Genomic DNA, 57671 nt, shown 5'->3' on the forward strand with positions numbered 1-57671 from the left:
GGTTCAACACTTTCTCCTTTAGCAGGCTTTGTTTTCTTTGGTTTTTTCTTCCCGCTTGACTCTTGATCTATTTTCACAACTATCTTCTCCGATACGACTTCAGAATTAACATCAGCAGCTTCTTTATTAGCTTCTGTTGTCACTTTATTTATACGTTTTCTTTTGGGTTTGTTTTCTTCCTCTAAATTTGGGTTTTCTATCATACGAAATTATGATTTACAAATAGGTTTAAATAAAAAATTGAATAAACTTCAAGGGTGGGTGAACAATAAGAATATTGGATTTTTTCTTAGAAAATTTGAACTTAGTATAAATACTCTATTCAAATCTAAAGCAAATTTATACTTTAATTTTTAATTACAATATTTTTTTATTGAGAATTACCAAAAAAAATCAAACTTTGTACCTTAAACGCAGCACTAAAAAGTTCAAACGAATTTAATTTGAAATAGATAAATCCATGGATTGGAGACAGAAAATTCAAGCACTTAGAGAAGAAGTATCTCAATATAAGATTGAGAAAAAGGAAGATGTAGAGAAGTTTAGGATTGCTTTTTTAGGTACAAAAGGCAAATTAAAAGATGCCATGTCTCTCATAGCAGAAGTCCCAGCAGAATTGAGAAAAGATTTCGGGCTTCTGGTCAATGAAGTTAAAAATCACGCTGATACCAAATGGAATGAATCAAAAGATGCATTCGAGAATAGTGATGAATCCAGTAAAGTAGATTTCGACTTAACCGCACCTGCTTTCCATGGTCAACTAGGTGGGCTGCACCCGATAACCAAAACCAAGCGTAAGATGATCAGCATATTTGAACGCATAGGTTTTACCATATTCGAAGGTCCCGAAATCGTCGATGACTGGCATAACTTTACAGCACTCAATATGCCTCAGGATCACCCTGCTAGAGATATGCAGGATACGTTTTTCTTGACTGAAAATTTAGAGTATCTCCTTCGTACCCATACATCGAGTTCTCAAATATTGGCGTTAGAGACCCAGAAATTACCATTACGAATCATCACCCCAGGGCGTGTATACAGAAATGAAACGATTTCTGCACGAGCTCATTGTACATTTCATCAAGTAGAAGGACTCTATATCGATGAAGGTGTTTCCTTTGCTGATCTGAAACAGTGTATTTATTATTTTGCTAAAGAGATGTTCGGTTCAGAGAATATCCGACTACGACCTTCCTATTTTCCTTTTACAGAACCTAGTGCAGAGGTGGATATCTCTTGCTTTATATGTGATCAGAAGGGATGCCCCGTATGCAAGAAGACCGGCTGGGTAGAAATTGGTGGCTGTGGCATGGTAGATCCTGCTGTACTTAAAAATTGCAATATTGATACCGAGAAATATAATGGCTTCGCCTTCGGTATGGGAATAGAGCGTATAGCTATGCTCTACTATCAAATCAATGATTTAAGACTTTTCTGGCAAAATGATATGCGGTTTTTGAGGCAGTTTTAATCAATTTAAAGATCACGTTTTTTCCACCATATCTCTATCTCTGCTAAAAATCAAAACAAGAACTCCAATAAAGAGATAGATATAGTAACTCATAAAACGCCATACAAAGGCAGCTGTGCCGCTGAGTCCGGGCAGTATACTATCACAATAAAATGCCATATACAGTGCTTCTGCTATGCCGCTACTGCCTGGTGTAGAAGGTAAATAAAACATCAACCATAATGCGTATTGCTTCACATAAACATAAAGCCAATCTATCTGACCACTACTAAATCCATAAACAATAGCGACGCCTACTAAATAACGACCTACCCATGACATGAGTGTATAGACACAAAGCTGTAACCAAAATCTGAATTTTTTACTACGTATATGGATACTGGTATGATGAATCTCATCTGCAAAATCATCCATCCTCGTCCGCCATTTTTTCAACAGTGGGAGTCGCGCTATGGTTTTGATGAATTGCCTGATCCAACTAGGGTAGATAAATATCCCTACAAAAACAATCCCTACAAAAACTAGAATAAATATTAACATCAATATGACTGTGTATTCGAGATACTTAATACTTTCTATCCAAGGAATTTTCGCTTTTAAAGCTAGCCAGTCAGGACATTGTGTCCCCAGATGAAACATCTGCTTGCCAAACAAAAAATAAAATACAGGGAATAGAAGAATGAAAATAAACTCGTCTAGCAGGATAGCAATAAGCACTATCGATGACGCCTTCGCCGCAGAGATTTTATTTTTAATGAGTAAATAGATAGCGACGGCTTTCCCTCCTATCATACCCGGAGTAATAGCAGAACCAAATTCCCAAAGTAAAATAATCTTGACACTTTTCCAGAAACCGATTTTATAATCGCAAAGCAGTCTTAGCCGCAAGACATAACCTAGATCCCTTAATATGAGCATAACTGCTGCTAGGGCTATTCCCTGTCCCATGAGACCGGTCCACTTCAAGGAAAGGAGTTGGCCAAAATCTAGGGTATTCTTGGTAAAAAAATAGCCTATAAAAAAGATGATCAGGAAATAGAATACAATTTTTTGCGCACTAAATGGCTTGCTCTGTTTCATCTGTATTTTTTAATGAAATCCAGAAATTATTGATTCTTTCACCGATGATAATCGCTATACGAGATTCTTGAACCAATTCTAAAATGGCTAGAAAGTGATAAATAGCATGTAGTCGAGTTTCGATATCAGAAAATAGTTCCTCAAATTCGATTTTCTCTTTTCGTTCCAACTTGGCAATAATCGTATCCTTTTCTTCTACTATGGAGTATTTAATGTAGGCTATTTCGTGCTTAGTATCATCTTCTCGCAATTGTTTTTGAATTAATAATTTTTCAAAAACTTTGAAAAGCTTAGAGACGTTGACACTCTCCATTTCAAGCTCCGTTCGATACAAATCCGCAATTTCCTTAATCTCCGTGATAGCTGCGGGGCGCTTGATTTTCTGATGTTGAGCCTCTTCTAGATTATGCAAATAGTCACTTATCTCTTTATACTGTTTATACTCTAGAATTTTTTGAATTAATTCTTTTCGGGGATCTATTTCATTTCCTTCTTCGTCGAGTTGTTTTCTGGGGAGAAGCATCTGTGCTTTGATCTTCATAAGCGTAGCTGCTACGAGAATAAATTCGCTCGCTACTTCGATATTGAACTCGCGCATCTTATGAATATAACCCAAAAAATCGGCAGTGATATTATGTATAGGAATATCATAAATATCTAATTCATCTCGTTCGATGAAAAATAGCAACAAATCAAAGGGTCCTTTGAACTGTGGGAGGGCTATTTCAAAAACTTCATTTTCTCCTGGCTGACTCATGCGCGCTTTTGATTAAATTTATTCATAGCTATAGGGAATCCTGCTAGAATAGATTCTTCGATAGCTAAGATAGCATTATCGAGATAATTTGGTAGATTTTTCACCTCTTCTTCTGTCCATTTACCTAAAACATAGTCTACTTGACCTCCTTTATGAAATTCATTTCCTATACCAAATCTCAATCTTGGGTATTGTCCTGTTTGCAACTCTAGTTCGATATTGCCTAGTCCATTATGCCCACCGCTGCTGCCACTTGTTTTGATTCGAATTTGTCCAAATGGTAAGGCGAGTTCATCTAGGATAGCCATGGATTGCTCCCTAGGAATTTCGAGTTTATCTAACCAATATTTATAAGCCTTCCCACTGAGATTCATATAGGTGGTAGGCTTGATGATAGTGACTATTTTATTTTTCAAACGAAATTCAGCCATATCTGCATAACGTTCAGCTTTGAAACTAAAATTATGCTTACTCGCCATTCTGTCTGCGACTAAGAAGCCAACATTATGACGGGTGTAGGTGTATTCCGCGCCAATATTACCAAGTGCTACGACTAAAAATTTCAAGGTTAAATAAAAATTTACAATACCGCCTTGGCGATATTGATGACACCATCCGATTTACTCATAGTATAGTAATGAAGCGAGGGTACACCAGCAGCTTTTAATTCTTTACTCTGCATGATACACCATTCTTCTCCTACTTTTTTGACATCTGCTTTGGTTTTACATTTTTCTACTTCTTTGGTCAATTCGTCGGGAATCTCCAAGAAAAATCTCGATGGAATAGACTTCAATTGATACTTAGCGTCAATTGGCTTCAATCCTGGTATGATAGGCACATGGATACCTTCTTTTCTGCATCGGGCTACAAAATCAAAATACTTTTTATTATCAAAAAACATCTGTGTGATAATATAGTCTGCACCGAGATCTACTTTATTTTTTAACCACTTGAGATCCGTGTTCATATTCGGAGCTTCGAAGTGTTTTTCAGGATAACCAGCTACTCCTATGCAAAAATCTGTTTCCATCTCATTGAGTGTTTCCTCGTGTAGAAATTTGCCTCTATTCATATTGGATACTTGTTCCACTAATTCACTGGCAAATTTATGCTGATTGGTTTTACCGATTTGCAGGCTATTCTTTTCATCGCCTTTCAAAACCATGACATTTTCTATACCTTGATAGCAAAGGGAGAAGAGCGCATCTTCTGTCTCTTCTTTACTGAACCCTACACAAACAAGATGTGGCACAGTCTCTACATTATACTTGTACGAAATCGCCGCACAAATTCCTACCGTACCTGGTCTCGGTCTAAGTGGCGCCTCTTCTATCAAGCCATCAGGTCTGCGCTTATAAATCATTTCTTCAGGGTGATAGGTAACGTCTACAAAGGCTGGATTAAACTCCATCAAAGGATTCAACACATCGAAAAGATCATTGATTTTTTTGCCTTTCTGAGGTGGTAAAATTTCGATTGAAAAAAGGGTTTTTCCCTTGGCTGCCGCTAATTTATCTGTAACTTTCATACTTATTGTCTGATAGACAAATGTACATGAAAATAATTAGTTTATCGGAACGAATACGTCAAAAAATCTCAAAATTAAGTAGCATTCAACTTATCAAGAACAAAATACATATCCAATTTTAGTCCGTTTTTCACCTCGATGACACCTCTTTTCTCGCATTTGAAATAAGGTTCAATATAGTTAAAGGTTGATTGGCTTATATTTATTTTACCAGGAGAACTGCTCGACTCCATTCTTGCGGCAACATTCACAGTATCACCCCATATATCATAAGCGTATTTATGAGTACCCACAACTCCTGAGACGATACTGCCTGAATGAATACCTATACGAAACTCAAATGCATACCCAAATTTTTGCTTGACTACTGCATGCGACTCCGTAACGAACTGAATGATATCATGAGCTGCCGAAACCAGAGACCATGCATGATTTGGAGAATTATTCAACCCGCTAACACATAGATAGGCATCGCCAATGGTTTTTATCTTTTCAATATCATTATAGTTTGAAACAATAGAATCAAATTTAGCAAAATAGAAGTCGAGAATATTGATAAGTATTTCAGGCTCTAGGCTAGTCGCCAAATTTGTAAATTCCTTGACATCGCAGAACATAACTGTCACAGCTTCGTGTCGCTGAGGAATAGCTTTGCCATACATTTTAAGTTGTTTTACAGTCTTAGCTGGTAGAATATTATGAATCAATGCTTCAGACTTTTGTCTTTCCCTTCTAATAAATATGGATAAAAATCCAATAACTAGAAACAAGCCACCAAGCACCCCAGCAGCTATTATGGCCTTCTTGTTGTTTTCTTTTTGACGAACAATTGTATCATTGAGTTGTTTCCGCTCTATTTCATTCCTATATTTAGAATAGGTCAAAGCTATCTGAGAAGTAATATCCAAGCCTGTAGCTGCATCTTTCAATTCTTGAACCTCCAGTAAGTACTGATGTGCTTCTTTGATCTTGCCCATTTTGTAATAGATGTCATGTAATAACTGAGCAATAGCTATCTTGTTTCCAGCAATATCATTTGATCCTTTTGAGTTAGAATATTGATAGGCCTTTAAACCGTAGTCAAGTGCCTGCGTCAATTTGTTCTCTAAATAGTTGATTTTTGAATACAACGTATAAGCAACGGCAATAGCTGCTGGTTCATTCCTTGTTTTGTAGTAATTCAAGGATTTAGCTAATAAATTCTCTGCTTTTTTATATTCTTGCTTATTCACAAGCACCTTAGCTATTCCCTGTTCTATTTCATGCTCTCTATCCGAGTTAGTATTTTTTTTAACTAAATCTAAAGCAAAGAGAAAATAACGCATTGCTGAATCATATTGTTTTAATTCATAATAACTCAAACCGCTTAAATATAATGGCACACTACGAAATGATTCCTCGCCTTTCCACCTATTTTTAATTGCTATCTGAAAATATTGAATGGCATCATCATACTTATGATTGGCGTAGAAAATAATTCCGAGATAGTTATAAGACTTGGAGATATATTCTTTATTCCCAATTATTTCTGCATATTTCAATGATTCAAAAAAGAATTTAACAGCCCGGACATCATCCTTTTTCCATACATGTTCTATCTTCCCCAGGCGATAATAAGACATTAATAAACCGTTATAGTCTTTTTTTGATTTAGAATATTCTATTAAGTCTAATAAAATTTTCTCTCCTAGGGCGATAGAATCAAATGATTCAGCATAATAAGTATCGTATAAGTCAAGACTATGAATGATAAAATTATCTTTTTCTTTTACCGCTGTCTTATTTCTATCTATTTCTATATTTCCATAGCTAGATTGAAATGACAATAATATAACTATTGGAAGATAAATCATAAGATTTCGATGCATGAATCTGAGTCTAAAGTATAGAGATAGGTAAATTTCCGTTACCAAATATAATAATTATAATTAATATTAATTTTTTTATATAATTTTGACATTCACCAAAAAATAATTATCGCATGAAATCTAGCCCAAAGTTATTTCTTTCCCTATTTCCAGGGTTTATTGCAGGAATGATGTTTCAGTATCAATTCAACCAAAATCCATCTGAAATCAAGACATCTGAAAAAATGCCTAGGATAGATAAAGATCTGGTAGATCAATCTTGTCAAAGATATATTGATGCTGGCAAAATTGAATCAAACCAAAAGGTATATGGTGCCACATTTAGTAGGGATGAGGTTATTCAGCTAATTAATGGGGCTACTAAAGATATATATGTTAGAATTGGATTTGACAATAAAAAGCAGACACTTTTTATTGGAAATGATGCTGATAGTTACATTACTCCATCTGAGGGTTATTGCCCCACTCACTGTCCGTTTAACAATTAAAAATACCTTGAGTAAATGGGCGGTGCATAATTAAATATAATAACCTCCCTTTTCAATTTCAGATCTTATAATTTCTGGAACTAGGTATCTTATGGATTGTTTCTGTTTCAATCTGTTTCGAATCAAAGTAGAGGAAACTTCCATTAATGGCACATCTAGAAAATGTATATTTTTATGACTAGGGATTTGACTAGTATCACTCTTAGGGCGCTTATAAATGTAGATACGATAGTTTTCTAGAATCATTTGATAGTTTTTCCACTTCTCTAAATGAATGAGATTATCGCCACCCATCACAAGGCAAAACTTTTTATCAGGATATTTTTCTTTCAAATATATCAAGGTGTCTATCGTATAGTTTGGTCTCGGTAGGTTAAATTCTATATTGGAAACAAAAAACTTAGGATTATCCTCTGTCGCTAATTGGGTGAGGTAATACCTAGCACTCTCAGTTAATAGACTTTCTTTGACCTTGAATGGATTTTGTGGACTGATGACAAACCATACTTTTTCTATCTCTTGTTCTAAAGCTATAGCATCGGCTATAACAAGGTGTCCAATATGAATAGGATTGAATGAACCGAAGAAAAGAGCTATCATAATGGCGAATACTGAATAAATAAATTCTTAAAGAATCAAACCTCTACTTTGCCATTTCATCTGTAAAAGTAAATAAGGCATTCATAGAATAATTGTAAAACATAACTATAAAAACTGCAACCAATTTACTCAAATAGAAATTAAGACGAATCTTGACATTTAACAAGTAAATAATAATACTATTTAAAATTAAGGCAAAACTAGCAATGGTAATAAATTTCATAAATTGAATTTCAACATCTAGCGCATGGGATTGAAACGTCCACATTCTATTTAATGTAAAATTGATAACAGCACTCATGAGAAAACCGATAGTGTTGGCAGAAAATTTATTCCACCTTAGTTTTTCCTTAAACAGGTAAGTAAGTCCAAAATCAATAAAAAAGCAAAAAAAGCCAACAAGGCCAAATTTTAATAAGCGATAAATAAATTCTAACTCGAAGCCGAACATCTAGTCTATTATGAATTTCCCGTTCTTGTAACACAACTCATCATCTGCATAGATTTCTCCCGATTTCATATCTGTAATCATATCCCAATGAACCGAACTTTCATTTATACCGTTGCACTGCTTATAGGCATCCCCTATCGCCAAATGAACCGTACCTCCAATTTTTTCGTCAAATAAAATATTTCGAGTTATCTGCTGTATCTTATAATTAGTACCTATAGCAGCTTCTCCAAATCTTCTGGCGCCTGGTATCTCAAAAATCTTGTTTAAAAACTCAGCATTATCCTTTGACTGCCATTTTTCTATATAGCCATCTTTAATGTTTAATTCTATTTCATTGACCGTTTCACCCATATAGAGTGACGGGAGTGTATACTTGACCCACCCATTCATGCTATTATCTACAGGAGCTGTGTAGACCTCACCAGATGGCATATTGGTTTTCCCATCAGAATTAATCCATATTCTGCCATTTGTAGTAAAAGTCAAATCACAGTTGGGACCAAGATATCTTATTTTAGATTTACTATTGAGATAGTCCACGACCCTCTGTTGATTTTTTCCGAAATTTCTCCAGGTTTCAATTGGATTTTCATCAAACAAATTGCAAGCATCAAACACGAATCGCTCATAGTCTTCTAGAGACATGCTAGCTTCAGCTGCTGAAAATGGAGTTGGAAATTGACACAGAGATCGACGCATACTGCGATCCCCCGTTCGATTCATATAAATTTGTCTAACTTCTTTATATGCCTCATTGTGTGCATTTCGCTTATCCATAGGCACTTCTATGCTATCTTTTTTATCATAGGGCGCTCTTATATATAAAAAACAATCGAAGTGTTCATTCCAATATTTACGCATAGGATTTACCCAGGTTAGCTGTTCTAAATTAGCTTCCTTTAACCAAGCATTGTCAAAATCCTGAATCTCGATATCTACAAAAGGGATACCGCCAGCTTTAGAAATTTCTTTTGATAACTCTACTAAAAGTTTTTCAGAAAGATAGGTCGATTTAATCATTACCTTATCCCCTGGTACTACTTCTAAACAATAATTGGTTAATAACTGAGCGTATTTCGTATACATGACCTAAAAAAACTCAAATGTAAGTAAAATGCTGAAAATTAGATTCATTTTAGCAATTTTAATTATCATTTAATCTATCAAAAAAACCTTGATTTACATTATCATTTAGGTATATTTTGCTATATTTGTCTGATAATTAAATGTTAAAAGAGATGTATATTCAAGGAAAGATTATTCAGGTCTTCGATATTCAATCAGGGGAAAGTCAAAGAGGAAGCTGGAAAAAAAGAGAATTTATTTTAGAGACCTACGCTAAAATTCCAAAAAAAGTTTGCCTAGTGCTGAAGGGGGAATCTGTAGATAATATTCAAATCAAAACTGGTGATAGCCTCCGGGTAAGCATAGATATAGAGAGTAGAGAATATAAAGAAAAGTGGTACACCGAAGTGAGAGCATGGAAGGTAGAACCCGCTGTATTCAATCAAGATGATGCTACAAGTGCTTCTGATGACCACCCGTTTTAGGCTGCTTTTCTAGCTTATAATATTTTTTCTACTTCTTCGTTTTTTATATTAGAATAAATTTTCAATACTTTACTATGTTTCGTTTCATTGTTACGCTCGGATTTCTTTATATTTCTATTTGTAGTTACGCTATAGATTTCAAAGTTGGTATTATGGGTGGTGCTAATAGCTCCTTCAATCAATTATATACTTTCGGAGATATAAAGAAAGCAGACCCTAAACTGGGGTATAACGCCAATATTTTCGCACGATTCAAGTTTAGCGGTTATATCATTCAACCAGAAGCAGGTTATCTCATGAATCGAGTTGGATTCAGTATTTCAGAAAATGGAAGCACACGTGAAGCGAATTTCGGACTTGGACAATTCTATGCTGCCGCCCTCATGGGGTACAAATTGAGTAAATTAAGATTCTCTGCTGGACCCATGATATCATTTACAGCTAGTCAGAGTTTCGATGCTTTGACCTCTCAAAGCACGCTTATTCAACAAATCAATGATGGCAGAGTAAATATAGGCGCTATGATCGATGTAGGTCTAGATGTATCGAAAAGATGGAGCATAGATTTAAGAGCATCCAGAACCTTCACACAATCCGAGTTTAACACGTTGACCCAAAACAATACATTTAATTTTTCGGGGAATACTGGAGTTATAAGCATAATGATAGGATACACCATATTCAAAACTCCCTGACTAGGTGGTTGCTTTCACTTCGTAATATTATGACTTATAAATTTTTTGCCTGCTTCCTGCTGTTGGCAGTTTTCTATACTCAGAATTTAGAAGGGCAAATCGATGATTTCAAAATGAGGTACGAGCAGGAGTATGCGCAACTAAAACCTCAAGAAATTGCCCTCATCCCACAAAAAATTTATCGCTTTTCCAGAGAGCATACCCAGCATTTACATACCAATCTTGCTGACCTTTTAAGCAATCAAACGAGTTTTTATTTAGCTAAACACAGTATTTATCAATCTGAGCTCTACTATCAAAATCGAAAGACCTCGCCTACAATAGCTATTCACAACGTTGATTTTAGCTCTTCTATATTAGAGAATAATTTTCAAATCATACAAACCTTACCTCCATTTTCATTTGAAAGTATTCAGGTCAATCAGGGCTATTCTGTTTCTCAGCTTCAATTGAATTCTAGCCAAATAGCATTATATTTTCCTTTACAGCTTGAGAAAAGAGATAGCTTTGGTTTACGATTAAAAGCTCTTGCTGGCGGAGGCAATTCGGATTACTCCGGATTCTTTCAGCTAGCTCTTCATCGCAAAAAGTTGAATTACGCTCTCAATGCATATGGTGGACAGAATTTTCGTTATGAACTTGGAGCTAATCCACAGCCTTCTTTATCATGGCGACGCATTGCCAACACTTTCAATGGAGCTGGTCTAGGTTCATGGACATTTCGCTCAGATAGCCTAGTGAATACCCAACCACAAGTTTTTCTAGGTATAGATAATTTGATTAATTTAATAACGAACAACCAGAATGAATGGAACTTTTATCTGCATCTGGAAGGTCGACAACAAACAAACTTAGGTAATACACTTCAAAAGAATTATCGCTATTTGTTAAGTGAATCCAATACTTCATTTAATCCCATGATTCTTGCCTTTATTCAAAAAGTAAATTATAGTGAGACTTCCCCATTCTTTACCCAAATGAATATGGCGCTTACCTATCAGCACCTCCATAATGAAACAAATAAACGCTACCTTATTCAAGATGATTTGTATCGTCAGCATTATGAAGAAAATAAAATTTCACTACAAGTTAGAGCACATAAAAATTTTAACGTAAAGCATATTTTATTCTATGGAAGTGAAATTTCCACGACATTTATCAAAAATGAGTTCCATAGAGACGATGCATTTACCAGTTTTTTCGACAAACCCATTACGAAATTTACTTCCTACCTAAAATTTGAAAAGCGACAAAGCGCTGATATCTCTTGGTTCATCGGAGCTAAAGGTGGATTTGAAAATACGAGCTATCAACATGCACCTTTTGTACCTATAACGCAAACCATGTTCAGACCGCAAGGAGAATTGAATCTATCATGGCAACGACATATCTGCGAAAGCTCGAACTATTTGATCAATCTATTCCTGCGCAGTAAAGTGCCAGTCTTAGCTGAATTCAATCCTATATACCAAGATATTTTTTTAGTACCCAATCCCAACCTAAAAAATGAAACGGAATTGTTATTCGAATCTCATTTGTATAGAAAATTTGAAGACAAATTTGAGGTGCACCTAAGTCCTTATTTTAGATACAGCTGGAATACGATTCTGCTTAAAGACAACTATGGCAATCCTAACGAAAAGCTCACCTATGGACTTAATGAATATTTTACTCAGCAATATATCAATCAATCTCATCTCAGTGAAGGCGGTGCGCATTTAGAATTGCGATATAATATTTCTAAAAAAATACTGGCTTATCATCAAATCAGTTTCCAACAGGTCTGGACTCGTTTAGATTCCAACTTATTTTACCCAAGTCTGCCACTATATGGAAATGTGGGAGTTAAATATAAATCAGCAAATCTCTTTCTGCATACTTGGTTGCATTTTAATGGAGGACGCTCTTTTTCAGATTCTGCGCGCTCTCAATATATTCAATTCTATGCTGATCAAACTAGAGCAAAAAAAGAATTCTCAACCTATTTTGACTTGAATTTAGCTATTCAATATTTATTTGCAAAAAACCTTTCCGCTCAATTGAATATTGAAAATATATTCGATCAAAATAGTCTTAATTTTCTATCCACTTTACCTCTCCAAGGTAGGAGGTTTAGATTACAGTTGATGTATAGACTTTAACCGCAAAGACCTCGAAGACTCAGCAAAGAAAATTAAATGACATATAGAAAACTTCGTGGAACTTTGTGCTCAAACTTTGAGAAACTTAGTGCTACAATCACCAGCAAAACTATCCCTTCACAGCCACCAATTCAAAACTCGTATCCGAAACCTTGCCATTCAATGGAGGTTCTAATTTTTGGATATAGACCCTTACTTTCGTCAACGGAAATTTTAATGAAAATATGCTCTCCATAATCTGCTGAGCTGCAGCTTCTATGAGATTTCCTCCTCGGTTTAACACCTCGTGTGCTATATCGAAAACCAGTTGATAATCCAGGGTATCTTGAAGTTCATCGGAGTTCATAGACTTTTGATAATCACCCCATAGGTCTACAGAAACTAAGAATTTATTCTGATTCTTTTTTTCAAAATCAAAGACCCCTATTGGAGCTTCTATTTCGATATTGTGAATAGAAAGACATTGCGAATTTAATTTCCACATAGACTAGGTAAAATGATGTCCTCAAAAATGAGTTTTTTTTGACAATTCACAAAAAAATATAGTTTATTCACAGGAATTCCCACTATCTTTATAGGTAAAATGAAAGGTATCCACATGGTGCTTGGATATCTATCCAAATTATATCAAAACGAGGCGATATATTTGCCGTCAAAAGAAAAAAAATCGTGATAGAAAGACCAGAAATAGCGAAAAAAACACCCCTCAATTTACTTACCAAACGCATAGATGAAGTAGATTTAGGGAGGAAAGCTCCACAAAGTATCGAAATGGAGAAGGCTATTTTGGCAGCTATTATGATAGACAAAGACGCTATAGATACCGTCAGAGAAATATTGACGGAGAGCTCGTTTTATCTGCCTTCGCATCAAAAAATTTACACCGCTGCGCTGAAAATTTCTTCGAGAAATGAGCCAGTAGATATTGCCCTCCTCGCAGAGCAGTTATCCAAAGATGGTGTGCTGGAAATGTGCGGAGGACCTGGCTACCTCATAGAATTATCCAATACCATAGCCAGTAGTGCCAATGTGGAGTTTCACTCCCGTATCGTAGCTCAAAAATTTATTCAACGTGAATTGATACGACTGGGAAACGAAGTCATCAAGGGTGCGTATGATAATACCAAAGATGTGTTTGAAACCTTAGATGAGACCGAGTCAAAAATTTACCAATTATCAGAAAACTATACCAGCGAAGATCCGGTCAATACTTCCGAAGTACTAGGCGATGCTTTATCTGACTTACAGTTGAGAATGGACAAAAGTCTCAACAATGAACTACAAGGTGTAGAGACAGGATTTAAGCAACTCAACGAACTCTCTGGTGGTTGGCAAAAAGGGGATTTGATTATCGTAGCAGGTCGTCCGGGTATGGGTAAGACCGCCTTTACTCTTTCTCTGGCTCGCAATGCCGCTGTGATGGCCAATCAGACTGCGGTATTCTTCTCGCTGGAAATGCCTACGAATCAGCTGATGATGCGTTTGATATCTTCAGAGGCGGAGATAGAACAAGAAAAAATTCGACGAGGAACTATCAATCAGGCGGAGTTGGCTCAGATCACTTCGAAAATGGATAAGCTGAATAAAGTGAATCTATTCTTTGATGACACACCGGGATTGAGTATCATGGATTTTAGAAAAAAGGTGAGAAAAATAAAACGAGACCACGGACTAGGCTTGATAGTCATTGACTACTTGCAGCTGATGACAGTCAACATGGTGGAAGGCAATGGAAAAATTATCTCCAATCGTGAACAGCAAATTGCTTTTATTTCTCGCTCCTTAAAATCTATCGCTAAAGAATTAGAAGTGCCGATCATAGCACTAGCTCAGCTCAGTCGTCAGGCAGAGAATAGAGGATCGAGCACCAAGCCCTCGAAGCCCATGCTCTCTGACCTGAGGGAATCCGGATCTATAGAGCAAGATGCCGATATGGTTATCTTCCTTTTCAGAGAGGCCTATTATGACAAAGAAGCCAAAGATGCTGATGGCAATAGCTTAGAAGATGTAGCCACCATAAGTGTAGCGAAAAATAGAAATGGACGAACGGATAGCTTCAATGCACGATTTATAGGAAAATACGTCAAGTATTGTGACTGGGATGAGAGTGGACTATCTAGCAATACGATGCGGTATGCCAATATCACGAACAAACAAGCAGACGACTTCGGCGATACGCCGAGTATGACCGTACCATCTAAGATGAATCAAATCGATAGAGAAGATTTCTTTAAAGATGATGAACCCAATCAAGGTATGGATGATTTTGATGATTTGGATTAAAATACTCAGCGGATGGATATAATTCGATCCTAGGTATTTATATTAACCTTATTGAAAGACATTACAAAATATAATGCCGATCTTGAATTTTCTTAGTGAGGAACGAACTTAGAAATATTCGGTTCGGTATAACATATTTATACGTATATAACGACATAAATAAAAATAATACTATTAAAAAATATAATGAATTCGCAAACTGGAATATATGCTAAAAGTGCAGCAATCTTAGATTTAAAAATTAATTTACTAAACCAAAATTAATTTTGTAAAGCTGCGAATATTTAAGAGTTATCAACAATGTTAAGCGAAAATAAAACTTACTTTTTGTTGTTAATAATTGCTTTCTTAAGTTGTGATCAAAATTGCATAAAAGATAGCAAAGTACTTAACGGAAAAGATCCAAAATCAGTGCAATACGAATGCGAAATAGATACTTCTGTTATAAAAGAAGATGACAATTTTTATCAAGTTATTAAATTATCTGACACAAGTAGCTATTTAAAATGGGGAAACAAAGAAACTACATTCTATAGTAAAACTGAAATTGACAATTTTTATTTAGAAAAAGAAAGACTTCATTTTCAATGGATAAACAAAAAATTTATTTGTTTAGGAAGAAGCAGTGGAAGTGATATATGGTTAAATATTATTCTCCCATTAAAAGAAGATGCAAAACCTAAAATTTATGAAAATGCCTTAGCATTTGACAAAGAAAATGGTCTTGTTATTTGTGAAGGATTTATTCACAAAGAAGCCCCATTAAAAGCAGAAAACATTTATACTGGAGAAACGGAAATTCTAGGCAAAAACTGGACAAAATGTGATGCATGTTCTTTTTATCATTATTGTATCGATAGTATTAGTATAAAAAATAGAGAACTCTATGTAAAATGGGCAACACCTCATAAACTCGTAGAAAAACCAAAGTTTGAAACTAAAAGAGTAAAGTTAAAAATTTAGACACAGCAGATAACTGCTGGTTCTCTAACAGCGAAGATGTATGAATCAGTCGCTCTAATAGAAGGACGACAAATTAGTTATTTACTATTCTTGAAATTATACGAAATAAAATCTGACCTTTTCATTCCTAATAAGTTTATATTTGGTGTAAAAGAGAGCGTTATATTCTAATTTAATCGAAGACAGAGTGAAAATAGAAAGACCATTATCTGACAAGGAAATCAAAATTTTAAAACAAGACTTAAAACGAATTGACAAGCGAAAGTCTTTTCAAATTAGGGTTCTCGTTGTTTGGATACTTCTTGCAGTTATTATAGGGACATTTGTTTACTATAGACTTGAAATAACTAATGAAATATACCTATTAATTGGAACAGTTGTAATTTACATATTGATAGGCATTTGGAGTTTTATGGAAAACTATTTGAAAGAAAAGAAAGCAAGTAAGAATATTGATTTCGTTTTTGAGACAAACAAAGTAAAGTCAATTAAGGTGATGTCAAATGATTATATTGAATTATCAGAAGTGGAAGACGAAGGGATAAATTACTTATTTCAAATTAATGACAATAAAATACTTTCTTTTGGTGGTCAGGACTTTTATACAACAACAAACTTTCCGTCTGACAATTTTGAAATAGCAGTTTGTAACGGTCAACAGGGCGAAGTAGTGCTATTAGAAATCTACAATTACGGAAAGAAGATAAAACCGAAGAGGAAAATAACTGGAAAACAGAAATGGGACTTGATAGGAAGTGCTAATTATCCTGACCCAGAAAAGTTTGCTATTATAGACGGACAACTTGACAATATTGAAGCAATTATACGTGGAAAATAGAATAACAGCACTTACCCAAAAATTGGAAATTCTTGCTTCTATAACAATGAAGTGCTTCGAAATCGGCACCTTCGGGTAACTTTAAACGGTTATTATAATATAATGAGCAGTAGTGCACTCAAAGAAACGGATCCTTTAGATATTGACGAAGCAATAGAATGTATTGAAAAATCCTTCGGCATTCAGTTTATTGAAAGTGATTTGAAAACTATTAAGACGTTTGGCGAATTCTGCGAGTTAGTCAATAAAAAAACTAATTCTCACGATATGCAAGATTGTACAACTCAACAAACTTTTTATAAACTAAGACATGCATGTGAACTACTTCCGCTTAATTTATCTGAAACTATAAGTCCTAAAACAGAGTTAAAAATAGTATTTCCTAAAAACCAGAGAAAAGACTTAATAAATAAATTTCAAGAAAAATTAGGACTGAATCTTGACATTTTACACCCTCCTGAGTATCTAGAAGTTGCTTTACTGATTTCAATTCTCGTTGGATTCGTTTTGTTATTTTTTACCTTTAAAATAGGTTTAGCCATATTTCTAAGTTCTTATATTGGCTTGTACATAGCGAAAAAACTAGGAAACAATTTTAGAATAGTGACCTTCGGTGATTTAGCGAACAAAGTAAAAAATGAAAATTACACCAGGTTTCGTAGCACTCCTCACACAACTAACAAACATGAAGTGCAGGACACAGTGAAACAAATATTTTGTACTAAATTAGGACTAAAAAGTGAGGATCTTAACGACGAAGCAAGTTTCGTTTAATAATACAGCTAATTTTTAAAATGAGTTACACCATTTTAAATCCGCTAGAGATATAAACATAATGCCTAGGAAATATTTGATAGTCTTCTGAATGAGAGAGTAACGGCGTTAAAATAAATTGCAGGATGGTAGAGAAAGATTTATCTTTGACAAAAAGTAGTCTAGCTAAGCCGCTCATTCCTTTGTTCAGAAGGCTACCGTGCGTTAGCATCAATTTTAAAGCGACACATCTCAAATGAAAAAAAGACTTTCACTATTGTTCCTATTTTTGGGACAAATCTCATTTGGACAGACAGAAAAGCATATAAAAGTTCAAGGGACGAAATGTAGTATAATTCCCCCTAGTGGTTTTGCGACAGCGACAACTTTTAGCGGTTTTCAAAATACAGAAACAGGAGCTTCAATAATGATTAATGAAATTCCAGGATCTTATCAATCTATAGTTGAAGGATTTACAGCGGAGGCCTTAAAATCAAAGGGTATGAAATTACTTACTAAACAAATAATTGATTTTAATGGTTCAAAGGCTAATCTCCTTAGCCTTATACAAACTGCGTATGGGACAACTTATTTGAAGCAAATGTTAGTTTTTGGAGACACAATAGTTACCGTTTTAGTAAATGGAATTTATCCTGAAGCATCGAAAGACCTAGAACAAAAAATTAAAGACGCTATACTATCGACAGTATATAATAACTTACAAGATGATAATCCAATTGAAGCTGCAACTTTTACAATAGACATCAAAGACACGGAATTCAAACTTATAAAGTACATGTCAGGTGGTTTGCTTTATTCGACAGATGGGAAAATCCCAACTGAAAAACCTACATTGATTGTTGGGAATTCAATTGCAAAAGTTTCATCACAAAATTACAAGAAATATTCAGAGGAAAGACTTAGAAAACTACCTAGAGGCGAATTCAATGTAATCAAAGAAATCAATGAAGTAACTATAGATAATTTAAATGGCTTTGAAATTGTTGCTAATGGAAAAACTAAAGACGAAAAAGTAGAATTGATTTATCAAGTAATGCTATTTAACGATAAAGGTGATTACTACATTATTGTTGGAAAGACTTCAGTTGACTTTGACAAATATTTGGAAAACTTCAAAAAGATAACAAAAACTTTCAAACGTAAGTAGACAAAACTGCTACCATTATCAGTTTTGTAAAAGTTGGACAAATCAAATTGTCTACTTTCTCGTTCTGAGTACTAAAGCTAAGATGGTATCTAAATTAAATCTTTTAATATCTCCTTTAGGGGTCGTATAGATTTTACATACTCGATAGAAGGGCCGGCGCACCAGACTGTTTCATAGGTGGATTTAAAGGTCGACTTTTCTATGGCTCGCATACCTTTCAAGGCAAGAATCATTTTAATGTATTTCTTTAACCACTTATTTTTATGAAGTAATCGTTCTAAAAAACTAGCTTTTGTTCCTAGTGACTGCACGTAAGGGGTATTGATTACAGTTAAATGTGAACCCGACATTTTTGTGGTCAAAACGATATCTTTGGCGTGATAATCAATCAGAGCTTGTTTATAGTCGGGAGATATTTTGGCTTCTTCACATGCTAGAAAAATAGTCCCTACAGATACACCAATAGCTCCATGTTTCATAACCTCTTCAATCTGCGCCTTAGTACCAATGCCTCCTGCCGAAATGATAGGAACTTTGCAAACAGCTTGAATATTTTCAATCAAGGTTTTCTCAGATAGATTCCCACAATGACCTCCCGCTTGGTTGTTAACCGCTATCACCGCATCGGCACCCATAGCTTCTACCTTCTTTGCATAATTAGCATCAATGACATCACAGAAAACTTTTATCCCCAGTGGTTTGCAGGCTTCGATAGTTTCCTTCGGATTTCCAAGTGATGTAATAATAAAGGCGACTTTCTCTTCTAAAATAACTTCGAGTTGACCTTTGAATTTCACATTGGATTTATTCACGATTAGATTAATTCCGAATGGTTTCTCAGTTCGGGATTTAATTCTTCGAATGACATTTCGCAGATCATCTAGACTCCGATAATTCAAAGCAGGAAAAGCAGCAGTGGCTCCACCTTCACAGGCAGCTACCACCATGTCTTCATTGGATACCAGGAACATGGGAGCTACTATAATGGGGTAGTCAATATTTAAAAGCTCGGCTAAGTTTTTCAATTTAAAATTTTTTGTGGGTATATGACAACGTAGGAAAGATTTCGAAAAGTATGCAAGTGTTATCATTTAAGAGCCAAGCTCTTTATCAGAAGAGACACAAATAGTATACTAAAATTGTATCAATTAATTAATCATCATAATCTTCCCAATCTCTATCTTGAATAACCTGAGATGAACCACTAGTCGTCTTACTAGCTGCAATTTCTTTTTTGCGCTTAATTTGTCTTTTGAGATCTTCTACAGCCTCATCGGTAGCCTCTTCAAAGGTCTTGGCCTTGGCCTCTACAAATAGATTGCTATTCGGTATATGGCAGAGAATATGTACGATTTTATCTTTAATTTTTTGATGACTATCTGTCTTGAGTTTGACATCAATATCAATAATTTTATCAAAAAAGGTAGTCAGTTTGTCCGTCTTGGCTTCAATAAAATCTACCAATTTCTGATCTACAACGAATCCGTCTGCTTGAATTTTTCTGTTCATACTTTTTTATGATTTAGGGTGAGATAATTTATGTATATGTTTTAATTTTTCAATGCTGTTATGAGTATACACTTGGGTAGAAGCCAAAGAGCTATGACCGAGCAATCCTTTGATAGCATTGAGTTCTGCTCCTTCATTAAGCAGGTGGGTAGCGAAGCTATGTCGCAGGCTATGTGGACCAATGCCTTTTTGAGCGGTTACTTCTCCCAAGTATTTTTTTATAGTTCTATATACAAAATTGGGGTATAATTTCTTGCCATTGTCTAGTACAAATACACTTCCATTTTCAGCTATGATGTCTCGACTACAAATGGCTGATTTGTATTCGTTCAACAGTTGTATCATCTGTTTACTTAATGGCACTAAGCGTTGCTTTTTGCCTTTGCCTAATACTGAAATCTCTTTTTTATGAAAATCAATATGGTCCCATTGCATTTCTATGAGTTCGCTTCGTCGGATACCACATTGATAAAAGGTCATGAACATGGCATAGTCTCTGTGAGATTCAAAACTTTCATCTGCTTTATTGATTTCTAATTTGTCTTTGACATCAACTAATTTATGTTCAGCGATATCCTTTGGCAATCGCTTAGGTGCTTTGGGTCTAATAATTTTAGAAGTAGGATTCAGCGCTACCGTCCCATTTTTCAATTGAAATTTATAAAATGATTTGAGGCAAGATATTTTGCGATTTACTGTGGTAGCTGCATCTTGCTTTTCTATAAGTGATATCGTCCATGAACGAATCATACTCGCATTGACAGTCAATAAATCCGTATGCTGAAAGTTTGCTTCTATAAAGGAATAAAACTGATTTAAGTCTTGTTCATAAGCAAGAAGTGTATTCGATGACAGTCTTTTTTCATACTGTATATAGTTCAAAAATCGCTTTCTCACATCATCCATCGGAGAACTATTTGTCTAAGGTCGGTAATTAATACAACAGATTTTCTAGAATAAAATTTCCATGTTTTTAGAATTTTTATTACCTACCTGATCCGTAACTTCAAGTAAAGCCTTGAATTTCTTTCCTTTATCAGCTGGAATTATGTTGTAAATTAATTGATTATTTTTTTCATCATAATAAAGTCTTCGCCACATACCTTCTACATACAGTTGATAGTCAGCGATTCCAGATTCAACGTCTTTTACCGTAAAAATCACTTTATTGGGTTTGCGTATCAGATCAGGACTAATCACAGGATTTTTTTTATCATATTTTATAGTCATGAGACCGTAATTTTTCAACTTTGGAAAGGTTAAGACATTCGACTCTACAATACCTTGATAGGTTTTTAATTTATTATCAACCCTAGACTCAAGATATAACTTGGTATAATCGGCCATATCTTTAGGTATAAAATAGGATAGCTGATATGGCTTAAGTGCTGCTACCGATGAGTCTAGTATATTTAGTTTAAACACTTCATTCGGATTCAATTTTTGTATAGTATAGTTCAAGTTATAATTTTCAGCCAATCCTTTTGCAGGTATTATCAACTGAAAGCTATTGCCATCTGTCAGTACTTGCTCTTGAAGGCAATTTATTTGTGAAGACTTATCTGTAACCAAATCCGCAGTGGTAGTAAGATTAAATTCTGTCGAATTTGAATTGCCTTTAAAATCATATACTTCAAGTCTTATCAGTTTGTTTTCACCCTTGTTTATAGAAATGATGCCATTCATGGAGCCACTATCCGAAAGGTTAAAGCTACAATTTTCGAAGAAACCTTTATATACATCATTCATCTCTAAGCCATAATCGCTGGCCGCCTTGATATGACTTTGCCACCTAAAATCAAGGCTATCTAACTTAAATTGATATTTTAGTATATTATCTTCAAAAACTCTCAATGCATAAAGACCAAATACATTAGGAGTGCTATTCATTTTATCTCGAGCAGATACAGCTATCCCAATGCTACCAGAATTAAATTCTAAGGTCTGCTTTTGTACCTCATCTTTAGAAAAACTTTGAATAAAAACAGATTCCCCTTCGCAATGATAGAACAAGACTTTATCTAAAATTGGTGCTATGGTATCTTCTATCTGAGGATAATACCTGAGAGGATTCAAGGTTTTTTCGGTCAGCAAATTTCTGATTTCAAAGTGCAAATGCGGAGCTTCAGAACTACCCGTGTTGCCTGAAAATGCTATATGTTCTCCTTTTTGTACATAGAATAGTGGTCGTGGAAAAATAGTATCTATCACATTCACTTTCTTTGAATTTTGGGTTTGACTCATCCACCATTCGAGGTCAGGTCTAAATGCATTGAGGTGAGCGTAGACTGTCGTGAGTCCAATTTGAGGGTGATGAATATATAGCGCCTTCCCATATCCATTGGGAGATATGACCATACGAGAAATATAGCCATCTTCAACGGCAAGTATGCGAATGTTTTCCAGATTGTCAGTACGAAAATCAAGTCCCATATGAAAATGATTCTTTCTTAACTCTGCATAGTTTCCAGACAGGGATATTTTAGGATAATCTATGGGAATAGCCAGAAATTGAGCATTGATAATGAATTGCAACTGACAAATGATAAAGACAAGAATGTATTTGTTCTTCATTCTGAATTCTGTTTCTACAAATTTAAACAAACTAGATTAAATTTGGACTTTGAATTACTTAGTATAAAGAATCTATCGTTTGAAGGAAATTAGCAGTACACAAAACCAATTGGTAAAGACAATAGTTGAATTAAAGTATAAAGCTGCTAAACGAAAGGAGCAAGGGTTGTGTGTTATTGAGGGACAAAAAGAGCTGGAGATAGCAGTAGCTTCTGGACTAGTGATTGAAAAATTGCTCTTAGAGAAAAATATTGAACTCAGGAACCCCGCCCTCAGAAATGCGGCTAAAGAGGTATTTGAATGTTCTACTGAGGTCATGGAAAAGATAGCCATTCGAGATACCAAGACCTCTATAATAGCTGTAGCCAAAACCAAATATCTAACACTAGCAGATGTAAAATTGAGCGCTATTCCTTTTGTGCTTATTCTAGAAAATATAGAAAAGCCAGGGAATCTGGGATCGCTCTTTCGGACTGCAGACGCTGCCAATGTAGATCTCATACTATGTACTGATATGCAAACGGATATATATAATCACAATGTGGTACGAAATAGTCTGGGATGCGTTTTTTCCAAACAAATTGTGAGCTGCACCAATCAAGAAGCCCTTGATTTCTGCAAACAACTTGCCATTCATATTTTCCCTACCTATTTACATACAGATGATTATTACTATCAATGTGATTTCACAACGCCTACTGCTATTGTATTTGGCACGGAGAGTACAGGCATTTCCGACTTTTGGCTCACAAACTCAGACCGACAAATAAAAATACCTATGCTAGGGAAAATTGATTCGATGAATGTATCGAACAGTGCCAGTATATTATTATATGAGGTGGTGAGGCAGCGATTATCAAATTTGTAAAAACGATGAATTCTCTCAAAAAAATCGGTACTATACTCAAAACAAAAGGCTTCGATGGCACAACTATCGTAGCATTTGACTTCCCGATAATCAATTCAGATTTGAAAGCCTTATTTATTTCCAAAGGCACTATGCATCAACCATTATTAATTGAAAAAGTAGAACAAACCAATGATTTTAGTTTATTGATAAAATGGAAAAATTACAACTCCAAAGAAGAGGCTCAGCTGCTTCACAATAAAGAATTATTTCTCGACGAGAAACTCATTCCAAATTATTTTGACGAAGAAGAACTTGATGATTTCATAGGATACGAAGTCTATAATGGGGAAGGAAAACTAGGGGAAGTCATCGATTTGTATCAAACGAATCAACAGGAAACTCTAGAGGTAAGATTAGCAAATGGGCAAAAGCTTTTAGTTCCGCTGATAGAGCTATATGTGATTACCATAGACGATGAAAAAGAAACCATTTATTGCAATTTGACCGAGGAATTTATAAAAATGTTTACTAGTAGGTGAGTAATAGGTGATAAATATTAGAAGTGAGAAGTTAGAAGTGTTATGTAGTGATTAAGGATTAGTTGATAAAAATTTTATATTGTTTAGAAGTAAAGTAGTAACTGACAACAAATTTCTATTTAGAATTTAGAATTAAGAATTTAAAATTAAAACAGTGCATATAGATATTATAAGCGTTTTACCAGAATTGATGGATAGTTTTCTATCGCACTCTATACTGAAGCGTGCGCAGGACAAAGGTTTATTGACGGTGCGTGGGGTATCTCTAAGACCTTATGGAATTGGAAAATACAAACAAATCGATGACTACCAATATGGAGGTGAAGCGGGCATGGTCATGATGTGCGAGCCATTAGCGGCTTGTATCGAAGAATTGAAAAAAGATAGAGATTATGATGAGATTATATATCTATGTCCCGATGGCAAAACTTATAATCAAAAATTAGCCAATGCTCTCTCTCTCAAAGAAAATTTATTGCTTATATGCGGACATTATAAAGGTATAGACGAACGTATTCGAGAAAAATATGTAACTCTAGAAATCTCAATAGGGGACTATGTCCTATCTGGCGGAGAACTGGGTGCTGCAGTGCTGATTGATAGTATTGGCCGCCTCATACCAGGGGTGCTCAATGATGAAACTTCTGCACTTTCGGATAGTTTTCAAGACGGGCTTTTAGCACCTCCCGTTTACACTCGCCCTGAAGAATGGCAAGGATTGCGTGTTCCAGAAGTTCTGCTCTCAGGAAATCATAAAAAAATAGAAGAGTGGAATTATGAACAAGCACTTAAGCGAACAGAAGAACGAAGACCAGATTTATTGACCTAATATTAGAAATAAGAAATGAGATTTTTAAAAAATGTTTTATTGGTGACTCTGTTATATCCAAAAATACTAACGTGCCAATTCAATAACACGATGTCCGATGCCAAAGAAATGCTCAAGACAATAGCCAAGCTCCACGTGGATTATAAAGAAATAGATACACCTACTTCTGAATATATATTCCACACTATGCTGACAAGTATCGATCGCTATGGCTTATTTTTCACTTCAGAAGATATTGAAAAGCTTCAAAAATATAAACAGGTTTTAGCGGATGAAATAGAAAACGAATCCACTCATTTTTTAGACGAAGTTAAAGTCATTTATAAGCAAAGACAACTTGAAGTCAAAGATATAGTCCTTGGGATGAAAGACAAGAATTTTGAGTATGAATCAATGGATACTTTTTACTATTCTGAAAAGAATCCCTTTGTAAATAAAACTAAGATTCCGCATAAATGGCAGAAGTGGATGAAGTTAGTAAGTCTCAATGATTATGAAGAGTCCCTCGATTCTACTAATAAGAAGTCTAGTTTAAATATGGCTAAAATGCGTTCAATTATAGATAGCAATATCGATGAACAAATTAAAATGCAAGAACAAAGAATTGAAAGCAAAGATTTCGTTCATACCCGAATAAAGAATAGTTTTCTCTCTGCTATAGCCCGATCATTTGATCCACATACAGATTATTTCTCACCAGGAGAACGACAGGAATTTGAAGAGAGTTTGTCTGCAAATAAAAATACTTTTGGATTAGACATAGAGTTAAACAACGAAAATGAAATAGAAATTACAGCCATCACACCTGGCAGTGCAGCATGGAACTCCGATGAATTTGAGATCGGTGATATCATCGTTTCATTTAAACCTAAAGGAAAAAAGGAAATTGATTTTACCAATATTACGTTGTCCAAAGCCAATGGATATTTACATAGCAACAATGTAGAAGAAGGAAAATTCAAATTGAAAAAAAAGAGTGGCCAAGAAGAAAATATAGATTTGGTAAAAACGCTTATCAGTAATGACGACAATCTAATTAATAGTTATATTTTGGAGTCTTCACAGAAGATGGCCTATCTAGCCCTTCCTAGTTTTTATTTCAATAGAGAAACGGGGAATGGTTGTGCAAATGATATCGCACGCGAACTTATTCAATTAAAAAAAGAAGGTATCGAAGGACTTATTTTCGACTTGAGAGGCAATGGCGGAGGCTCTATGGATGAGGCTATCAAACTTTGCGGTATGTTTATTAACTACGGGGCATTGTTTATATATCAATATCGAGAAGGAGACCCCGCTACAATCAAGGATATGAATAAGGGTATCGTATATGATGGACCTATGATCGTGCTTGTGGATAAAAGTAGCTGCTCAGCAGCAGAGCTCTTTGCAGCAGTTATGCAAGATTATAATCGCGCAGTTATCGTAGGGAGCAATACCTATGGAAAATCCACTAGCCAAACCATCTTACCTTTAAAAGCGAATAGTATCTCCGAGGATGCGGATTATACGAATCCTGGTAAGGGTTTTATAAAACTCACTATTGGTAAAATGTATCGCTGTACAGGTAAGTCCTATCAAAAGGATGGCGTGAAAGTAGACGTTTCCTTACCTGATATTTTCGATCATTTAGAATTAGGAGAAATACACGAACCTCGGGCACTTCAAGCTAAAACAATAGATAAAAAAACGTATTACTTTCCTTTATCGAACTTACCAATAGAGGAGTTGAAAACAAAAAGTAAACAGAGATTAATGGATAATAATAAATACAAAGAACTAGAAACTCATAACTCCCAACAAGCTGTCTATATTGCTAAAAAATGGATTCCCGTAGATTATAATGGATTCATTCGATACAAGAATTTTATGGATAAAATGACCGATGTAGATACTAACAAGGATAAGCCTTTCCTAGAAGTAAAGCTACCAGAATATGTTCAAAGTCTAGGTAAGTTGCCTGAAGCTACTAAAATGCTAAGAGAAAAAAGATGTAAGAATATTAGCAGAGATATTAATTTAAATGAAGCCTATTACATTTTAAGTGACTTATATTTGCTCACAAAAAAATAAATTAAACGAAACCATTTTTATCATGTTAAAATTTACACGATTTACATTTATTATCTTCGCAGTGACACTTATGAATATATCTCATGCTTTGGGTCAGGGTAGTGCCGTAGAACACATGAAAACTATTTCTGAAATACTAGAAAAATCCAAAGATGAGACCTTTTCCTACCTCAAAGCCATTACAAAGGGACGTAGTGCTAGAAAAATAGAAAACAAAAGACAAAATCTTTTGACACAAATAAGATCAGAAATAGGTCAAATAAGGGGTTTAGGCAGTTATAATGGGGATAATAGTCTCAAAGAAGGATGTCTCGTTTATTTAAATATACAAAAAACCATTTTAGCTGAGGATTATGAAAAAATTATTAATCTAGAAGAAATCGCTGAAAAATCCTATGATGATTTAGAGTTGTATCTCAATTTGCAGGAAAAAGTCAATGAAAAACTACAAGCTGCCTCTGATAGTTTTGATATCGTTTACAAAGAGTTTGCAGCTAAATATGAAATTACTTTAATCGATGGAGAAGTGGATAAAAAGAGTAAGAGAATTAAAAAAATGTCAGAAACCTTGGATTATTACCACGAGGCTCTTCTCCTTCAGCTCAAATGCGCCTATCAAGAAAGAAAAATTGTAGAGGCATTAGATAAAGGAGATGTCAATGCAGCGCAACAAGGACTAAGCGTTTTAACGACTATAGCCGATGAGAATCTTGTGAAGCTTGACGCTTTACAACCCTATGAAGGTGATTTTAGCCTGATAGGAGCTACTAGAAAGTTAATTAATTTTTTCAAGCGAGAGGCCGAAGGTGATTTTACCAAAATGCTAGATTATCATATTACAAAGGAAAATTTTGAAACTGTCAAAAAGAACTTTGATGCTAAATCAAAAAGTGAACGCGACCAAGAAGCTATCGATGAATACAATAAAGCTGTAAATGATATGAATGCCGCAGTAAAGACATTCAACGAATTAATCAATAGAGTCAATAAAGAGCGTGCCAACCAAAATAAAGCCTGGGAAGACGTTGCGAATGAGTTTAATCAGAATCATTCGAAGTGATAATATATTGATTGACGAATTCAATGATGATCTAACTCGACAATAATACGCTCTATGAACTCAAAGCTTTTATTTCTAACTTTTAGTTTGACAACTTTTTTTTTCTCTGGATACTCTCAAAAACTCCAGGCTCCTAATTATATTGAAATAGAAAAAAACTGTAACCATCCAAATTCATACTACCATTTTGATAAATTATTTAAAAAGTATCAAGATGGAGATTCTATGATGAATTTAGAAGAAAAGAGACATTTGTATTATGGTTTTCAATTCACAGATAAATATTCTCCATATGGTAGCGGTAAATTTAGCGACAGCTTAAGAAAACTTTTTGATCAGGAAGGCTTTACAGATGAGCACGCGATTCTAGCTATTCGATACTGTGATTCCATATTAGACAATAATCCCTTTGATTTCAAGACCTTAAATACTGCCATTAATCTTTATAACAAGCAAGGTAATTTTGAGAAAAAAGCTCTTACTCGAACTAAGCTAAATATTTTACTGGATGCCATTTTAAGTTCAGGAGATGGTTTGACAGATAGCACTGCTATTTATGTTATAGCTGTCCCTCATGAATATTTTATTATAAAAGTTTTAGGATTAAAACCAGGTGGCATGCAAAGACTGATTGGAAAGAATGACTACATCAAACTTGAAGAAAATAATGATAATATAGCAGGATTATATTTTGATGTTACAGCCTCATTCGGTTCTTTGTCCAGAATGTTCGGCGATAAAAAGAAAAAAAAGAAATAATAGAAAGATTCAATTAAATTATTACCAATGAAACCAATCACAAAAAAAACAATAAAAATATCTTTAATCTCTGGACTTAGCTATGCATGCTTGAATACTGGTATAGATTATTTGAGAGAGATGGAAATTAGTTGGTCAAAATTTGTTATTTCTGGATTAGTTTTTGGATTTTTTAGTGCTATTTTAACTTGGTATAACCATAGAAAAATTGATTCTCAGTAGCCATTAGTAAACCTTTAAACTTAACTTAATTAATTTTTTATACTGTTGAATAAACGTTTTAATAATATAGAGTGAATTTTAGTAAAAAAACTTGGGCATTAATTCTGACAACTGCAATATTAGCTTCAGCTATTACAATTTTCCAGACTGAATATTGGGGGAGTTATGGATTTGTAACTTTTTTATTTGTTCCCTTATTGATAGGTTTAATTCCGATTTATTTTCTAGATGAAAATGAACCTATAAGAAAAAGTCAAGTTGTTATAATTGGGCTAACTACGCTTAGTATTTTTTCTATAATACTTGTTTTAATAGGAATTGAAGGAATGATTTGTATTGCAATGGCTGCCCCAATCGGAACGATAATTACTTTGTTTGGAAGTTTTATAGCATACATTTTACGCAAGAATAGAAAAAAAGAAAAAGGATTAACTACTACACTTATAATGCTAACAACTTTGTCATTATTTTCATATGTAGACAAAAATTCAACACTAAGTCTAAATGAGGCAAAAACATCTATAGTAGTCGAAGCTAACATAAACACAGTTTGGAATAACGTTATAACATTTCCTAAGCTATCCGAACCTAAAGAATATCTTTTCAAAGCAGGTATTTCATACCCTATTGAAGCAACAATTGCAGGAAAAGGGAAAGGGGCAATTCGATATTGCAAGTTTAACACAGGTGACTTTATAGAACCTATTACTGAGTGGAACGAACCAAATCTCTTAGCTTTTAATGTTGATCAACAACCTTTACCTATGAAAGAACTAAGCATGTATGATATTGACGCACCTCATTTACATGATTATTTCCTATCTAAAAAAGGTCAGTTTAAATTAACTAAACTCTCGAATAACAGAACTCTTTTAGAGGGAACAACTTGGTATACGCATAATATAAGACCAGAATTTTATTGGAAACTTTGGAGCAACTATATTATTCACAGAATACACTTAAGAGTCCTTGAAAATATAAAAAGCAATTCCGAAAAAAACTAGACAAGATAGCCTGAAAAAATTTATACCGTAAACGTATTAGTAATAGTCCAATGACGCATGGCTCATTGCACTAAACAAATACAGCTACGGCATTTACCATAGCAAGGTTTTAAAATGGGTTGGACCATTTTAACACCGCTATTGGTATTACACAAAAAAGCCCCACATTTCTGTGGGGCTCAAAAAAAATATAAAGTTTATTCTTGATTTGTGCTCGATTGAGAATAATTCTTCCCTGTCAATTTTTCCAAGAGTAGAACTCCCATCATATTTTCCAAATTGCCTCCACCAGCACCACCGCCACTGATAAGCGTTTCAGGAATGAGCTTCATTTGGTTTTGAGCTATTTGCTCTATGATTTTGAGCTGACCGAAGTTATCCTTGCCCATAGCATCCACTTGTAGTTTGTAAGATTCTGCTGTGGACTTACCTTTTTCGAGGATTATACCAGCTTCTGCGAAACCTGTTTTCTGAATAGCCTCTGCATCCGCACTAGCTTTAAACTTAATTCCTTCTGCGTTGGCAGCTGCTTGTAGTTTGACTGCTTCTGCTTCACCTTCTGCTTTACGTATGGCAGCATCTGCTAGGTTTTTCGATATATCCACACCTCTTTCAGACTCTACCACTTGCTTTTGCATGTCGGCCTGTGCAGTAGCATTTTCGAGTCGCTTACGCTCTTCTTGTGCTTCCATTTGGGTTTTAAAGGTGGCTTTTTCTTGCGTTGCGATTTGTCTATCCGTCACTGTTTTGGTCAGTTCTACAGGCAGTACCACATCGGCTATCATGGTATCCTTGCTTTCAATATGATGAATCTTCAATACGTTTTGAATATGCTCCTTCGCCCTTTGCTGAATCTCCGAACGCTTGGTATAGAGCTCCAAGGCTTGTACTGCCTGCGCTGCATTCCTAAAGTGTGAACTAATGGCTGGCTCCAATACCTGTGAAATCATATTGTCTACCGAACCTAGGTTTGCGACTACCTTAGGTGCATCGGCCATGGCTATATGAATAATCACGCGAACATCCATATTGACATTAAAGGCATCTGCAGTACGAAGGGTAATGGTTTTCAAATTGGCATCAAAGCGATGTGCACTGGATTCATCATTAGCCCAGCTCAGTAATATCTGTGTGGTAGGGACAATATCTACCTTGCAAATTTCTAAGTTGAGGGCATGTTTACCCGGACCCAAAGGATCTCTCCATATGCCTCGCAATCCATTTTCTACGATCTTGGCATTTACATTGATATCAGAAGTATCCGTTCCTTCTTCACCTACGAAGTTAGTTACTACAGCACATTCACCTATTTGTACCTCTACCATTTTTTGCTTTTTTACCTGAGCAAACCATGGATTGATAGCATAAGCACCGGCGCGCAATACGGGAATCTGAAGACCTTTTTGACCACCATTTTTTAAGAAAGCATCGGTATCTTGGAAATTTTGATGTATTCCCAGTTCTACTTCATCAGCGGCTATCTTACTAGGATCTGAAATTGGTTTACCTTCCAGAATTGTCACGATACCTACTTCATCCGATTCAATTTTTGTCCATGGCATAGGTTCACTGATTTTGAACAGATTGGTATTGATACGATAGGTACCTGGCATCAAGTGTTGAATTTGGCGACCTTTCTGACCTCCATTTTGAATAAACACTTCGCCTTTTTCAAAATTAGAATGACCTTCTACCTTATCTGCTAATAATCGTCCATCTGGGAGCTGAGTTCCATCCATAGCCGTCACGAGGCAGATATGTCCACCGGGCACTACGGTAGCTTTTTTGACCTCTACGAGAAATAAGTCCGTATTGATACGATACATACCCGGGGTGAGAATCGCTATTTGCGGACCTTTCTGACCACCGTTTTTGAGAAATTGTTCTCCATTTTGATAAAGATTACAGTCCACTGGATTTGCAAAAATTCTACCCACTTCCATAGGCTCACCTGCTATAGCTTCTACCATGGCTATTTCATCATCTCCTACCGATACCGCATTGACTACTTTTACATTGAACAAGTGTGGATTGATTCTATGTTCGCCCGGAGGAATGATACTCACCTGAGGCCCTTTCTGACCACCATTGATAAGAAATTTTTCTCCATCTTGATAGAAATCAGAATCCACCGATGTAGCCATAAACTGCCCTTGAGGAATAGGACGACCTGTGATAGCATAGACGATACCCACTTGATTATTTTTTATCACCAAATATTTATGCTTAGTAGGTTTAAAAATAAAGGGAATTAGAAAATGTAATCCTGGTCCCAAAATACGAGCCTGCACACCTACCTCGCCAGCGAGTGCTACGGTACGCCCATCGGGCATTTCCTTGCCTATCCATCTGCGCTCGAGGGTGGCGAGTTCGTCACCGCCTACATTGACGATAGAATGGTACAAAACAAAAAGAACTAAAAATACTACGATTAGAATAGCTAATGTAGAGCCTGAAAATAAGAATGCTAGTATTCCCATGTTAGAAAAAATTTAATTGGTTAATAAAAAAGATTGGCAAAATGTTTTATACCGACGATACATACTAAAAAGACGAATATAAAATTTCGTATCCTATGTATGTCGGCATTAAACCACAATATTTTTTGCCTAAATTTGATTTGTAAATGGTTTTACCTGAGTAACAGACCCTAAGTGTAAATCTTAAGAGGTAAAAATGTCTGTCGAATGTTCATAGCATGTAACAATTCGAATGCTAAAAATTAGGTTTTCTTGATGACGTTAAATTTAATGAAAAGATTAACATAAGGTGATTTTGAAAAGTTCGAACAGTATGTACGAATTTACTAAATTTAACACCTTTAGCTTTATTTTATCATATATAGTTCGTAGTACAAAACAAAGGAGTATTTAATACAACTTAAATAGCTAATCACCAAGAATATACACAAAATGCGAAAGTATCAATTATAAATATATACACAAAATATGAAAGCGGTAAAATTTCTCTTTTTAGGATTTTATTTATTCATTATCTTTATCTTAAAATTAAAAACTTAAAATATACCGAAATTAGAACTTTCGTATATTTGTCAATTGTATGCAAGCCTATTGACTACCACACTCCGACAAACAGGCAGACAAAAACTAACCGATAAACAGCTGATTTGTGAAAAGAGAATGTGGAGCGGACACCAAATTAATATCAAACTTTAATGACGGCTCAATTCGGGAACTTGCATTGTGAATACGAAAAGAAATTTGCCAACCTTCATTCAAAGTGACCAACAAAGTTGTTTTCGAATTTTCTTGATAGACGACTTCAATTAAGCGACTTGGTAATTTCAGCTTTGGAACTTTTGCTTTTGGCTTGATATTTTCAAAAGGCAAATTCAAAGTTCCGTGTAAATTATATGCCTGAATTTCGACTTTATTACTGCCTTTTATGACTTTGTAGAAGTCTTGGTTTCCAATTAGATATTCAATCAATTTTTCTGCAACAACACCAGTATTTTCAGCATCAAGACGCAACAACTCTTTTTTAAATGCATTTAAAATCGGGACATAAACAGACGTATGATAATCTCCTAATGTATCCCATTTTTGAGTTGCCTTACTAGCGATTCTTAGCTTCGCTAAATTATCAAATACTGGCTTGACTTCATTGAAATATTCAACCGAACAAGGAAAGCCCAACCACTTTTTACCAAAATCAATATCATTTGACAATCGAGAATGTTTAACGGCTCTATGATTATTTTTAGCAGAAATTCCAATCTCCCATTTCTGTAATGACCTAATCGCTAAAACATCACGAACATCGCCAGTTTGACCCACTTTATCAGACACGATTTCAAGTTGTAAAATATCTTTATCACTTATTCCATTTGATAACCGCGGCTCAATATCAAGTAAAAAATTGACAGCAAAACTTGCTATCAAACTGTAATGACTTCTATCCTTTTCGCTAAAACTTAAAAAACATTTCAATGCAGTTTTGTAAGGGTCATTTTCAACAACCAAAACGGTTGTAAAGGCTTTCAGCCGTTCTAAAAACTCTTTCAATAACGCATATTCAAAGGCTTTTCCATTTATAGTTTGACTTGCAACTTTTGCCATTATGCTGTAATACTATTTACTATTTTATTCATTTTTTCACGGACAAGATTTCCATTAAGAGCATTTGCAAAACCATTAACAGCAATCTTTTTAGACGGCTTTATACTTTTTAAGTCGTCAAGAATTTTTCGTCCCAAAACTTCAGCCATCTTAACTGGGACAGCATTCCCAATCATTTTATAACCAGCTACTACACTATTATAATGAAAAACAAAATCATCTGGAAAAGTTTGTATTCTGGCACATTCACGAACACTTAACCTTCTATATAAACTTTCTTTTCCCTTTACAAACTCTCGAATATTTTGCTCAATAAATTTCATTTTTGGGGCTTGTGGGTGTAAAGGAGCGTGGCGACCACCTGCTTGAATTGTAAAAGAAACTTCATCCCAAGACCTAACTCTATTTCTTGACATAAAAATAGACGAGAAACCACCAATCATATATTCGTGATTTGCGACTTTACATTTATTTCCATTGGAATAATTACCTTCCTTTGCCGGCAAGACGTTATCTTTCAAATCGCTGATGACTTTATCAAGTGTTACTTTATTCCCAAGTGTTGTAGGTTTTGGAAACTCGAATTTTATTCCCAAGTCTTTTCTATAGCCAATAAAGAAAACACGTTTTCTATCTTGTGGGACACCATAATCCGAAACATTCAGTAACTCAAACGACAAATCATAACCAATGTCAGTAAACATTTGCTTTATGTTCGACAACGCTTCTTTGTGTGCAGGCAACAACATTCCCGACACATTTTCAGCCAAGAAAAATTTCGGTTTTTTATCCGCAAGTATTCGCATAAACTCATAAAACAACTGACCCCTTTTATCAGCTATTCCACGTTTTGAACCTGCTTCTGACCAACTTTGACAAGGCGGACCCCCAATTATACCATCGCAATCAGGAACTTCACTTGACGGAATATCAACAATACTTCTTCTATCTAAGACAGTTTTTATATGGTTTTTCTCAAACGTCTCCCAAATTTCTTTATCGTATTCGTTTGCCCAAACGACATCAAAGCCAGCATTTTTAAAGCCTAAATCTAGACCGCCAGCACCTGCAAAAAATGAGACTATTTTCATTTACAATTAACTTAAAGTTATGTTGACAAATTTAATTTATTTTGGCTAAATTTCGACCAGTAAAAATGAATAATTATCAACGGACGACAGAAAGGAGACCAGCTTATAACTGACAGTTTCGTGAAAGTGTGGGTGACGGAGTTCAAAAAATATGCATTATGGTTATGAAAGTTTGTATATTTGAGTAAAATTCAGTTTGGTTATGCCACACCTTCACGAAGCATGCCGGACGATAGCTGAGATTTATTATGAAACAGCAGACCTTCAAATTAGTATTTATTTTATTCCCATTTTTTCTAGGTTGTGGTAATGAAAAACCAAATTCCGAAAACGAGGAATCAATAAAAGCGATACAAACAGAAATTCCTCTGAGTGTAAAAGAAATGATTACTGAACCCGAAATTTTAAATTCAAATCTTGCAAAAGTTTTTAACCCAGACAGTATTGTAGGAGAAGAACAAATGATTAAAAGAAGTGTCCTTGGTTTTATAGGAAGTAACTTCCAAAGATTTGAAATTCATTTTACGTCGTTTGAAAAATCAAAAACAGACAACAGAACGTATTTTTTAAAAGGTAAAACAAGAGTAAAGAATAATATTTGTAATTTTACCGGTGAGTTGAAAATTTCAAACATTGAAATTGGCAAAGATTCCATTCGTCTTTTAGATGAAATGGAATACTCAAAAAATCACACACTAATTACAATTACTTCAAAAATCATAATTAAAGAAAGTCCGAATGAAAAACATAGTGGTTACATTGAAGGAACTTTATCTACAAGCGCGTTTGCTGACTCAACGAACGAAATTCATTATAACTCATTAGAATTCTTTTCTGATGGCTTCATCAACAATGCTTTTGAAGGCAAGTGGATTAAGTATAACTCAACCGAAACGAAAATCTGCAATTGGGGAGATTTTAGGATTCCAAAATCTGGTGATCTAGATATTGGGGCAGGTGAATTTAGCATAAATGATAAGTATCTTAAAAACGGATGGGAAACATACCGATTACAATTCTATGTAGAGCCAAATAGTAAAGAAATGATAAATGCCCAGATAAGAGAAAATGATAAATGGTGGGAATAAAAAAACCTCAGATAACTGGCAGTTTGAAAAAATGCTTGGTGCAGTTTTTTATCGAAGTGTCTGAATTCTAATTATATTTGTATTTAAGCGAAAAGTCGTGCTTCCAAAAACACACTTCTTCAAGCTGCCGAAACGCTTTATCTACAAGCATTTGTGTAACCCCGAAAAAACTATGAATAAACTAAAATCTCCAAAATATTTAAGTCTATCTATCGCTCTAATTGGAGTAGTAATTTTATGCTACTCTTTAACTCTTGATTTTTATACAGACCAAAAAGCTAAAGAAAAACTTGACTCAAGTGCAGAACTATCTACTGATGAAAACGTTTGGAAAGAAAAGTATTACAAAGAAGTAGCAAAACTAGAAACAAGCAAAAGAAAATTAATGGATATTGGAAGTGGTCTTACAATGTTTGGTTTATCATTACTTATATTCTTTATGCTTAAAAAGTCCGAAAGCATTAGCGATCTAAAATTCATACTAACGTTCTCAAAACTAAAAACTTTCATTCTTGCAAATCTAGTATGGAGTTTAATGCTTCCAGGAACATATTTCTACTATTATTTTCGCGGTATGAGAAATGATTATCCTTGGTTTGTAGACAGTATTGGCATTCCGATTATGTACCAAACAACAAGTATATTGATGGCATTTATTCCACTCAACATTGTCTTATTCATTTCACTTTACAAAACCATACTGCCAACAAATTTGTTTAAAGAACTAACAGCAAAAAGCATATCAGAAAAAGTGTGGGAAGGCTTTTGGGCTTTATTACTCTTCATAAACATTATAGCATTGATAAGTTTCATTGCCGATGGAGACCATATTTCTATTCCGATAAACTTATTCTTTACATATATAATTCTAACATTAAGAGCAGGTAAAAAAAATTACTTTCAAATAAACAACAATGCCTGTAGATAACTGCTGGTTTGAAGAAAGTCGGGCGGTGTGCTTCAAATAAAATCATGTCTTTATGTGAAACTTTATATTTTTGAATAATCGTTATCTATGTGCTTATTTTTGAGGTAATATAAGTTTTTAGACGAACTAAAAACCTAAGAACATAAAACTTGTAATTATGCAAGTTAAAAGCACCCAGATTAATAAGTGCCTTAAGATTCGTAAGTACAATTATCAATTAAAATTTTTAATATAAAAGCATGGGAACTCCTCCTTTTTCTAAACTTGTAGCTGGCACCATGTCATGGGGCAGCTGGGGAAAAAACTTAAACTCAAATCAGATGATTCAGCTCATGAATTGCTGTTTGGAAAATGAGATAACTACATTTGATCATGCGGATATTTACGGCGGCTATACCACAGAGGCTTCATTTGGAAAGGCATTAAGTGAAAGTAATATCGACCGATCTAAGATTCAACTTATTTCAAAGTGCGGTATTCAACTAGAATCCAATGAAAGAGGAAACAAAGTCAAACACTACAATTATTCTAAGCAATACATTATTTGGTCTGTAGAACAATCCCTTAAAAACCTTGAAACGGACTATCTCGATTTGCTTTTATTACATCGTCCTAGTCCTTTGATGCTTGCAGATGAAATTGCAGAAGCTATTGAAGAACTTAGAAAAGATGGAAAAATATTGGATTTTGGCGTTTCTAATTTTACACCGTTTCAATCAGATTTGATAGAGACGAAAATAAAAATAAGTTATAATCAAATTCGATTTTCTCTCACTCACTTCGAAGCAATGTTAGACGGAAGTATAGATCATATGCAAGTTCACAATATAAGACCCATGGCGTGGTCACCAATGGGGAATATTTTCAAAAATGAAGATGAGAAAGCGAAAAGAGCAAGCAAAAAAGCAAAAGAACTTTCTATAAAATATGATGTACCGATAGAAGTTTTACTTCTAGCTTGGATTTTAAAACATCCTGCTCGAATATTGCCAGTTTTTGGTACGACCGACCACATGAGAATTAGTCAATTGATGAAAGCAACGACTTTAAAATTAGAGGAACAAGATTGGTTCACTTTATGGTCAGAAAGTGCAGGAGTTAGAGTTCCATAATCTATAGACTAACCATAAAGAAGTTGATATTAGTTGCTATTAAAGGCTAGTATGCATCTATATAGTTGACAAGTTGAGGCGGTATATCAAGACTACGAAATGTAAATACCGAAATAGAGTGATTGAAACTGACTACCGACTACTAATAACTAAATCACTTCATCGCTTTCCATGTCTGTTCTCCTATAATTTTTCCCATGCGTTCGCCTTCACGCAGAGCTGTATGGATGTGTATGCCTCCGTAGAAACGTGAAATGGAAGCTTCCTTAGCTGCTTGTCGGAAATTAAGAAAGCTACGCGGTTTCATGCCCAGCATTTTTTGAGAGTTATCGGTAAATTTTCCAACCTTAGGTATACATAAATCTAAAACGGTAGCTACCGCACCTGATACCGTGCTATGTCCGCTCGTGTATTCTGGAAAAGGTGGAGTCTCTATGAGCGGTTTAAAGTCTGGGTCTATCAGGCGATGGATGTAGGTCTCTGGTCGAATGGTATTCAACTTATACTTGACATTCCAGCAATTGATAAAAGCGTCATAGGCAGCTACACATACGCGGGTATAAATAATCGATGACTGTTCATTTGTCATTTTTTTTTTCTGTAGTATCTGACCTGTCAGTTTTAGCCAATGTCCCAATGGAGAAGGCTTTTTCTCTACATACATCGTATGACCCTTGCTATGGGTTGTGGCAGGATTATCATCCCAGTAGAGGGCTATTTCTTTCTCTTTATCAGTTAAGGTTTTCCACTTTTGATAGACAGAGTCCATGAGTAGATAACATCTCGATTTTTTATCTTCGCTGTAATAATCATGTTGGCGAAAAGCTATAAATGAATCTTTAGGCAATACGACCTGTCTAATCATATACCAATTGGGTTCTAAGCCATTTTTGTACTCAGGAGGGGTCTGCTGCCATGCACCAGCACTATCTGATAAGACGTAACGCTGCAACGTACGGGTATAGCCATAATTATCTCCTTTGCTCCATTCTATGACATGGGTGGCTACTTTCTCTCCATATGCTATTGAATTTTTTACCAATTCTTGATCTTGTCTCTTGCCCCATCGAGTCTGGCGTTCACTTATAAAAGCATTTAAAAAATCTTCTGTATAGATATAGCTTATGCCAGTCTTGACAAAGGCGACTGTAGCTGCAATGTCATAATCAATCTTCTGGATAGGAGCCTCTATTGCAGGCATATGGGAAAATTTAGAAAATGATTTTATATCTTTATTCCTTTTAGCATAAACCTCATAAGCGGCAGCATTGGCATTGAGGTGAATTCTACTAGCTACAGGCGGAGAGAACAAGTCTTCCATAATCGTTTTTATCAGCACCTCATTGCACTCTACCATGGTATTCTGTGCTCTCGCATGCAGACTAAGCAGAAATAGAAAAAAGAAATAACATAATTTACTGCGCATAAACTAATTTTGTAAATTGATTAATAACACAAAGATAGTAGGAATGAATAAATTCTCTTCAATAAAATACTTTTTTATCTTATTTTTTGTTCCGTTTTTCTCTTATGGGCAATTGTTTACGCTCATGCCTAAGGAATCTACAGGAATAGACTTTGCGAATCACCTCGTGGAATCTCGCTACCTTAATATATTCACTTACGAGTATTTATTTAATGGTGCTGGAACTTGTATAGGTGACATCAATAATGATGGACTCAATGATATTTTCTTTGCAGGCAATATGATGGCTAACAAGCTCTATCTCAATAAAGGCAATTTAAAATTTGAGGATATCAGTAAATCCGCATCTATTGATAAAGGGGATGGTTTTAATACCGGTGCCTGCATGATGGACGTGAATGGCGATGGCTGGCTCGATATTTATGTTTGTAAATCTGCAATAGCGGATCCTAAATACCGAACTCATAACTTATATATCAATAATAAAAATAATACTTTTACTGACCGTATTACTGAAATGGGACTTGCTGATAGTTCTTATAGCACCATGTCCTATTTTGCCGATTTTGACAATGACGGCGATTTAGATTTATTCCTTCTTAATCACCCTTCTGCTATGGGTGAAGCTAAGAAAATTGTACTGACCTATGACAAAGATGGGAAGTTAGTGACGAAAAAACCGGAGACCTATCAATTCATATCTGATAGATTTTTTGTCAATGAAAATGGCAAGTTTGTAGATAAGTCCGAACAAGCAGGGATTCAAGATAATTTTTTCGGGTTGAGTGCAGTCATAGCTGATTTCAATTACGATGGTTTTTTTGATATCTTCGTAGCCAATGACTATACGGGCTATGACAGACTTTTTATCAATAATAAAAACAATACATTTACAGATTCAGGTGAACACTATCTCCCTCACATCAGTTATAATTCAATGGGGTCAGATTTTGCAGATATGGATAATGATGGGCTCGATGACTTGCTAGTTGTAGATATGCTTCCAGAAGAAAACTATAGACAAAAGCAGTTTAGACAAACGATGGAGTATGACCAATATGCTAAACTCATAAAGCACAACTACCGTTCACAATTCGTAAAAAATGTATATCAGAAGCGCATACCCAATAAGCGATTTGCAGATATAGCACACACGGTAGGTCTCGCAAATACAGACTGGAGCTGGGCACCCTTAATGGCTGATTTTGACAATAATGGACACAAAGATTTGTATATTTCCAATGGTTATTACCATGATTTTACGGATCAGGATTTTATGAAATTCAAACTAGATTCCATAAAAAAAGAAGCTTTGAAAGAAGATAATTTGGAAAAAGTAAGAAATCTATTGGCCAATGTACCAACAGTAAGGGTCAATAATTACTTTTTTTCAAATGAGGGCAACCTCAATCTCGTTCGCAATCCTAAAGGAACAGGGCTGGAATACCCATCTGTTAGTAATAGTGCCGCCTATGGTGACTTAGATAATGATGGTGATTTAGAAATCGTGGTGAGTAATATCAATCAAGAATGTTTTGTGTTCAGAAATAATTTAATGGAAAATAAAGGTGGTAACTTTATTCGAGTGAAATTAAATTCAAAAAAATCACCCAACTCAATTTATCATGCACGAATATTTGCTGAAACCCCTGATGGTAACAAGCAATATTATCGCCACTACCCGATACGCGGATTTATGGGAAGCCATGAACACTTTACCCATATAGGGATAGGGAAAAATACAGAAGCTAAAATCAAGGTAGAATTTCTCAATAAGAAAACTTATTTAGAAATTCAAGCTAAAGCCAATGAAGTTCTCAATATCGACATTGATGAGGCGCAGTATCTACCTATTCCACCTGCTGCTCCGCTGCAGTATAACTTTGTAGACAAAACCGCTAGTTCAAAAATAGAACACCTCTGTAGGGATAATGATTATATTGATTACAAACTAGAACCTCTAATTCCACGCAAATACTCCTATGAAGGCCCGACCATTTCTGTAGGGGACATCAATGGAGATAAATTAGAAGATTTTTTTGTAGGTGGTGCCAAAGATATTCTGGGAGGATTTTTTATTCAAAATACAGATGGGACATTTATAAAGCGCTCTTATGAATCCTTCGTAAAAGATAAAATTTATGAAGACTGCGGTTCCGCATTTCTAGATTTTGACAAAGATGGCGATTTGGATATTATCGTCACCTCCGGTGGAAATGACTTTCCGAATGAACCTAAAAAGTATCCGGTGAGGCTATATGTTAATAAAGACAATAATTTTATAAGGGCAGACAGCACTATATTTCCAAATATCTATACCAGCTCAAAAGCTATAGCTATTGAGGATTACAACAAAGATGGTTTCCCAGATGTATTTATTGGAGGCATGATTGTTCCTGGTCATTATGGTCGCAAACCTATGAGCTATTTATTAAATAATATCAATGGGAAATTTGCGATAGATGAATTTTCTAAAAAGAATGAAAAGCTACAGATGATCAATGATGCCAAATGGATAGACATTGACCGCGATGGGAATAAAGACCTCCTTGTGGTGGGCGAATGGACGGCACCTATGGTCTATAGAAATATCAATGGGCGACTTGAAAATCAAAACCTATCCCTTGGCAATTTTAGAGGTTGGTGGCGATCGATCACTCTCGCTGATATGAATGGCGATGGCATAGAAGATATCATATTAGGCAATTATGGTACCAATAGCCGATATAAAGGTGATAATAATTATCCTCTGACTGCATTAGTCCATGATTTTGACAAAAATGGTTCTACGGATGTAGTCTTATCCACCTATATTGATGGAGTAAGCAGACCGATCATGATTCGTGACAATGTTCTGGACCAAATGCCATTTCTTAAGAAGCGATTCAATCGCTATGAAAAATATTCAAAAGCGACGACAAATGATCTTTTCACTCCAGAAGAAGTCAAGGGTGCAGATACATTGATTGCCAATTTCATGAGTAGTATGATTATTTTTAATCTACCAAACGGAAAATTCAATGCGAAAGTTCTACCATTAGAAGCCCAAGCTTTTCCTATGAATGCAGTTATTCCTTTTGATATCAATAAAGATGGGAAAATGGATTTATTACTAGGAGGCAATGACTACAATATTGAAATAGAGACTGGTCGACTCGATGCAGGTCAGGGAGTCATACTGGAATCTAATGCAAGCGGAAACTATGTTGTAAATCATAGCAACAATTTCAATCTCTGGGGAGACGTTAAAGTAGTTAAACCTATAACTGTAAAAGGAGAATCAATGCTTCTCATCGGAAGAAATAGCGAACCCCTTCAACTACTTAAAATACCAAAATAACAATGCGTTCTTCGATTACACGTAGAGAAATATTCAATGCCGCTCATCGGCTATTCCGTCCAGAACTATCCGATGAAGAGAATATCAAAATTTTCGGAAAATGTGCCTACCCAAACTATCACGGGCATAATTATGAGCTCCATGTTACCTTGACCGGAGAGATAGACCCCTACACAGGTTTTGTTTATGACATAGCTGATTTGAAGAAAATAATCAAGGAAGAGGTGACCGAACCATTTGATCATCGCAATCTCAATCTCGATACTCCTGATTTTCAAAATCTCAACCCTACAGTAGAGAATATTTGTCTGGTGATTTATAATAAAATTAGACCACGAATAGACCATAAATACGACCTTAAGGTCAAAGTATATGAAACTATTCGAAATTATTCAGAATATCCAGCCTAGAATTAATCTATGGTAATCTCTTTTTTAACTCTTCATCTTCATTAAAAATTCTAATTTTTATTGTCAAGACCTTATATTTGCTATGTTAATTTTTTCTAATTCAAAATTATACGCGTATGAAATTTAATAAATTACACATTATTTACTTTTTTTTTGTTGTTACAGCTTACTTTACTTTAATATCAAAGAAAGACGGAATTTCAAATGTAAGTTCTACCGGATGTGGTGGTACAGGTTGTCATGGGTCTACCGCCAATAGTGCTACAACCATATCCATGGACTTTGATGGCAATTCTAGTCTGACATCGTACACTCCTGGCAAAAAATATGCAGTAGTATTAGAGGTTGCTAATTCTAATCTCATCGGAGTAGGCACTGCCAAGGCTGGATTTGACCTAAATTTTTCTGCTGGTACCTTATCAGCTACCCCATCAGGCACTATGCTCATGACACGAGAATTACATCATACTACCCCCAAAGCTATGACTAATGGGTCCGCCACCTTCTCTTTTGACTGGACTGCACCGGCAGCAGGTTCAGGAACAGTAACTATCAATATCGCTGCTAATGGTGTAAATGGCACCGGAGATGCGAATGGAGATGCATGGAATATAAAAACCATTCCCCTAACAGAGTTTATTGCTCCCAAAAAAGCGAATATCTCTACTATAGCATCTTCCGCTATCACTACTACAACTGCCACTATCTCAGCACAAATCAATGCAAATGGCAATGCAACCAGTGCTGAAGTACAATATGGGACTACCACTGCATATGGCGCCACTAAGGCTATGACCCCCGCTAGTATAACAGGATCTGCTAACACTGCTGCTACAGCTGCTCTTACAGGCTTGACACCAAACACAACCTATAATTATAGAATTAAAGCAACAAACACGGCTGGAGATTCCCTTTCCGCAAACAGTACGTTTAAAACTAATAGTGCTGGTGCTGCAATTCTCAATAATTCAGGCGGCACGATTAATCTATACCCTAATCCAAGTTCTGATTATGCTATCATATCAGGCGATGCTTTAAATCAAGCAAAAGAAATAATTGCAGTTAATATGTCTGGCATGAGATTTTCACTACCAATCGTATACGCAAAGTCTGACCAAATCAAAATAAATACGAGCGGACTCAGCAAAGGAAAGTATTTCATACAAATACCATCTGGCGATAAAACAAGCAATCTACCATTGCTTATAGACTAATTTTTTTATTTTTTCTCCAATAATACGATACACTCAATGTGTATCGTATGGGGAAACATATCTACAGGTTGAACTAGTTTTATTCGATAATTTTCTGTTAAGACCTTTAAATCATTCGCCATGGTTTGGGGGTTGCAGCTGACATAAACTATTTTAGGGCAGCCAGAATTGGTTAGTTCATTGACCACATCAGGATGCATTCCTGCACGTGGAGGATCTGTAATAATGACATCTGGACTTCCTATCTTGGATATAAACTCAGACTTAAATATATCCTTGATATCGGCAGCATAGTAATCACAATTTTCCATGCCATTAATTTTGGCATTCATTCGTGCATCTACTATGGCCTCTTCTACGAGTTCGATTCCTACTATCTTTTTAGCTTTTTCAGCAAGATAGATGCCAATACTTCCTACTCCACAATATAAATCATAAATCACTTGCCCCTCTTTGATTTCTGCCAATTCTCCTACTAATTCATATAATTGAATGCATTGCTCCGTATTGGTTTGAAAAAATGATTTTGGCGTAATTCTAAACTTCTTTTCCTTGAGGTATTCAAATATAAAATCTTGACCATGATATACATGAAAGTCGAGATCATAAATTGTGTTATTTGATTTTTTATTGATTGTATATTGCAAAGAGATAATTTCAGGGAACTTCTGCTTAATAGCTTCTAATAGCTTCATAAAATTATCTTCCATTTCATACACCTGTATACATATCATCCACTCATTCTTCACATTATTTCGTACTAAAATATTTCGAAGACAACCTTTCTTCTGCATGATATCGTAGAAGGAGAGCTCTAATTGAAATGCTTGGTCTCGGATAAAATTTCTAATTTCGTTGTTTAATTCGGGCATATGAAAACATTCATGAATATCCAGAACCTTATCAAACATTCCTACCAGATGAAATCCAATTCCATTCCTATTGAAGGTGATATCAGAGTGCAACTCTTCATTGGTAAGCCATCGTCTATTGCTGACGGCATAGTCAAGTTTATTCCGATAATGCTCCGTTTTTTCACAGCCTAAGATGGGTAAAATATTCAGACTTTTAAACCCACCAATGCGCTCCAGTGCATTGATAACCACGCCTTGTTTCCACTGAAGCTGTGTAGCATAGTCTACATGCTGAGTTTTACAACCACCGCATTGCTCATAATGCTTACAATATGGCTTCATGCGACTTTTCGAAGGGGTTATTACATTTAAAATTTTACCAGTCTCAAAATTTTTATGACTTTTCTTGACTTGAATTTTTACAATATCTCCCGTCACTCCTCCTTCTACAAATATTACTTTGCCATCTAGTTTTACTATACCTTTTCCTTCAGAAGATATGTCTTCCACTGTAACATTTTCTAGTTCATAAAATTTAGTCTTAGCCAAATCAGTTATTTTTATTTCGACGCCAAAAGTACAAAGATAATTGAGTAAATTTTTTTTTATTAATTCCCTCTATGATAAGTCCCCAATAATATCATTCTTACTTTAGGGCTTGCTGAATAACGTCAAAACAGTTGAATGATATAGATTTATAAAGTAATACCGTAAGCGTATTAGTAATAGTCCAATGTCGCATGGCTCATTGCACTAAACAAATACAGATACGGCATTTACCATAGCAAGGTTTTAAAATGGGTTGGAACATTTTAAAACTGCTATTGGCATAAGTATGCATTTTAACCCAAAAATATTTGACTACTCAGAAACACACCAACTACTTCGCCATCTGCACCTCGCAGTATTATTATACAGCGTCGGCTTGATGGCTCGTATTTGGCGCATTTCTGAGTTATTCAGCAAGCCCTACTTTACCTCAAATACTTCACATCTGTCAAAGTTTGCAGAAATGCTGAGATTTCCTTAATTTCTTCCTCCGTTATTATACTGGGAGGTTTATAATCATAGGTCTGACGTTTTTGTGAAACATGATAACGAATTGCATCTTCTAAATCATCAATTCGTCCATCATGAAAATAGGGAGCAGTGATAGCTATATTTCGAAGTGTTGGTGTTTTGAATCGTCCTCGATCAATAGGAATCAAAGTATTAGCAAATACTCCTAGCCTACCCTTAATAGAATCTTCTAAGCCAAGATTATAATGCTCCGAGTCGGTAAATAATGGGGAAGTATGACATTTCTGGCATTTCCCTTTGCCAAAAAATAACCGCATTCCATTCTTTTCCGTTTGTGATAGAATACTAGAGTCTTTACTAGCAAGAAAACGATCGAATCTCGAATGAAATGCTATAAGTGATTTCATATAGGCTGCCAATGCCCAGGTGATGGTTCTCCTGTTGAGGGGGCGTCCATATGTATTCATTGAAAGCTTTTGATATTCTGTAATATATCTAAATTTTTCTTCTAGCTCTATAAAACTTGTATTCATCTCATTCGTATCCAAGAGGGGTATGATAGGTTGTATCTCGATACTATGTGAACCTCGGTCAAACATAAACGAGTTCAGAAATCCAACATTTAACAAGGTAGATGAATTGTGTTTCGAGAATCTACCCTCGAATCCCTGACTAATTTTCTTTCCATCGGTAAATGCCAGTTCAGGCAAATGGCAGGTCGCACAAGAAACTTTATTATTCTTTGAAAGACGAGTATCAAAGAACAATTTTTCACCTAGCTCTATAGTTTCTTTCCTTACTGTATCAAAAAAAGTTCTATTTTTTTGTGGGAAATAGCTAGGATAGGTAATGAAAGGTTTTTTATCCTGACAAGAATTAATGAAAATAAAAACTAAAGAATATACAAGATGAACTCTCACGAACAGAGTTTACTCTAGACTAAAAGCCTTAGAGAAATTGAGTGCTACCTTATCTGTCAGTGGTCCATCTGAAGCATCGCCATGAGCTTGAGTTTCGCTATTTTTATAGTCTACATTAGATCCAACTGTAGGATAAAATATTTTCTCAATATTTAAATGCAATCCATAGGTCTTAGGATTATTGACATCTAAAACAATGCTCACTGGCAGATTAGCCTGATACTTATAAGTCAAACCTGTATGGAAAGAATAAGGTATCACGTTTCCTGCATTAGTTTTTATATTTCCTTCTATAACAACAAACCTATACTTAGACCCCATAGTCCAATACATATTTTTCCATGAACTTAAAGGATGAGCCTCTGGATAGTTATTCGGATCGAGACTATTTGTCAAATCTCCCAACCCACACAAAAATGTAATAGTATCAATATTAGTAGGAAGAGACGCGCTTTTAAACACTAACTTATTCGAAACATTCTTTGTCGAAAATAAAAACACGGTATCGAGTTTTGCAGATTTCCCAGTTTTGTCTTTAAATCCGATACCCTGCATATAAAAATCGAGTCTACTTATTAAAATAGAGTCACCATTTTTTAAATGAAAATATTGATTGACCTTTGCTTGAGTTCCATTAATTTGGGGTTTTACCTCCATACTAATCTCCTGAGCTGTTCCTGAATTATTAGGCGCTGGATCCTTAGAAGTACATGAAACAAGGAAACCTAGGATAGCAGTAAAAAAAACGAAAAGTCTCATACTATAAGTTTTAATAATACAAAGGTAGTAAATAATCAACTACATTTGTTCTTAAAAAGAATAAAATGCTGGTCGTAGATAATCTGCTCGTGAGTGAAGAAGTATTCGAAAAACAATTTGTCTGTAATTTATCGAAATGCAAGGGAGCATGCTGTGTAGCTGGAGATTCAGGTGCGCCACTGACTAAAGAAGAAGTTAAAACTTTAGAATTAGAATATGAAAATTACAAAGATTATATAACCGAAGAAGGCAAAGCGAGTATTGCTAAAAATGGCTTTACTGAATTTGACCCAGAGGACAAAAAGAACAAAACAGTACTGATAAAAAGTGGTCCGTGTGCCTATATCAATTATGAAAAAAATGGGACTGCTATTTGTGGGATTGAAAAAGCTTATCTTGAAGGAAAAACAAAGTTTCGCAAACCGATATCTTGTCATCTTTATCCAATTCGAGTATCTAGCATAGGTGAACTCACTGCGGCGAATTATGAAGAATGGGATATCTGTTCGGATGCATGCACGCTGGGTCAAGAGCTCAAAATGCCTGTCTATAAATTTCTCAAAGACCCTTTAATCAGAGCCTATGGAGAAGATACTTATGCGACACTTGATAGCTATTATCAGCAAAACTATAATCAAAAATGAAAAAGCAATTACTACTAGCATTGTTTATATCTCTTAGCTCAGCGGTTTCTAGCCAGAGCAAGATAGATTATCCCATATACTTTGCATATAAAGTGGCAGAAATGGATACTACAGAAGAGAAAAGATTGGGGTTTTTCTTGAAAAATTTCGATTCATTTACGATTGATAGTCTTAGTATTCGAGCCTATTGCGACGACCGAGGCCGCAAAAAAATCAACGATACACTTTCTCAGAATAGAGCCAATTATATATTGCAATTTGTTAAGTCCAAAGTACCTTACCCTATTGCAAATACAACTAGTGGCTTAGGAAGTCTTGGCTTAATAGGACAACAACAAATAGATAGTCAGCGCAGCCTCAATAGACGTGCCGAGTTGGAATTATTTTACAGCATGAAAAAGAGTAAAAACCTAGCTAAGGGTAAAGCACTTGCAAAACCAAAGCAAGACTCTTTATTGAACAAGTTGCCGCTTTCAAGTCCTGTCAATTCAGAGCCTACCATTCAAGATTTTTTAAAGTCAGCCAAGAAAGGAGAAACTGTGGATTTAAAGATATATTTTGAAGGCTCGAGTAGTGTCATACTAAAGGCTTCTGCCCCTGAAATGGTCAATCTACTAAACTATATGAAAGCAAATCCTGGTCGAAAAATTAAAATCACTGGTCATATCTATGATGAAAAAGCTCCAACGGATAAAGATGCCTACGACCTATTCGTCAAGGATAAAAACCTGTCTACCAACAGAGCCAAAAAAATATTTACCTACCTTACTAATAATGGCATAGAAGAGAGCCGTGTAAGCTTCGAAGGCATGGCGGCGAAATATCCTCGTGGAGGTAGCCCAGAAGAGGATAGGCGAGTGGAGATAGAGGTTATAGAGTAGTCTCAATTATATAAATGGCATTCATGTTATCTCAAAAGTAAAAAGTGTCCTTCCCCGCTTGCTCTAGTTCCATTTGCATGAATCTTTGCTTCATAGGTATAGAAATAAGTTTCCGAATTTTGAGCCTCGCCTTTATAATATCCATCCCAACCTTCTTCCTGATTATTTGAAAAATAGAGCAAGGTACCTTGACGATTATAGATTTTGAAGCTAATCAATTCTTTGATTGCATATCCCCGAATATATAACCTATCATTGTTCCCATCTCCATTAGGAGTAAAAGCTCTTGGCACGTCTATAGTGCAAGAGTTGTGCAATTTAAAGCTATCCTTATACACCTCACATGGGTACTGAATAGTATAGAAAAAATTTTCAGGAAAGTTTATCATTCGTTTACTTCCAAGGTAGTTATCCCTCCATATATAATTTACCGCTAGACTATCTGATATATCTACTAGAAACGAATCTGCACATCGAATAAAATATGAATCTTTTAGTTTAATAGGATTGGGTTTTGAATGCGCTCTTACCCACTTAGATGAAGAATCTATACAGCCATTATCATTGCGAACGATTAGGGAGATTTTTTTGGTCTCATCGCCAGTCAAAGTATATAGTAAGGTACTATCCTTTCCTACAATCGAGTCATTCAATGTCCATAGATAACTTGCTGACCTAGCGGGCGTCTTATAGTTTATAACAGGCTTTAATAAATTTGAAACACCTTTACAAAACTTTTCAAAGGGAAGTCTAATTTCAGGAAGCGGATATGCTTGTGGCATTTTCACTACCGTATCTGAGCAGCCAAAACTATCAAATACAATTAGTTTGACAGGATATGTTTTTGTATCTTTAAATTTATAGCTTAAATGAAAACTAGTGTATATTTCTGTTCCGATTTCCCACTTATATTTTAGTGGAGTTGTTAACCATGTTTGACATGTATTTATAAAATGATAAGTATCATTGATACATTTATCTTCATATAAAAAGTCAGACCTCAAATAATTTAAATAAATTCGAAAACTGTCAATGTGTTCTTCACATGGATAGGTAATAGTTACCTTATACCATCCCCGTTCATTTAGGTACCTAACAGAATCCCTTACGCCGTCATGCCATTTGTACTTAATGGCATATGGATCACCTATGCCGCAAAGTAAGGTCTCATTGCACTTGACAAAATAGGAATCTAAAAGCAGAGGCGGGATTGGTTTAGGATAAGTCTTTAATTGGACTTTTTTTTCAAATTGACAACCCTTATCTGTAACAATAAATAATTTTACATTTAGTAAAGTATCTCTTATCATGCGATAGGTAAATTTTGATCCATTTACCTCATTATTGAAAGCAATCCATTTACTCGAATATATACTATCTGGGTAATCAATATAAACATTAGCCTGAATGGTTTTTTCTTCGCCTAAACAAAACCAAATGATGGAATCTTTAATCATTGGTCTTTGAAATATTGTGATTTGAAAATTTGTATCATCCACACAATATTTGCTATCTGTAGCTATTAAGGACACTTTATAATTTCCGCTTTTTAGGTAGACATGCTTTGGGTACTGCTGTGTGGAAGATTGTCCATCGCCAAAATTCCACTGCCATTTTTGTGTAACTCCATAGTAACTTGTGGTCAAGTCAGTAAATGACACTGGGGAATCTGGACAAGCATTATGACCTGTAAACAAAACGCGAAATTTAGGGAATACCCTAACATATCTCGATGTAGAATCTTTGCATGTATCACCTGTTATTCTTACCTTATAAGCCCATAGTCTTACAAGAAATACTCCTGTATCCGAATAGGTATGTGAAGGTTCAATTTCTTTAGAGGTATTCAAAAGCCCTGAAGCGGGATCTCCAAAATCCCATCTATAATGGGTACTATTCGAACTAGTATTTTTAAATTTCACTAAAAAGGTATCACAAAAGTTATACATATAGGCTGCCATTCCTGTATTGGGGTCCATGGTTCCCGGGAGAAAAGGCATATCTGCTTTAGGAATATCACAGTTGACTACGTTAAACTGAAAATCTCTATTCAATGTATCGATGGGAAGGCCATTTCTGTATTCAACAACGATAACCGATACAACAAAGCGTCCGTTTATATTTGGTCTGCAACTCATAAACCCAGTATTCGAATCTATACTTAAAGCTGGATTACCACCTAAAACATTAGATAGCGAATAGCTTGACTGCCAGCGGACTCCTTTCACAGGGACTAACGATTGATTGGAAGAAAGGGGTTCCATAGCTGTTAACCCGTCTAATGGTGTGGTCAGAAAATAGCGCAAACTATCTCCATCGCTATCGGTAGCTCCATGATCAAAATAAAATGATTGATCTCTACAGATAAATATAGGTGGGAATTTTTTGAAAACTGGAGAATTATTAGCGTAGGCTACAATAGGTGGTATAAAACATTTAATAGTGAATCCAGGCATAGTATTGTCATCGCCCTCGATTGGCTTTATATTGAGAATTGCATCATTTCTACAACACCTCTGATGGATAATGGTGTACCCAATATCATTTCGCGGAAGGTCAATCTCTGTTTCATAAACTCCTTCTTCAACACAACTATTATTCGGTTGAAGACAACTATGGACAATAACTGAGTTTAAAGTCCTCTTTGATTTAAGACTTATAGAGCGAAATTCTGCAGGAAAAGTATTTATTGTCTCTGTACCTTGAAATATTCCAAAATAAAATTTATTGTCAGGATTATTGATGTAGTCTCCATCAAATCGAGTGGTGCTGCTGCAATCTCTATAAATTAAAAAAGTTAATCTGTATTTAGTTCCCCCTAAATAATTATACTGAATTTCTCCTCCTACAATATGAGAAGCCTGAGCGTGAAAAATAATCAGAGTGAAAGTCGAGAACAAGATACAGTTAATTCCACACATATTTCATTTAGCATTTGATACAAAAGTAGTATGCTTTTTATGCTAAAAAAAATAGAAAAAAAAGATTTTGTTAGATAATTTTTTTATCGAATCAAAGTAACGTTGCCTGACTTATTATATAATTGGTCTTTACATTTATATTTCAATTTATAATTATACACTCCTACTGGAGCTTCGTCGCCTTTGTAATATCCTTTCCATCCCTCTTTATCATCGAAATAATTATATATCAATTCTCCCCAACGATTGAACAGTATAAAATCGACTATGTTAATCTTATCAGACTTAACAATAAGTGATAATTTATCATTTACTCCATCGTTATTTGGCGAGAAACCAGTCGGAATTAAAATACGATTACATTCATTTAAGGTGTCACAGTTTTTAAAATCGAGATAGATAAATTTTAAGGTATGACAAGTTGTTTTATAATTTGAAAAAATAGTATCGCTGATAATGGTTGGTAATCGATATACCTTATTTTTATATTCAAAACTATCATCGACACAAATTATAGTATCTATTTGGGTGACTGGCCAGGAATTCACCTTAACCTTGGTCAAGTGAAAAGAATCACAACCTGAAGACAGTTTAAATGTATCATAGTAGTCGCCCGAAGTTTTCACATACCGATTGAGTATTTTGAGGCTATCACCTTGGCAAAACTCATAATTCTCAGCTCCTATAATACGATAAATATGTAAATCCATTTCATAAATGCTATCGCAGCCATTACTTGTTTGAAAGGTTTTATAATATAGACCAGATATACTATAATTCTGTCCAAAAAATGTCACTGATTTTCCTAAACAGGTAGAAGCTTTTGAGCTGAAAAAATAAGAAGGATTTACAGTTAAATTTACTTCTATAGTACTATCACAATTTTTGCCAGATTTGTAAGAGATATTATACTTGCCAGTTTTGGTAAACTTAAAAGTATCAATCTTAAATGTATCTCCAGAACAAATTGAGATATTGCGAGAAATAATAACAGGAGTAATAACTGTCAAATAAAAGGTAACTGTCGAGTCACAACCTAATACATTAGTATATTTTGCTACATAAGTACCACTAGAAGTAAGTGTTTGGTTATTAAAAACTCTCGATTCTCCAAGACATATGGTATCATACAAACTTGTGGTACTTGGAGTAGCTGCTAATACTTTAATATCAAACATTAGTACCGAATCGCAACCAAATCTATTTATTAATGAATCATAATATATTCCTGATTGCGATACAGCTTTTCCTCTAATATAAATAGTGTCTCCATAGCATAAACTTCTTTTTATCGTATCCAAAGAAGCTGTGAGAAAGCTCAAAGTAGTTTGTACAATTTTTAAACAACCATTTTCAACTATAGTATCTTTATACGTACCAGCAGTATTATAAACACTTTTACCTAAACTATAGGTTTGCCCTTGACATTTAATTACAGTATCAAAGTGAACTGTTGGATATGGTTTAAATGTTATATTTTCTGTCACTGAAGCTGGAAGACAAACAGAAATTCTAACAATACTTACTTGATACTCTTCACCTTGAGTACCTGTAAATGTATCTCTTAGTTGACTCGTGTTTAACTTACTCCTTACTATTTCTTGAGTAGACTTTTTTCTCCAAATAAAATCAAAAACAGAACCACTAATCGTATTAGAAATACTCACTATTGCTTTACTAATACAATCAGAGACTACTGTAGCTGCCACTATTGATGAATCACATGAACTAAAACTAGTTTCCGCAGCAAAGCCGTGACCAGAAATATAAAGTCTGTTGCTTTTCTTTGAAGCCTTTAAATCATGTACAGGTCTTCCGTTAAAACCATTAAAATAAATTTGTCTTGTAAAGTTGAAATTAGTCCCATCAAAATTGTAAACTAGCACATTGCCATTATTTCCTCCTATATATACATTATTACAATCATCAGACTCTATACCACCCTGTACCTTGGAAATATGACTAGCGATTAAAATGGGATAACCCGCAGTATCACCTGTTAAAAGATTAAATGCCTTTAAATGAATACCATCATAATAGAAAAGATATGAAGCATTAGCTGATAAACAGTTAAAACCATTAGAAATATTTGACCCTGAATCAAGTTTATTATCTGCCTCTTTAAAATCATCGTATCCGCTCCATCTGCTCCATACATTTCCATTCAATGTAGAATTACATTTGAATATTTTATTGTGAACTTCTGGGGTGGCGGTACGGCTTCCAGCATAGGATGACAACAAAACATATAATTCGCCTTTATTGTCAATTGCTGAACCTACTACATCTTGCTGAAAGGTGGTATATGTAGTCACACAGGATGTATTCGTATTACCATTCGTTTTATCTACAGTACCCATAGTAAGATTGGAAGAAGTGCTTCCTCCCATCACTATAATATCTCCGTTATTGCAATTAAACTGAAATTCCCAACACTCTAGAAAACCAGGTACGACATTAGAAATAAAATTGTCGTAAACTCCATCATTTTTCAATCTAATTGTTTTCGTTCCTGATGAATTAAATGCCTCTCCTGTATAAATTTTATTCGTATTTTTATCCACAATAAAATTAGATATTCCCTTATAACTTCCTGTATTCCATGAAAATAAACTCATAATACAATTAAACGTCCAAAGTAGTTGACCCGTGGTGGAGTATTTAGCAATTTTAGTCGGAGCGCTTGAATTGTATAAATTGACACCACCGCCATAAACAAATAGATTTCCATCAGAATCATAATCCACATCATAGCCTCTCTGATTCCCATTTCCATCGCCAGTTAAGGTTGTTGTCCCTGCCACCCAAGGATCTATTTCCAGCTCTTCGTTGACCACATCTACCCCTTGAACTATAAAGCCAATTTCAGTTTCAGATAGAATATAAACACATGGCAAAAAATGCTTTTCTTGATTTAACTTATTACATTTCAGTCCAAATTCATAAACAGGAAAAACAGTTTTTTGAAGTTCAAGACCTGTTTCTCCTTCTAGTAAACTGACATCGACATTATGATATTTCATCTTGAGGTCAGAGACCTTAGCTCCTTTGTGAAGTAGAATACTATAATGAAATCGGATGTTATCTTCTATAGTATAGACAATATCAATATTTGGATAAATGTTTTTATAGGTTAATTTTTTGTATCCATAGGATTTGAATTCTTCTGGTCCGAAGGAAAAATAATGATTTGATTTTTGTTCTTGGATAAGTTTGCAGTTCTGATTGGCGCCTATCCACTCCAGCTGGATGGTCTTTTCCATCTGTTCCGCCATAGCGAAATTATACTCTGGCTGCTCATGGATCTTTCTTGGTTTTACTTTTTTCTGATGTATAGAAAATCCATTTTTATGAAAAAAGACATTGCCGTATGGCATTTCAGTACTATATAGAATTTTGTGCTTACCTATTTGCTGATAATTAAATTGTCCCCTATTTTCAATAAAATAATCTGTTTGGAATATATTATTGCTCACGTAATTTACCTGTGTCTTAACCAAAACAGGTATCAAAAGAGTTAGGAATAGTTGTCTCCCCTTTGACATAATTTTGTTTTTTTGATTCAAAACAAAGATACAGATATACAATTAAATTGGCGTTTAATTTTCGTACACCGAAATTCCATACCGCTCTCTCATTTCCTCCAGTATATCCAATATTTCCTGATAATTCATCGTATTGACCAGGCGGGCGCGGTATTCCTTCACACCATCGAGTCCTTTGAAATAAGCGGCATAGTGCATACGCGTTTCCAATAAACCTAGAACCATTCCTTTCCATTCGATCGCGCGCTTGAGGTGCTTCTGCACGGCATAAATGCGCTCATGAATATCGGGTGGTGGCAGCTCCGTTTGATGTTTAAAATAGTGTTTGACTTCTCTAAAAATCCATGGATTGCCTATTGCACCGCGTCCTATCATGATGCCATCTACATTATATTTATTTTTATACTCCCATGCTTTCTGCGGACTATCTATATCGCCATTTCCAAATACGGGAATGGTCAAACGAGGGTTATCCTTTACTTTATTAATCCATGACCAGTCCGAATGTCCTTTGTACATCTGTACTCGCGTACGTGCATGAATGGATAGTGCTTGCACGCCGATATCTTGCAAGCGTTCTGCCACTTCTACTATATTAATAGAACTCTCATCCCAACCTAGACGAGTTTTGACTGTCACAGGTAGTGATGTCGCTTTGATGACAGCCTCCGTAAGTGCTATCATCTTGGGGATATTTTTCAAAATCCCAGCACCAGCTTCTTTGCAGACTACTTTTTTGACAGGACAACCGTAATTGATATCTAGGAGACATGGGTTCGCTGCTTCTACGATTTCTGCCGAACCTATCATAGCATCGAAGTCAGAACCAAAAATTTGAATACCAATCGGTCGTTCATCTTCGTATATGTCGAGTTTTTTCACCGACTTATCTGCATGACGAATGAGTCCATCTGTAGAGATAAATTCTGTATACATCAAATCAGCCCCAAACTCTTTGCATAAAGCGCGAAAAGGTGGGTCGCTCACATCCTCCATAGGGGCGAGCATTAGCGGAAATTCTGCTATATTTACGTTTCCTATTTTTACCATCGATTTGCAAAAATAGTCATAATATTGGCAAATGAATTTATCGAATCAACCGAAGAATTTTACACTCCTTCTTATTGGCTGTATTATAATAGGAGTCATGGTTGCTGTGACACTATGCGCCATTATTTTAATTCCATTTATCGACATTGCGCATGGTGATGGGCTTGATATGCTATCACTACCAAGAGAGAAATTGATATCGGTGCAAACTATCCAAATGATAGGTTTTTTTATATTGCCACCAGTTTTGTTTGCTTTATTTTCAAAAAATGATTTTCTAACTTGTTTCAATTTTGATAAACCAAACGGAGTTACAAAATACTTATT

General features: G+C 35.1%; 51 protein-coding genes (2 of these 51 only partly in view). 27 read left to right on the top strand and 24 right to left on the bottom strand.

What is annotated here, in order from left to right:
• Positions 1-203, bottom strand: partial view of a transcription termination factor Rho gene (rho, locus tag JNL75_10065; protein ID MBL7790159.1) — the beginning only. Its footprint begins 1318 nt before the window's first position; the window shows 203 of its 1521 coding nt (coding positions 1-203); the start codon lies at positions 201-203; the stop codon falls past the left edge of the window.
• 257 nt (positions 204-460) lie between these two features.
• On the opposite strand from rho, the gene pheS reads away from it, so the two are divergent.
• Positions 461-1474, top strand: a complete 1014-nt coding sequence (gene pheS / locus JNL75_10070) for a phenylalanine--tRNA ligase subunit alpha (GenBank protein MBL7790160.1) — start codon at positions 461-463, stop codon at positions 1472-1474.
• A gap of 12 nt (positions 1475-1486) precedes the next feature.
• Here pheS and JNL75_10075 read toward each other — a convergent pair whose 3' ends face one another.
• The 5 genes from JNL75_10075 to JNL75_10095 all read right to left on the bottom strand — a co-directional run bounded on the left by JNL75_10075 (position 1487) and on the right by JNL75_10095 (position 6710).
• On the bottom strand, positions 1487-2554 hold the full coding sequence (locus JNL75_10075; GenBank protein ID MBL7790161.1) for a flippase-like domain-containing protein: 1068 nt from the start codon (positions 2552-2554) through the stop codon (positions 1487-1489).
• Positions 2532-3311: a segregation/condensation protein A gene (locus JNL75_10080; protein ID MBL7790162.1), complete on the bottom strand. Its 780-nt coding sequence runs from the start codon at positions 3309-3311 to the stop codon at positions 2532-2534. The genes JNL75_10075 and JNL75_10080 overlap by 23 nt, the downstream gene beginning before the upstream one ends.
• Entirely contained in the window at positions 3308-3877 is a 570-nt protein-coding gene (locus tag JNL75_10085) for an aminoacyl-tRNA hydrolase (protein ID MBL7790163.1), read from the bottom strand. Before JNL75_10085 ends, JNL75_10080 begins: the two co-directional genes overlap by 4 nt.
• 14 nt (positions 3878-3891) lie before the next feature.
• Positions 3892-4842, bottom strand: a complete 951-nt coding sequence (locus JNL75_10090) for a methylenetetrahydrofolate reductase (GenBank protein MBL7790164.1) — start codon at positions 4840-4842, stop codon at positions 3892-3894.
• A 74-nt stretch (positions 4843-4916) separates the two neighbouring features.
• Complete coding sequence (locus JNL75_10095) at positions 4917-6710, bottom strand: hypothetical protein (protein MBL7790165.1); 1794 nt, start codon at positions 6708-6710, stop codon at positions 4917-4919.
• 113 nt (positions 6711-6823) lie between these two features.
• On the opposite strand from JNL75_10095, the gene JNL75_10100 reads away from it, so the two are divergent.
• Positions 6824-7198 (top strand): hypothetical protein, encoded by a 375-nt coding sequence (locus JNL75_10100; protein ID MBL7790166.1) that lies wholly within the window; start codon positions 6824-6826, stop codon positions 7196-7198.
• 30 nt (positions 7199-7228) lie between these two features.
• Here the strand turns inward: JNL75_10100 and JNL75_10105 are convergent, their stop codons facing one another.
• Genes JNL75_10105 through JNL75_10115 form a run of 3 tightly spaced genes read right to left on the bottom strand, consistent with a single transcriptional unit; the run spans position 7229 to position 9338 of the window.
• On the bottom strand, positions 7229-7801 hold the full coding sequence (locus JNL75_10105; protein ID MBL7790167.1) for a nicotinate-nucleotide adenylyltransferase: 573 nt from the start codon (positions 7799-7801) through the stop codon (positions 7229-7231).
• Between the two features lie 40 nt (positions 7802-7841).
• Positions 7842-8249: a GtrA family protein gene (locus JNL75_10110; GenBank protein MBL7790168.1), complete on the bottom strand. Its 408-nt coding sequence runs from the start codon at positions 8247-8249 to the stop codon at positions 7842-7844.
• Positions 8250-9338, bottom strand: coding sequence for an aminopeptidase (locus JNL75_10115; protein MBL7790169.1), 1089 nt, complete (start codon positions 9336-9338; stop codon positions 8250-8252). It abuts the gene before it with no gap.
• Positions 9339-9490: 152 nt separating this feature from the next.
• On the opposite strand from JNL75_10115, the gene JNL75_10120 reads away from it, so the two are divergent.
• From JNL75_10120 to JNL75_10130, 3 genes are all read left to right on the top strand, one after another.
• A complete protein-coding gene (locus JNL75_10120; protein MBL7790170.1) occupies positions 9491-9802 on the top strand; it encodes a DUF3127 domain-containing protein in 312 nt (103 codons plus the stop codon).
• Positions 9803-9876: 74 nt separating this feature from the next.
• Complete coding sequence (locus tag JNL75_10125) at positions 9877-10497, top strand: outer membrane beta-barrel protein (protein MBL7790171.1); 621 nt, start codon at positions 9877-9879, stop codon at positions 10495-10497.
• Between the two features lie 29 nt (positions 10498-10526).
• Positions 10527-12638, top strand: coding sequence for a TonB-dependent receptor (locus JNL75_10130; GenBank protein ID MBL7790172.1), 2112 nt, complete (start codon positions 10527-10529; stop codon positions 12636-12638).
• Between the two features lie 109 nt (positions 12639-12747).
• On the opposite strand, the gene folB is transcribed toward JNL75_10130, so the two are convergent.
• A complete protein-coding gene (folB, locus tag JNL75_10135) occupies positions 12748-13122 on the bottom strand; it encodes a dihydroneopterin aldolase (protein MBL7790173.1) in 375 nt (124 codons plus the stop codon).
• Positions 13123-13307: 185 nt separating this feature from the next.
• On the opposite strand from folB, the gene dnaB reads away from it, so the two are divergent.
• The 5 genes from dnaB to JNL75_10160 all read left to right on the top strand — a co-directional run bounded on the left by dnaB (position 13308) and on the right by JNL75_10160 (position 18643).
• Complete coding sequence (dnaB, locus tag JNL75_10140; protein ID MBL7790174.1) at positions 13308-14921, top strand: replicative DNA helicase; 1614 nt, start codon at positions 13308-13310, stop codon at positions 14919-14921.
• A gap of 300 nt (positions 14922-15221) precedes the next feature.
• Positions 15222-15884, top strand: coding sequence for a hypothetical protein (locus tag JNL75_10145; GenBank protein ID MBL7790175.1), 663 nt, complete (start codon positions 15222-15224; stop codon positions 15882-15884).
• 187 nt (positions 15885-16071) lie between these two features.
• Positions 16072-16722 carry a hypothetical protein gene (locus tag JNL75_10150; GenBank protein ID MBL7790176.1) on the top strand — a complete coding sequence of 217 codons (651 nt, stop codon included), beginning with the start codon at positions 16072-16074 and terminating at the stop codon, positions 16720-16722.
• Between the two features lie 102 nt (positions 16723-16824).
• A complete protein-coding gene (locus JNL75_10155) occupies positions 16825-17496 on the top strand; it encodes a hypothetical protein (GenBank protein ID MBL7790177.1) in 672 nt (223 codons plus the stop codon).
• 235 nt (positions 17497-17731) lie between these two features.
• Positions 17732-18643, top strand: coding sequence for a hypothetical protein (locus JNL75_10160; GenBank protein ID MBL7790178.1), 912 nt, complete (start codon positions 17732-17734; stop codon positions 18641-18643).
• Positions 18644-18732: 89 nt separating this feature from the next.
• Here JNL75_10160 and JNL75_10165 read toward each other — a convergent pair whose 3' ends face one another.
• The 4 genes from JNL75_10165 to JNL75_10180 form a co-directional block, all read right to left on the bottom strand.
• Positions 18733-19668 carry a nitronate monooxygenase gene (locus tag JNL75_10165; GenBank protein ID MBL7790179.1) on the bottom strand — a complete coding sequence of 312 codons (936 nt, stop codon included), beginning with the start codon at positions 19666-19668 and terminating at the stop codon, positions 18733-18735.
• Positions 19669-19795: 127 nt separating this feature from the next.
• Complete coding sequence (locus JNL75_10170) at positions 19796-20152, bottom strand: ribosome-associated translation inhibitor RaiA (GenBank protein MBL7790180.1); 357 nt, start codon at positions 20150-20152, stop codon at positions 19796-19798.
• A gap of 6 nt (positions 20153-20158) precedes the next feature.
• Entirely contained in the window at positions 20159-21049 is an 891-nt protein-coding gene (locus tag JNL75_10175; protein MBL7790181.1) for a tyrosine-type recombinase/integrase, read from the bottom strand.
• Positions 21050-21103: 54 nt separating this feature from the next.
• Positions 21104-22726 (bottom strand): M23 family metallopeptidase, encoded by a 1623-nt coding sequence (locus tag JNL75_10180; protein ID MBL7790182.1) that lies wholly within the window; start codon positions 22724-22726, stop codon positions 21104-21106.
• 79 nt (positions 22727-22805) lie between these two features.
• Here JNL75_10180 and JNL75_10185 point away from each other — a divergent pair, with 79 nt between their 5' ends.
• The 8 genes from JNL75_10185 (at position 22806) to JNL75_10220 (ending at position 30062) form a co-directional block, all read left to right on the top strand.
• A complete protein-coding gene (locus JNL75_10185; protein MBL7790183.1) occupies positions 22806-23594 on the top strand; it encodes an RNA methyltransferase in 789 nt (262 codons plus the stop codon).
• A gap of 5 nt (positions 23595-23599) precedes the next feature.
• Entirely contained in the window at positions 23600-24115 is a 516-nt protein-coding gene (gene rimM / locus JNL75_10190; protein ID MBL7790184.1) for a 16S rRNA processing protein RimM, read from the top strand.
• 154 nt (positions 24116-24269) lie between these two features.
• Positions 24270-24944, top strand: coding sequence for a tRNA (guanosine(37)-N1)-methyltransferase TrmD (gene trmD / locus JNL75_10195; protein MBL7790185.1), 675 nt, complete (start codon positions 24270-24272; stop codon positions 24942-24944).
• A 15-nt stretch (positions 24945-24959) separates the two neighbouring features.
• Positions 24960-27017, top strand: a complete 2058-nt coding sequence (locus JNL75_10200) for a carboxy terminal-processing peptidase (GenBank protein ID MBL7790186.1) — start codon at positions 24960-24962, stop codon at positions 27015-27017.
• 22 nt (positions 27018-27039) lie between these two features.
• A complete protein-coding gene (locus JNL75_10205; GenBank protein MBL7790187.1) occupies positions 27040-28077 on the top strand; it encodes a hypothetical protein in 1038 nt (345 codons plus the stop codon).
• A gap of 54 nt (positions 28078-28131) precedes the next feature.
• The gene (locus JNL75_10210) at positions 28132-28836 is read left to right on the top strand and encodes a DUF4919 domain-containing protein (GenBank protein MBL7790188.1); all 705 of its coding nucleotides are present in this window, start codon (positions 28132-28134) and stop codon (positions 28834-28836) included.
• Positions 28837-28863: 27 nt separating this feature from the next.
• Positions 28864-29058 carry a hypothetical protein gene (locus JNL75_10215; GenBank protein MBL7790189.1) on the top strand — a complete coding sequence of 65 codons (195 nt, stop codon included), beginning with the start codon at positions 28864-28866 and terminating at the stop codon, positions 29056-29058.
• 71 nt (positions 29059-29129) lie between these two features.
• Positions 29130-30062, top strand: coding sequence for a hypothetical protein (locus JNL75_10220; protein MBL7790190.1), 933 nt, complete (start codon positions 29130-29132; stop codon positions 30060-30062).
• Positions 30063-30259: 197 nt separating this feature from the next.
• Here JNL75_10220 and JNL75_10225 read toward each other — a convergent pair whose 3' ends face one another.
• The 3 genes from JNL75_10225 to JNL75_10235 form a co-directional block, all read right to left on the bottom strand.
• A complete protein-coding gene (locus JNL75_10225; GenBank protein ID MBL7790191.1) occupies positions 30260-32542 on the bottom strand; it encodes a hypothetical protein in 2283 nt (760 codons plus the stop codon).
• A 627-nt stretch (positions 32543-33169) separates the two neighbouring features.
• Complete coding sequence (locus tag JNL75_10230; GenBank protein MBL7790192.1) at positions 33170-34141, bottom strand: HaeIII family restriction endonuclease; 972 nt, start codon at positions 34139-34141, stop codon at positions 33170-33172.
• A complete protein-coding gene (locus JNL75_10235; protein MBL7790193.1) occupies positions 34141-35232 on the bottom strand; it encodes a DNA cytosine methyltransferase in 1092 nt (363 codons plus the stop codon). Before JNL75_10235 ends, JNL75_10230 begins: the two co-directional genes overlap by 1 nt.
• Positions 35233-35480: 248 nt before the next feature.
• Here JNL75_10235 and JNL75_10240 point away from each other — a divergent pair, with 248 nt between their 5' ends.
• From JNL75_10240 to JNL75_10250, 3 genes are all read left to right on the top strand, one after another.
• The gene (locus JNL75_10240; GenBank protein MBL7790194.1) at positions 35481-36320 is read left to right on the top strand and encodes a hypothetical protein; all 840 of its coding nucleotides are present in this window, start codon (positions 35481-35483) and stop codon (positions 36318-36320) included.
• A gap of 172 nt (positions 36321-36492) precedes the next feature.
• Positions 36493-37248, top strand: coding sequence for a hypothetical protein (locus tag JNL75_10245; protein ID MBL7790195.1), 756 nt, complete (start codon positions 36493-36495; stop codon positions 37246-37248).
• A 239-nt stretch (positions 37249-37487) separates the two neighbouring features.
• Positions 37488-38360, top strand: coding sequence for an aldo/keto reductase (locus JNL75_10250; protein MBL7790196.1), 873 nt, complete (start codon positions 37488-37490; stop codon positions 38358-38360).
• Between the two features lie 154 nt (positions 38361-38514).
• Here the strand turns inward: JNL75_10250 and JNL75_10255 are convergent, their stop codons facing one another.
• On the bottom strand, positions 38515-39786 hold the full coding sequence (locus tag JNL75_10255; protein ID MBL7790197.1) for a vanadium-dependent haloperoxidase: 1272 nt from the start codon (positions 39784-39786) through the stop codon (positions 38515-38517).
• A 43-nt stretch (positions 39787-39829) separates the two neighbouring features.
• Here JNL75_10255 and JNL75_10260 point away from each other — a divergent pair, with 43 nt between their 5' ends.
• The 3 genes from JNL75_10260 to JNL75_10270 all read left to right on the top strand — a co-directional run bounded on the left by JNL75_10260 (position 39830) and on the right by JNL75_10270 (position 44750).
• Complete coding sequence (locus JNL75_10260; protein MBL7790198.1) at positions 39830-43126, top strand: VCBS repeat-containing protein; 3297 nt, start codon at positions 39830-39832, stop codon at positions 43124-43126.
• Positions 43127-43128: 2 nt separating this feature from the next.
• Positions 43129-43536: a 6-carboxytetrahydropterin synthase gene (locus JNL75_10265; GenBank protein MBL7790199.1), complete on the top strand. Its 408-nt coding sequence runs from the start codon at positions 43129-43131 to the stop codon at positions 43534-43536.
• Between the two features lie 116 nt (positions 43537-43652).
• Positions 43653-44750 (top strand): fibronectin type III domain-containing protein, encoded by a 1098-nt coding sequence (locus JNL75_10270; GenBank protein MBL7790200.1) that lies wholly within the window; start codon positions 43653-43655, stop codon positions 44748-44750.
• A 5-nt stretch (positions 44751-44755) separates the two neighbouring features.
• On the opposite strand, the gene rlmD is transcribed toward JNL75_10270, so the two are convergent.
• From rlmD to JNL75_10285, 3 genes are all read right to left on the bottom strand, one after another.
• Positions 44756-46153 carry a 23S rRNA (uracil(1939)-C(5))-methyltransferase RlmD gene (gene rlmD / locus JNL75_10275; GenBank protein MBL7790201.1) on the bottom strand — a complete coding sequence of 466 codons (1398 nt, stop codon included), beginning with the start codon at positions 46151-46153 and terminating at the stop codon, positions 44756-44758.
• 425 nt (positions 46154-46578) lie between these two features.
• Positions 46579-47544: a c-type cytochrome gene (locus tag JNL75_10280; GenBank protein ID MBL7790202.1), complete on the bottom strand. Its 966-nt coding sequence runs from the start codon at positions 47542-47544 to the stop codon at positions 46579-46581.
• 9 nt (positions 47545-47553) lie between these two features.
• Positions 47554-48303 carry a hypothetical protein gene (locus JNL75_10285; GenBank protein MBL7790203.1) on the bottom strand — a complete coding sequence of 250 codons (750 nt, stop codon included), beginning with the start codon at positions 48301-48303 and terminating at the stop codon, positions 47554-47556.
• 65 nt (positions 48304-48368) lie between these two features.
• On the opposite strand from JNL75_10285, the gene JNL75_10290 reads away from it, so the two are divergent.
• Positions 48369-48947 (top strand): DUF3109 family protein, encoded by a 579-nt coding sequence (locus JNL75_10290; GenBank protein MBL7790204.1) that lies wholly within the window; start codon positions 48369-48371, stop codon positions 48945-48947.
• Positions 48944-49828 (top strand): OmpA family protein, encoded by an 885-nt coding sequence (locus JNL75_10295; GenBank protein ID MBL7790205.1) that lies wholly within the window; start codon positions 48944-48946, stop codon positions 49826-49828. Before JNL75_10290 ends, JNL75_10295 begins: the two co-directional genes overlap by 4 nt.
• Before the next feature lie 26 nt (positions 49829-49854).
• On the opposite strand, the gene JNL75_10300 is transcribed toward JNL75_10295, so the two are convergent.
• The 3 genes from JNL75_10300 to dusB all read right to left on the bottom strand — a co-directional run bounded on the left by JNL75_10300 (position 49855) and on the right by dusB (position 57344).
• Positions 49855-52749, bottom strand: coding sequence for a PKD domain-containing protein (locus JNL75_10300; GenBank protein ID MBL7790206.1), 2895 nt, complete (start codon positions 52747-52749; stop codon positions 49855-49857).
• Between the two features lie 83 nt (positions 52750-52832).
• A complete protein-coding gene (locus tag JNL75_10305; GenBank protein MBL7790207.1) occupies positions 52833-56294 on the bottom strand; it encodes a gliding motility-associated C-terminal domain-containing protein in 3462 nt (1153 codons plus the stop codon).
• 54 nt (positions 56295-56348) lie between these two features.
• Positions 56349-57344, bottom strand: coding sequence for a tRNA dihydrouridine synthase DusB (gene dusB, locus JNL75_10310; protein ID MBL7790208.1), 996 nt, complete (start codon positions 57342-57344; stop codon positions 56349-56351).
• 31 nt (positions 57345-57375) lie between these two features.
• Between dusB and JNL75_10315 the strand changes: the two genes are divergently transcribed.
• Positions 57376-57671 carry the 5' portion of a CPBP family intramembrane metalloprotease gene (locus JNL75_10315; GenBank protein MBL7790209.1) on the top strand. It continues 592 nt past the right edge of the window, so 296 of the gene's 888 nt are visible here — the first part of the coding sequence; it begins with the start codon at positions 57376-57378; its stop codon lies off the right edge, out of view.

Source organism: Chitinophagales bacterium (assembly GCA_016787225.1).
Classification (GTDB): Bacteria; Bacteroidota; Bacteroidia; order Chitinophagales; family JADJOU01; genus CHPMRC01.

Coding starts and splice junctions, on each gene's coding strand:
- pheS (MBL7790160.1), top strand. CDS start 461: ATGGATTGGAGACAGAAAATTCAAGCACTTAGAGAAGAAGTATCTCAA.
- JNL75_10075 (MBL7790161.1), bottom strand. CDS start 2,554: ATGAAACAGAGCAAGCCATTTAGTGCGCAAAAAATTGTATTCTATTTC.
- JNL75_10080 (MBL7790162.1), bottom strand. CDS start 3,311: ATGAGTCAGCCAGGAGAAAATGAAGTTTTTGAAATAGCCCTCCCACAG.
- JNL75_10090 (MBL7790164.1), bottom strand. CDS start 4,842: ATGAAAGTTACAGATAAATTAGCGGCAGCCAAGGGAAAAACCCTTTTT.
- JNL75_10095 (MBL7790165.1), bottom strand. CDS start 6,710: ATGCATCGAAATCTTATGATTTATCTTCCAATAGTTATATTATTGTCA.
- JNL75_10100 (MBL7790166.1), top strand. CDS start 6,824: ATGAAATCTAGCCCAAAGTTATTTCTTTCCCTATTTCCAGGGTTTATT.
- JNL75_10110 (MBL7790168.1), bottom strand. CDS start 8,249: ATGTTCGGCTTCGAGTTAGAATTTATTTATCGCTTATTAAAATTTGGC.
- JNL75_10115 (MBL7790169.1), bottom strand. CDS start 9,338: ATGTATACGAAATACGCTCAGTTATTAACCAATTATTGTTTAGAAGTA.
- JNL75_10120 (MBL7790170.1), top strand. CDS start 9,491: ATGTATATTCAAGGAAAGATTATTCAGGTCTTCGATATTCAATCAGGG.
- JNL75_10125 (MBL7790171.1), top strand. CDS start 9,877: ATGTTTCGTTTCATTGTTACGCTCGGATTTCTTTATATTTCTATTTGT.
- JNL75_10130 (MBL7790172.1), top strand. CDS start 10,527: ATGACTTATAAATTTTTTGCCTGCTTCCTGCTGTTGGCAGTTTTCTAT.
- folB (MBL7790173.1), bottom strand. CDS start 13,122: ATGTGGAAATTAAATTCGCAATGTCTTTCTATTCACAATATCGAAATA.
- JNL75_10145 (MBL7790175.1), top strand. CDS start 15,222: ATGTTAAGCGAAAATAAAACTTACTTTTTGTTGTTAATAATTGCTTTC.
- JNL75_10155 (MBL7790177.1), top strand. CDS start 16,825: ATGAGCAGTAGTGCACTCAAAGAAACGGATCCTTTAGATATTGACGAA.
- JNL75_10160 (MBL7790178.1), top strand. CDS start 17,732: ATGAAAAAAAGACTTTCACTATTGTTCCTATTTTTGGGACAAATCTCA.
- JNL75_10170 (MBL7790180.1), bottom strand. CDS start 20,152: ATGAACAGAAAAATTCAAGCAGACGGATTCGTTGTAGATCAGAAATTG.
- JNL75_10180 (MBL7790182.1), bottom strand. CDS start 22,726: ATGAAGAACAAATACATTCTTGTCTTTATCATTTGTCAGTTGCAATTC.
- rimM (MBL7790184.1), top strand. CDS start 23,600: ATGAATTCTCTCAAAAAAATCGGTACTATACTCAAAACAAAAGGCTTC.
- JNL75_10200 (MBL7790186.1), top strand. CDS start 24,960: ATGAGATTTTTAAAAAATGTTTTATTGGTGACTCTGTTATATCCAAAA.
- JNL75_10205 (MBL7790187.1), top strand. CDS start 27,040: ATGTTAAAATTTACACGATTTACATTTATTATCTTCGCAGTGACACTT.
- JNL75_10210 (MBL7790188.1), top strand. CDS start 28,132: ATGAACTCAAAGCTTTTATTTCTAACTTTTAGTTTGACAACTTTTTTT.
- JNL75_10215 (MBL7790189.1), top strand. CDS start 28,864: ATGAAACCAATCACAAAAAAAACAATAAAAATATCTTTAATCTCTGGA.
- JNL75_10225 (MBL7790191.1), bottom strand. CDS start 32,542: ATGGGAATACTAGCATTCTTATTTTCAGGCTCTACATTAGCTATTCTA.
- JNL75_10230 (MBL7790192.1), bottom strand. CDS start 34,141: ATGGCAAAAGTTGCAAGTCAAACTATAAATGGAAAAGCCTTTGAATAT.
- JNL75_10235 (MBL7790193.1), bottom strand. CDS start 35,232: ATGAAAATAGTCTCATTTTTTGCAGGTGCTGGCGGTCTAGATTTAGGC.
- JNL75_10240 (MBL7790194.1), top strand. CDS start 35,481: ATGAAACAGCAGACCTTCAAATTAGTATTTATTTTATTCCCATTTTTT.
- JNL75_10245 (MBL7790195.1), top strand. CDS start 36,493: ATGAATAAACTAAAATCTCCAAAATATTTAAGTCTATCTATCGCTCTA.
- JNL75_10250 (MBL7790196.1), top strand. CDS start 37,488: ATGGGAACTCCTCCTTTTTCTAAACTTGTAGCTGGCACCATGTCATGG.
- JNL75_10255 (MBL7790197.1), bottom strand. CDS start 39,786: ATGCGCAGTAAATTATGTTATTTCTTTTTTCTATTTCTGCTTAGTCTG.
- JNL75_10260 (MBL7790198.1), top strand. CDS start 39,830: ATGAATAAATTCTCTTCAATAAAATACTTTTTTATCTTATTTTTTGTT.
- JNL75_10265 (MBL7790199.1), top strand. CDS start 43,129: ATGCGTTCTTCGATTACACGTAGAGAAATATTCAATGCCGCTCATCGG.
- JNL75_10270 (MBL7790200.1), top strand. CDS start 43,653: ATGAAATTTAATAAATTACACATTATTTACTTTTTTTTTGTTGTTACA.
- JNL75_10285 (MBL7790203.1), bottom strand. CDS start 48,303: ATGAGACTTTTCGTTTTTTTTACTGCTATCCTAGGTTTCCTTGTTTCA.
- JNL75_10290 (MBL7790204.1), top strand. CDS start 48,369: ATGCTGGTCGTAGATAATCTGCTCGTGAGTGAAGAAGTATTCGAAAAA.
- JNL75_10295 (MBL7790205.1), top strand. CDS start 48,944: ATGAAAAAGCAATTACTACTAGCATTGTTTATATCTCTTAGCTCAGCG.
- JNL75_10300 (MBL7790206.1), bottom strand. CDS start 52,749: ATGTGTGGAATTAACTGTATCTTGTTCTCGACTTTCACTCTGATTATT.
- JNL75_10305 (MBL7790207.1), bottom strand. CDS start 56,294: ATGTCAAAGGGGAGACAACTATTCCTAACTCTTTTGATACCTGTTTTG.
- dusB (MBL7790208.1), bottom strand. CDS start 57,344: ATGGTAAAAATAGGAAACGTAAATATAGCAGAATTTCCGCTAATGCTC.